General features: G+C 38.6%; 49 protein-coding genes (1 of these 49 running past the window's edge). 37 read left to right on the top strand and 12 right to left on the bottom strand.

What is annotated here, in order from left to right:
• Positions 1 to 230: 230 nt before the first annotated feature.
• The 8 genes from KI375_RS14515 to dnaA form a co-directional block, all read right to left on the bottom strand.
• Positions 231 to 1,274 (bottom strand): HD-GYP domain-containing protein, encoded by a 1,044-nt coding sequence (locus tag KI375_RS14515; protein ID WP_212974185.1) that lies wholly within the window; start codon positions 1,272 to 1,274, stop codon positions 231 to 233.
• A gap of 153 nt (positions 1,275 to 1,427) precedes the next feature.
• The gene (gene gyrA / locus KI375_RS14510) at positions 1,428 to 3,905 is read right to left on the bottom strand and encodes a DNA gyrase subunit A (RefSeq protein WP_212974184.1); all 2,478 of its coding nucleotides are present in this window, start codon (positions 3,903 to 3,905) and stop codon (positions 1,428 to 1,430) included.
• 30 nt (positions 3,906 to 3,935) lie between these two features.
• Positions 3,936 to 5,858 (bottom strand): DNA topoisomerase (ATP-hydrolyzing) subunit B, encoded by a 1,923-nt coding sequence (gene gyrB, locus KI375_RS14505; protein WP_212974183.1) that lies wholly within the window; start codon positions 5,856 to 5,858, stop codon positions 3,936 to 3,938.
• A gap of 222 nt (positions 5,859 to 6,080) precedes the next feature.
• Complete coding sequence (remB, locus tag KI375_RS14500; protein WP_207452416.1) at positions 6,081 to 6,335, bottom strand: extracellular matrix regulator RemB; 255 nt, start codon at positions 6,333 to 6,335, stop codon at positions 6,081 to 6,083.
• 9 nt (positions 6,336 to 6,344) lie between these two features.
• Complete coding sequence (gene recF, locus KI375_RS14495; RefSeq protein WP_212974182.1) at positions 6,345 to 7,463, bottom strand: DNA replication/repair protein RecF; 1,119 nt, start codon at positions 7,461 to 7,463, stop codon at positions 6,345 to 6,347.
• Between the two features lie 173 nt (positions 7,464 to 7,636).
• On the bottom strand, positions 7,637 to 7,849 hold the full coding sequence (yaaA, locus tag KI375_RS14490; protein ID WP_212974181.1) for a S4 domain-containing protein YaaA: 213 nt from the start codon (positions 7,847 to 7,849) through the stop codon (positions 7,637 to 7,639).
• 164 nt (positions 7,850 to 8,013) lie between these two features.
• On the bottom strand, positions 8,014 to 9,150 hold the full coding sequence (gene dnaN, locus KI375_RS14485) for a DNA polymerase III subunit beta (protein WP_212974180.1): 1,137 nt from the start codon (positions 9,148 to 9,150) through the stop codon (positions 8,014 to 8,016).
• Between the two features lie 186 nt (positions 9,151 to 9,336).
• Positions 9,337 to 10,680 (bottom strand): chromosomal replication initiator protein DnaA, encoded by a 1,344-nt coding sequence (gene dnaA, locus KI375_RS14480; protein ID WP_212974179.1) that lies wholly within the window; start codon positions 10,678 to 10,680, stop codon positions 9,337 to 9,339.
• A gap of 790 nt (positions 10,681 to 11,470) precedes the next feature.
• Between dnaA and rpmH the strand changes: the two genes are divergently transcribed.
• From rpmH to KI375_RS14425, 11 genes are all read left to right on the top strand, one after another.
• Positions 11,471 to 11,605: a 50S ribosomal protein L34 gene (gene rpmH, locus KI375_RS14475; protein ID WP_081243455.1), complete on the top strand. Its 135-nt coding sequence runs from the start codon at positions 11,471 to 11,473 to the stop codon at positions 11,603 to 11,605.
• A 105-nt stretch (positions 11,606 to 11,710) separates the two neighbouring features.
• Positions 11,711 to 12,061, top strand: coding sequence for a ribonuclease P protein component (gene rnpA / locus KI375_RS14470; protein ID WP_212974178.1), 351 nt, complete (start codon positions 11,711 to 11,713; stop codon positions 12,059 to 12,061).
• Between the two features lie 104 nt (positions 12,062 to 12,165).
• Positions 12,166 to 12,966: a YidC family membrane integrase SpoIIIJ gene (gene spoIIIJ / locus KI375_RS14465; protein ID WP_212974177.1), complete on the top strand. Its 801-nt coding sequence runs from the start codon at positions 12,166 to 12,168 to the stop codon at positions 12,964 to 12,966.
• Positions 12,963 to 13,586, top strand: a complete 624-nt coding sequence (gene jag / locus KI375_RS14460) for an RNA-binding cell elongation regulator Jag/EloR (protein ID WP_212974176.1) — start codon at positions 12,963 to 12,965, stop codon at positions 13,584 to 13,586. Before spoIIIJ ends, jag begins: the two co-directional genes overlap by 4 nt.
• Positions 13,587 to 13,696: 110 nt before the next feature.
• On the top strand, positions 13,697 to 15,547 hold the full coding sequence (locus KI375_RS14455) for an LTA synthase family protein (protein ID WP_212974175.1): 1,851 nt from the start codon (positions 13,697 to 13,699) through the stop codon (positions 15,545 to 15,547).
• Between the two features lie 491 nt (positions 15,548 to 16,038).
• Positions 16,039 to 17,424, top strand: coding sequence for a tRNA uridine-5-carboxymethylaminomethyl(34) synthesis GTPase MnmE (gene mnmE, locus KI375_RS14450; RefSeq protein WP_212974174.1), 1,386 nt, complete (start codon positions 16,039 to 16,041; stop codon positions 17,422 to 17,424).
• 273 nt (positions 17,425 to 17,697) lie between these two features.
• Entirely contained in the window at positions 17,698 to 19,599 is a 1,902-nt protein-coding gene (mnmG, locus tag KI375_RS14445; protein ID WP_212974173.1) for a tRNA uridine-5-carboxymethylaminomethyl(34) synthesis enzyme MnmG, read from the top strand.
• 128 nt (positions 19,600 to 19,727) lie between these two features.
• Positions 19,728 to 20,444 carry a 16S rRNA (guanine(527)-N(7))-methyltransferase RsmG gene (gene rsmG / locus KI375_RS14440; protein ID WP_212974172.1) on the top strand — a complete coding sequence of 239 codons (717 nt, stop codon included), beginning with the start codon at positions 19,728 to 19,730 and terminating at the stop codon, positions 20,442 to 20,444.
• Between the two features lie 354 nt (positions 20,445 to 20,798).
• Positions 20,799 to 21,668, top strand: a complete 870-nt coding sequence (gene noc, locus KI375_RS14435; protein ID WP_212974171.1) for a nucleoid occlusion protein — start codon at positions 20,799 to 20,801, stop codon at positions 21,666 to 21,668.
• Between the two features lie 420 nt (positions 21,669 to 22,088).
• Positions 22,089 to 22,850, top strand: a complete 762-nt coding sequence (locus KI375_RS14430) for a ParA family protein (protein WP_207452404.1) — start codon at positions 22,089 to 22,091, stop codon at positions 22,848 to 22,850.
• Positions 22,843 to 23,688 (top strand): ParB/RepB/Spo0J family partition protein, encoded by an 846-nt coding sequence (locus KI375_RS14425; RefSeq protein ID WP_212974170.1) that lies wholly within the window; start codon positions 22,843 to 22,845, stop codon positions 23,686 to 23,688. The genes KI375_RS14430 and KI375_RS14425 overlap by 8 nt, the downstream gene beginning before the upstream one ends.
• Positions 23,689 to 23,717: 29 nt before the next feature.
• Here KI375_RS14425 and yyaC read toward each other — a convergent pair whose 3' ends face one another.
• Positions 23,718 to 24,341 (bottom strand): spore protease YyaC, encoded by a 624-nt coding sequence (gene yyaC, locus KI375_RS14420; RefSeq protein ID WP_212974169.1) that lies wholly within the window; start codon positions 24,339 to 24,341, stop codon positions 23,718 to 23,720.
• Positions 24,342 to 24,614: 273 nt separating this feature from the next.
• On the opposite strand from yyaC, the gene KI375_RS14415 reads away from it, so the two are divergent.
• The 16 genes from KI375_RS14415 to dnaB all read left to right on the top strand — a co-directional run bounded on the left by KI375_RS14415 (position 24,615) and on the right by dnaB (position 38,391).
• Positions 24,615 to 24,812 carry a DUF951 domain-containing protein gene (locus tag KI375_RS14415; RefSeq protein ID WP_212974168.1) on the top strand — a complete coding sequence of 66 codons (198 nt, stop codon included), beginning with the start codon at positions 24,615 to 24,617 and terminating at the stop codon, positions 24,810 to 24,812.
• A 223-nt stretch (positions 24,813 to 25,035) separates the two neighbouring features.
• On the top strand, positions 25,036 to 26,136 hold the full coding sequence (gene ychF, locus KI375_RS14410; protein WP_212974167.1) for a redox-regulated ATPase YchF: 1,101 nt from the start codon (positions 25,036 to 25,038) through the stop codon (positions 26,134 to 26,136).
• A gap of 712 nt (positions 26,137 to 26,848) precedes the next feature.
• The gene (locus KI375_RS14405) at positions 26,849 to 27,148 is read left to right on the top strand and encodes a DUF2089 family protein (RefSeq protein WP_212974166.1); all 300 of its coding nucleotides are present in this window, start codon (positions 26,849 to 26,851) and stop codon (positions 27,146 to 27,148) included.
• On the top strand, positions 27,148 to 27,432 hold the full coding sequence (locus tag KI375_RS14400) for a hypothetical protein (protein ID WP_212974165.1): 285 nt from the start codon (positions 27,148 to 27,150) through the stop codon (positions 27,430 to 27,432). Before KI375_RS14405 ends, KI375_RS14400 begins: the two co-directional genes overlap by 1 nt.
• 107 nt (positions 27,433 to 27,539) lie before the next feature.
• Complete coding sequence (locus tag KI375_RS14395) at positions 27,540 to 28,457, top strand: ABC transporter ATP-binding protein (protein WP_212974164.1); 918 nt, start codon at positions 27,540 to 27,542, stop codon at positions 28,455 to 28,457.
• On the top strand, positions 28,450 to 29,448 hold the full coding sequence (locus KI375_RS14390) for an ABC transporter permease (RefSeq protein WP_212974163.1): 999 nt from the start codon (positions 28,450 to 28,452) through the stop codon (positions 29,446 to 29,448). The genes KI375_RS14395 and KI375_RS14390 overlap by 8 nt, the downstream gene beginning before the upstream one ends.
• A gap of 124 nt (positions 29,449 to 29,572) precedes the next feature.
• Positions 29,573 to 29,896: a DUF378 domain-containing protein gene (locus KI375_RS14385; RefSeq protein WP_212974162.1), complete on the top strand. Its 324-nt coding sequence runs from the start codon at positions 29,573 to 29,575 to the stop codon at positions 29,894 to 29,896.
• 125 nt (positions 29,897 to 30,021) lie between these two features.
• Entirely contained in the window at positions 30,022 to 30,630 is a 609-nt protein-coding gene (locus KI375_RS14380) for a phosphatase PAP2 family protein (protein ID WP_212974161.1), read from the top strand.
• A gap of 368 nt (positions 30,631 to 30,998) precedes the next feature.
• Complete coding sequence (gene rpsF, locus KI375_RS14375; RefSeq protein WP_212974160.1) at positions 30,999 to 31,286, top strand: 30S ribosomal protein S6; 288 nt, start codon at positions 30,999 to 31,001, stop codon at positions 31,284 to 31,286.
• Between the two features lie 61 nt (positions 31,287 to 31,347).
• Entirely contained in the window at positions 31,348 to 31,866 is a 519-nt protein-coding gene (gene ssb / locus KI375_RS14370) for a single-stranded DNA-binding protein (protein ID WP_212974159.1), read from the top strand.
• A 91-nt stretch (positions 31,867 to 31,957) separates the two neighbouring features.
• On the top strand, positions 31,958 to 32,194 hold the full coding sequence (gene rpsR / locus KI375_RS14365; RefSeq protein WP_207452391.1) for a 30S ribosomal protein S18: 237 nt from the start codon (positions 31,958 to 31,960) through the stop codon (positions 32,192 to 32,194).
• Between the two features lie 583 nt (positions 32,195 to 32,777).
• Positions 32,778 to 33,719 (top strand): YybS family protein, encoded by a 942-nt coding sequence (locus KI375_RS14360; protein ID WP_212974158.1) that lies wholly within the window; start codon positions 32,778 to 32,780, stop codon positions 33,717 to 33,719.
• Positions 33,720 to 33,746: 27 nt separating this feature from the next.
• Entirely contained in the window at positions 33,747 to 35,720 is a 1,974-nt protein-coding gene (locus KI375_RS14355) for a DHH family phosphoesterase (RefSeq protein WP_212974157.1), read from the top strand.
• Positions 35,717 to 36,166 carry a 50S ribosomal protein L9 gene (gene rplI, locus KI375_RS14350; protein WP_212974156.1) on the top strand — a complete coding sequence of 150 codons (450 nt, stop codon included), beginning with the start codon at positions 35,717 to 35,719 and terminating at the stop codon, positions 36,164 to 36,166. Before KI375_RS14355 ends, rplI begins: the two co-directional genes overlap by 4 nt.
• Positions 36,167 to 36,234: 68 nt before the next feature.
• On the top strand, positions 36,235 to 36,768 hold the full coding sequence (locus KI375_RS14345) for a GNAT family N-acetyltransferase (RefSeq protein WP_212974155.1): 534 nt from the start codon (positions 36,235 to 36,237) through the stop codon (positions 36,766 to 36,768).
• A gap of 258 nt (positions 36,769 to 37,026) precedes the next feature.
• Positions 37,027 to 38,391, top strand: coding sequence for a replicative DNA helicase (gene dnaB / locus KI375_RS14340; RefSeq protein ID WP_212974154.1), 1,365 nt, complete (start codon positions 37,027 to 37,029; stop codon positions 38,389 to 38,391).
• Between the two features lie 383 nt (positions 38,392 to 38,774).
• Here dnaB and KI375_RS14335 read toward each other — a convergent pair whose 3' ends face one another.
• Positions 38,775 to 39,869: a hypothetical protein gene (locus tag KI375_RS14335; RefSeq protein ID WP_212974153.1), complete on the bottom strand. Its 1,095-nt coding sequence runs from the start codon at positions 39,867 to 39,869 to the stop codon at positions 38,775 to 38,777.
• A 365-nt stretch (positions 39,870 to 40,234) separates the two neighbouring features.
• Between KI375_RS14335 and helD the strand changes: the two genes are divergently transcribed.
• From helD to KI375_RS14285, 10 genes are all read left to right on the top strand, one after another.
• A complete protein-coding gene (helD, locus tag KI375_RS14330) occupies positions 40,235 to 42,514 on the top strand; it encodes an RNA polymerase recycling motor HelD (protein WP_212974152.1) in 2,280 nt (759 codons plus the stop codon).
• Between the two features lie 471 nt (positions 42,515 to 42,985).
• Positions 42,986 to 44,401 carry a M23 family metallopeptidase gene (locus KI375_RS14325; RefSeq protein ID WP_212974151.1) on the top strand — a complete coding sequence of 472 codons (1,416 nt, stop codon included), beginning with the start codon at positions 42,986 to 42,988 and terminating at the stop codon, positions 44,399 to 44,401.
• 279 nt (positions 44,402 to 44,680) lie between these two features.
• Positions 44,681 to 45,385, top strand: a complete 705-nt coding sequence (gene yycF, locus KI375_RS14320; RefSeq protein WP_207452383.1) for a response regulator YycF — start codon at positions 44,681 to 44,683, stop codon at positions 45,383 to 45,385.
• 5 nt (positions 45,386 to 45,390) lie between these two features.
• Positions 45,391 to 47,217: a cell wall metabolism sensor histidine kinase WalK gene (gene walK / locus KI375_RS14315; protein ID WP_212974150.1), complete on the top strand. Its 1,827-nt coding sequence runs from the start codon at positions 45,391 to 45,393 to the stop codon at positions 47,215 to 47,217.
• Positions 47,214 to 48,521, top strand: a complete 1,308-nt coding sequence (locus KI375_RS14310; protein ID WP_212974149.1) for a YycH family regulatory protein — start codon at positions 47,214 to 47,216, stop codon at positions 48,519 to 48,521. Before walK ends, KI375_RS14310 begins: the two co-directional genes overlap by 4 nt.
• Positions 48,522 to 49,334, top strand: a complete 813-nt coding sequence (locus tag KI375_RS14305) for a two-component system regulatory protein YycI (protein ID WP_212974148.1) — start codon at positions 48,522 to 48,524, stop codon at positions 49,332 to 49,334. It abuts the gene before it with no gap.
• 5 nt (positions 49,335 to 49,339) lie between these two features.
• A complete protein-coding gene (locus tag KI375_RS14300; protein ID WP_212974147.1) occupies positions 49,340 to 50,134 on the top strand; it encodes an MBL fold metallo-hydrolase in 795 nt (264 codons plus the stop codon).
• Between the two features lie 170 nt (positions 50,135 to 50,304).
• Positions 50,305 to 51,252 (top strand): DUF4352 domain-containing protein, encoded by a 948-nt coding sequence (locus KI375_RS14295; RefSeq protein WP_212974146.1) that lies wholly within the window; start codon positions 50,305 to 50,307, stop codon positions 51,250 to 51,252.
• A gap of 218 nt (positions 51,253 to 51,470) precedes the next feature.
• Complete coding sequence (locus KI375_RS14290; protein WP_212974145.1) at positions 51,471 to 52,679, top strand: S1C family serine protease; 1,209 nt, start codon at positions 51,471 to 51,473, stop codon at positions 52,677 to 52,679.
• Between the two features lie 671 nt (positions 52,680 to 53,350).
• Entirely contained in the window at positions 53,351 to 54,220 is an 870-nt protein-coding gene (locus KI375_RS14285) for a cation diffusion facilitator family transporter (protein WP_212974144.1), read from the top strand.
• Positions 54,221 to 54,528: 308 nt separating this feature from the next.
• On the opposite strand, the gene KI375_RS14280 is transcribed toward KI375_RS14285, so the two are convergent.
• A complete protein-coding gene (locus KI375_RS14280; protein ID WP_212974143.1) occupies positions 54,529 to 56,340 on the bottom strand; it encodes a methyl-accepting chemotaxis protein in 1,812 nt (603 codons plus the stop codon).
• Positions 56,341 to 56,344: 4 nt separating this feature from the next.
• Positions 56,345 to 57,671, bottom strand: partial view of an efflux RND transporter permease subunit gene (locus tag KI375_RS14275; RefSeq protein WP_212974142.1) — the 3' portion only. Its footprint extends 728 nt past the window's final position; only the last 1,327 of its 2,055 coding nucleotides appear in the window; its start codon lies beyond the right edge, outside the window; it ends in the stop codon at positions 56,345 to 56,347.

Raw genomic sequence — 57,671 nt, 5'->3', positions numbered from 1 at the left:
TATTGACGTTCGTTTCGTTCAGTTTTCAAAGATCAAATTCCTTGTCGCTTCAAAGGCGACTTTTATATAATAACATTTATAAAAATCATTGTCAATGTTATTTTTTATTTTTGTTTTGTCCTCTCAAGGACATGTTCTAATATACCAAGTTTTTCATTTGATTGCAAGAGTTTTTTCAAAAAAATATACTTACTAATATCTTTCTTTCATTAGTAAGTATTGAAAGTCTTCTAATTGTCTTTTACTATACACTCAATATAAAGATTTCTGTTTCTTTCAAGATCAATAATCTCCCCTGTTTCTCCTATACTTACAAGCGGCCGTAATTTAGCATCGGTTTTAGCGAATACAACCTCCGCTTGTTGACCATTTGATAGACGGATAGTTGTGCCAATTGGCAAATTTGCAATAGTGGATATAAGTTCCTTTAAAATTATAATATGTAATTTTCCAAATTGATCAATTTTCATTAACTCGAGTGTTTTAAAAGGGGATTCTTGGTTTTTAAATAATCTTTTAGACGTCATCGCATGATAAATATCAGCTATAGCTATAATTTGAGACATCATGGATACGGAATTTCCCTTTTTTCCACTTGGGTACCCCGTTCCATCTAATCTTTCATGATGCTGAACAATCGCAAGCTTCGTTTCTGGTTTTAAAATAGAGATATTTTTAACCATCTGGTAGCTATAAAGCGGATGTTCCTTAATTTTTCTCCACTCTGAATCATTCAGCGTTCTAGTGTTCATAAAAAGATTTGTATCAATTTTTGCCATTCCACAATCGGCTAAAAGACCAGCTAGTGCAACTTGAAATATCTGTCCTTGGCTATACCCCATTCTCTTTGCTATCCATCCAGAAAGAATACTAACGGCTATAGGATGATGATACATATACTCTTCTGCCTGTGATAAATGATGGATAGAATAAATCCATTTCTTATCTTCTAAAGCTATCGTCAATAAAGGGATAAGCAAGGCACGTACATTTGAGATGTTAATTGGTAAACCTGTTTGCCAGAGCTGGAATTCCTTCCTAAACTGCTGAACCGCTCCCTCATATTCACGCGTAAAATGAACAGGGCTATCCATATTCTTTACATTATATTCTGCATCTTTATTGATTTCCTTTTCACTTTTGCTCCCTGGTTGGTATTGAACTTCAATTTGCTCTATTGAAAAGGCCTTCAAAACCTCGATATGCTTTTTTGTTAATTCTGTATTAGCAGGTATAAGTGGATAATTGGATCGTCCGTACACATCTTTCTGCACGATGTATCCCTCCCTTAGCTCTTCCACCATTACATTCATCTCATCACTTCCAAGTTGGCAAATTTAGAAAAAGTCTCTTTACTACTTCTTTCGGCTCCAAACTTAAAATTTTTAGCCATGAATAAAGGCGCCAAAAAATTTGGCGCCCTTCCCTTATTCTTCATTTGGCGATTCAGGAAGTGCTTCATTTTCCACTTCTTCCTCTATTACTTCTTCCTTTTCAACCTTTGCAACGGTTGAAACAGAAGAATCATCTCCAAGAGTCATTAGTTTAACCCCTTGTGTGTTTCTGCCAATTATAGAGATATCCTGAACATCCATCCGAATGACGACCCCACTATTCGTGATGATCATAATATCCTCGTCACCTTGAACAGTTTCTACTGCAACTACCGTTCCAGTACGCTCAGTGATTTTACAAGTAATCAGCCCTTTTCCACCACGGCTTTGAATCCGGTATTCTGCTGCTGGAGTACGTTTACCAAAACCATTCTTGGTTACGACCAAAACATCTTCATGCTCTTCTAGTATTTCCATACCAACCGTTTCATCGTCACCTGCTAATGTAATACCTTTTACCCCTGTTGCTGTTCTCCCCATCGATCTAACATCTACTTCGTTAAACCGAATAAGCAAGCCATTCTTGGTCCCAACAACAATATCTTTATTTCCATCGGTTAATTGTACGGAAATTAGTTCATCATTTTCTCTTAAACCAAGAGCAATTAACCCATTTGTTCTAATATTAGCAAAGGCTGAAAGAGGTGTGCGCTTGATCACTCCTTGTTTCGTGGCAAAGAATAAATACCAATCTTCAAGAAATTCTTCCACACAGATCACTGTATTAACCCATTCATCCTTTTCAATGCCCAAAAGATTAATAATCGGTAAACCTTTGGCCGTTCGACTAAATTCAGGTATTTCATAACCTTTCGCACGATATACCTTTCCTTTATTGGTAAAAAAGAGGATGGTGTCATGAGTTGAACTAGTAATTAAATGTTGAACAAAGTCATTCTCATTTGTTCCCATTCCTTGTACCCCACGTCCGCCACGTCTTTGACTACGATATGTTGTGATTGGCAATCGTTTAATATACCCATTATGAGTAAGGGTGACAACAATATTTTCCCTAGGAATCAAATCTTCATCTTCGATTTGCTCAATACCACCTGAAATAATCTCCGTTCTGCGACCATCGTCAAAACGTTCCTTAATTTCAAGTAGTTCTTCTCTAATAATTTCTAGCACTTTTTCTTCATCTGCTAGAATTGCTTTAAGTTCAGAAATCAAGGTAAGTAAATTTTGATATTCTTCTTCGATTTTCTCTCGTTCTAAACCAGTTAAACGCTGTAAACGCATATCCAAAATAGCTTGTGCTTGCTTTTCAGATAAATCGAATTGCTCCATTAAGCCAGTACGTGCAATATCAGTTGTCTTAGAGCCGCGAATTAAGCTAATAATCGCATCAATATGATCAAGAGCAATTCGGAGTCCTTCTAAAATATGGGCTCTCGCTTCTGCTTTGCGTAATTCAAATTCGGTCCTTCTACGAATGATGACTTGTTGGTGTTCGAGATAATACGTAAGACATTGTTTAAGATTTAAAACCTTTGGTTCGCCATTTACCAGTGCAAGCATGTTGATCCCAAAGCTTGTTTGCATGGCTGTCATTTTATATAAATTATTTAAAATAACCTCTGCATTTGCATCTCTACGAACTTCCATGACGATTCTCATTCCGTTACGGTCAGATTCATCATTTAATTCTGTAATACCATCTATTTTTTTATCGCGGACCAATTCTGCAATTCTTTCAATTAGTCTTGCTTTATTCACTTGGAAAGGTAGTTCATGAACGATAATCGTTTCTCTTCCATTTTGTTTGGTTTCAACATCTACCTTTGCTCGAATGATAATCGAGCCTCGACCTGTTTCATAAGCCCTTCTAATACCGCTTCTGCCTATAATCATACCGGCTGTTGGAAAATCTGGGCCTGGAATATATTCCATTAGCTCCTGAATAGAAATTTCAGGTTCCTTACTTAAAGCGAGGATCGCATTAATGACTTCTCCTAGTTGATGTGGTGGAATATTCGTCGCCATTCCGACCGCAATCCCTGATGTACCATTCACTAATAAATTAGGAAAACGAGATGGTAATACTTCAGGTTCTCTTTCAGATCCATCATAGTTGTCTTTATAGTCAATCGTATCTTTTGTGATATCGCGAACAAGTTCCATCGAAATTTTCGACATTCTTGCTTCTGTATAACGCATAGCTGCTGCTGAGTCACCATCAACAGATCCGAAATTCCCGTGTCCATCAACAAGCATATAGCGATAACTAAAATCTTGTGCCATCCGAACCATCGTCTCATAGACAGCTGAATCACCATGCGGGTGATATTTCCCGATTACTTCTCCGACAATTCTTGCCGATTTTTTAAAAGCTTTATCACTCGTCATTCCAAGATCATTCATTGCATAGAGGATACGACGATGGACAGGTTTTAAGCCATCACGAACATCTGGGAGCGCTCGGGACACAATAACACTCATCGCATAATCTAGGAATGAGGTACGCATCTCCTGACTTAAATTAATTTCTCTTACATTTGATTCCTCCATAAATAGGAACACCCTCCTCTCGCTTCGATATTAAATATCTAAGTTTTTCACATATAATGCATTTTCTTCAATAAACACTCGACGCGGTTCGACTTTTTCCCCCATAAGCATATCAAAGGTTCTATCTGCATCAATTGCATCTTCTAGACTAACTTGTAGCATTGTTCTGCCTTCTGGATTCATAGTTGTTTCCCATAATTGTTCTGGATTCATCTCACCAAGACCTTTATAACGCTGAATCCCTGGTTTTGGGGCCTCTGGCAATTCTACTAGCTTTTCATCCAATTCTTTATCTGAATAAACGTAATAATCTTTTTTTCCTTGGGAAATTTTAAATAAAGGCGGCTGAGCAATATACACATATCCCGCTTCAACCAAAGGTCTCATAAAACGATAGAAAAATGTCAATAATAATGTTCGGATATGAGCTCCATCCACATCCGCATCTGTCATAATAACCACTTTATGATAACGGGCCTTAGCAATATCAAACTCTTCGCCAATCCCTGTGCCAAGAGCCGTAATAATGGTTCGGATTTCATTATTGGAAAGGATTCGATCCAATCGGGCCTTTTCGACATTGAGGATTTTCCCTCTTAAAGGCAATATAGCTTGGAAATGGCGATCCCGTCCCTGCTTGGCAGACCCTCCAGCTGAATCCCCCTCAACAATATACAATTCACTAATTTTTGGGTCTCGTGAAGAGCAGTCTGATAGCTTTCCAGGTAGATTAGAGATTTCCAAAGCACTTTTTCTTCTCGTTAGGTCTCGTGCTTTTTTCGCCGCATCACGCGCTCTTGCAGCCATTAAGCCTTTGTCGACAATTTTCCGAGCGAGTACAGGGTTTTCTAATAAAACTTTCGCAAAATGCTCAGAAAAGAGAGCGTCTGTAATCGTTCGTACCTCTGAATTCCCTAGTTTTGTTTTCGTTTGGCCTTCAAATTGGGGTTCAGGGTGTTTAATCGAAATAATAGCTGTTAATCCTTCGCGAACATCCTCTCCCGAAAGATTGCTATCATTATCTTTGAATATATTATTTCGTCTTGCATAATCATTAATAACCCTTGTCAAGGCTGTTTTAAAACCAAATTCGTGAGTACCACCTTCATATGTGTGGATATTATTGGCAAATGAATAGAGACTGCTAGTAAATCCATCGTTATATTGAAGAGCTACTTCAACGATGATTTCCTCTCTTTCACCTTCGATGTAAACAGGCTCTTCATGAAGGACTTCTTTAGAGTGATTCAGATATTCAACATATGATTTAATGCCGCCCTCATAATGATATTCACTTTTTTTGCCTTCTTCACGCTTATCTTCAATGGTTAATTTTAATCCTTTATTTAAAAAAGCTAATTCTCTTGTACGAGTAGCTAATGTATCAAAGTCATATTCAGTTGTTTCTTTAAAAATTTCGGGATCTGGGGAGAAACGAATAATCGTTCCCGTATGGTCTGTCTCGCCGATCACCTTCAAATCGCAAGCAGGTACACCGCGCTCATATTTTTGATAATGAATTTTTCCATTCAAATGGACATATACTTCAAGCACAGATGATAGAGCATTTACAACAGAAGCTCCTACCCCATGGAGTCCACCGGATACTTTATATCCGCCTCCACCAAATTTTCCTCCAGCATGAAGAACCGTTAAAATAACCTCGACGGCTGGTCTCCCCATTTTTTCCTGAATCCCAACTGGAATTCCACGGCCATTATCCGTTACGGTTATACTATTATCTTTTTCAATTACTAGATTAATTTCATCACAATAGCCCGCCAAGGCTTCGTCAATACTATTGTCTACAATTTCCCATACTAGATGATGAAGTCCTTTTGAACTAGTAGAGCCTATATACATTCCTGGCCGTTTTCGAACAGCCTCCAAGCCCTCAAGCACTTGTATTTGATGCTCATCGTATAATTGATTTTGAACTTCTTTGTGGTCCATTGTCAAAAAACTCACCTGCTCTTTCAATCAATTTTGCCTATTGATATCTGTTCAAAAAGAAGGGCAAAAAGAGATGGATCGGCTTAAATCGCAACGAGTTAGGACTATGATTACTTGTCCCACCATAAATATTTGTTGTGATGCCGACACTAGCGCATTCTGTTATGAAGTCGCCTGCTATTTTCCCCGTACTTTTTGAACATTCCTTACCTGACAAAACATTTATATCATTAACCCATGGTCCTGCATATCCAACAACCGTTTTTGTAAAGTTGATGAGGCTATAGGAGAGAAATAAATATGAGGTTCTGTAATGATCAAAGATTTAAAATCTCCATTGGCTAGATTAATAATTAAATCTTCTTTATGCTGCAAAAACTTTTGGATTTCAACAGAATATTCAACTGTCTCCTTTTCCAAAATCGCAATGATCTCATTCGATCGAATCATAATATCTTCTCCAGCATGAACATACATTCCTTCACCTCATTTCTCTCTTTCAATTTCGCCATTTCGCACCATGAAGGTAGTTGCATCCCTTAGGGTTTGATGGTCAATGCCATCTACTGTTGTGGTCGTAACAAAAGTTTGAATTCTTCCCTCAATTGTATTGAGAAGATGAGTTCTGCGATAATCATCCAATTCTGATAAAACATCATCAAGAAGGAGAATGGGATATTCACCAATTTCAGAATGAATCAAGTCAATTTCAGCTAATTTCACTGAAAGAGCGGTTGTTCGCTGCTGTCCTTGTGAACCAAATGTTTGAACATCCCGTCCATTCACAAGAAAACCAATTTCATCCCGATGGGGACCAATTAAAGTAATTCCCCGGTCAATCTCTCTTTGTTCTAAAGAGGCAAACTTTTCCTCTAATCCTTTTATCATCTTTGACCAATCTACTTCATTCGATACCTCAATGGATGGTTTATAGCGAATTTCAAGCTTTTCTTTTCCTTGTGATATTCCTTCATGGATCGGTTGTGCCCATTTTTCTAGCATACGAATAAACTCAAAGCGTTTTTGCATGACTTTGATTGCTACTGCTGCAAATTGTTCATTCAAAACATGTAAAAATGTTTTATCATCATTCTTTCTTGCTTGCAATTGTTTTAAAAAATGATTTCGTTGTTGTAATACCTTTTGAAAACGATTCATATCATGTAAATAAACTGGAGAAACTTGGCCAATTTCCATATCAATAAAACGACGCCTTATTTGTGGGCTCCCCTTAACAAGGTGGAGATCTTCAGGCGCAAACATGACAATATTCATATTTCCAATATAACGGCTTAATTTCTTCTGTTCGATATGATTAAATTTAGCTTTTTTCCCTTTTTTAGAAATTGTTAGTTCTAGAGGAACAGTTCCATGACGTTTTTCTATCCTACCCTCTATTTTAGCATACTCTGAGTCCCAACGGATCAAATCTTTATCATTTGACGTACGGTGGGATTTTGCCATTCCTAATACATAGATTGATTCCATCATATTTGTTTTCCCTTGAGCATTCTCTCCTAAAATCACATTAACATTATTTTCGAAGTTCAGCTGAAGGCTCTCATAATTCCTAAAATTAACTAATTCCAACTCTTCAATATACATGAAAGGCAACATCCTTTAACTAAGAAAAGCGCGGCACCGGAAGCTGAATAGCTCCTACACCAAGTTCAGAAGCGATCCTAAGGAAGCATTTTATTTCCCCATCCTTTGTAAAAAGCGAGAACAACCAATTTCTGGCATAAGGCTTTCCTTTTTGAAGGAAGGCAGTAAACCTCCTAAACAATTGTAAAGATGCCGATCCCTTTAATCTCTATTCTATCATGAATCCTTAGTTTACGCCCTCGCCGTTGGTCCTGCTCTCCATTAATCCAAACCTCATACTCACTTAAGAACCATTTCGCCATTCCACCCGAAGATATTAGATCTGTTAGCTTTAGAAATTGGCCTAACGTGATCGTGTCAGTATCAATCTTCACTTCATTTTCCATATCGCTCACTCATTTCCGAATAATCACTCCTTTTATTTTACTAAAAGAAACGCGAGAAGACAAAGGAAAGTCAGAAGAATAGCTGAAGACATAGGTCCTATGGTAATGCTGTTCTGATTATGCAAAAGGAAAATCCCGCCAAGTGGCAGGATTATTGAAAATTATTAAAATGTCCTAACAGGCATATTCAATTGTAAAATCGTATCATCGTGTACAGCTTGGATGATGAAGGGACGCATAGCCCCTGTAAATCTAATTTTGATGTCTGTTCCTTCTACTGCTTTTAAAGCATCCATCATATATTTTGCACTAAATGAGATTTTGAGCTCTTCTCCCTCAATCGATTCCGTATTGATCTGCTCAACAACCGTTCCGATTTCAGGTGTGGTAGACGATATTTCAATCTTCTTCCCCTCCATCGTCGTTAATTTCACGACATTGTTCCGGTCACTTCGAGTTAATAAAGAAGCACGATCAATTGCATGTAGGAAGTCTTTAGAAGGCAAAATCAATTCAGTTTTATATTCTGTTGGAATCAATTTAGATGTATCTGGATAATTACCTTCCAACAAACGAGAAAAGAATAATAGATTTTTAAATTTAAATAAGACCTGATTATCTGTGATCACAATATCAACCAAATCGTTAGAGCCATCCAAAATTTTACTTAATTCTACTAAACTTTTTCCGGGGATGACTGCTTGAAATGAATTCTCTCCTGCTCCCTCTATAGGCGCAGTTCTCATCGCAAGACGATGGCTGTCTGTTGCTGTGCACCTTAAAGTATTGCTCTCCACTAACCAGTTTACACCTGTCAAGATCGGTCGTGTTTCTGAGGTGGACACAGCAAAAACCGTTTGTCTGATTAGGGTTTTTAACAAATCAGCTGGTAAAGAAAAAATATGTTCTTCAGGTATTTGTGGTAAATATGGATATTCATCTGGATCTAAACCATTTAAATTAAATTCGGCTGATCCTGAACGAATAATTGTTTGTTGATGATTAGATACTTCAAATTCGACTGTATCCATAGGTAATTTACGAACGATTTCTGAAAAAAACTTTGCATTTAAAACAATTCCACCTGTTTCTTGTATTTCGACAATTTCATCCCCGTTTTCCTCTTTTGGAATAAAAGATTCAATGGAAATATCAGAGTCACTTCCTGTAAAAGTTAGCCCCTCTTCTGTTGCAATCATTTTGATTCCCGTTAATATCGGGATCGTCGTTCTTGAAGATACGGCTTTTGTTACATCTTGAACACTATCGATTAGTCGGTTACGTTGAATGATAAACTTCATGCTTTGCCTCCCAGTCATCAAAAAATTTTAAGGACATAATATTAATTATTAATAATAAAAAAATAGTAATAATAGTAATAGTACCTGTTGATATGTGGATAAGTCTGTGTATGACTAGATTTCATCGGTTATTCACATGTGGAAAAATTGTGTACGAAAGCAAGATAGTTATACACAACATCCCCATTATGAATTCTTTAATGAAGCCTGAATTTCCTCTAGTTTACTTTTAAAATTAGAATCTGATTCTACAAGCTTGGAAATTTTTTCATGTGCGTGAATGACAGTGGTATGATCTCTACCACCAAATTCCTCTCCAATTTTAGGCAGGGAGAAATCTGTAAGCTCTCTAGATAAGTACATGGCAATTTGTCTAGGAAAAGCAATTGACTTCGTTCTTTTCTTTGCCTTGAAATCTTCAAGCTTAACATTATATTCGGCACCAATCATTTTTTGGATATCAAGAATTGTAATTTCCCTTTGTTTAGCTCCAGGAATAATACTTTTTAGAGCTTCTGCAGCTAAATCAGCATTAATATCTTTGTTAATAAGAGAAGAAAAAGCGACAACGCGAATAAGGGCTCCTTCTAATTCCCTTATATTCGTATCAATCTGGTTCGCAATATAGAGCATGACTTCGTTCGGAATATCTAATCCATCTGCTTTCGCCTTTTTTCGTAAAATAGCGATCCTTGTTTCTAAATCTGGTGGGGTAATATCAGTGATTAATCCCCATTCAAAACGGGAACGCAATCGATCCTCTAGGGTTGGAATCTCCTTTGGCGGTCGATCACTTGCAATGACAATTTGCTTACTCTCTTCATGAAGAGTATTGAATGTATGAAAAAATTCTTCCTGTGTTGATTCTTTTCCGGCAAGGAATTGAATATCATCTATTAATAGAATATCGACACTACGGTATTTATTGCGAAAATCGACCGCTTTATTGTCACGAATTGCATTAATAAATTCGTTTGTAAATTTTTCTGATGAGAGATAAACAATTTTGGCGTCTGGTTTATGCTCGACAATATAATGCCCAATTGCGTGCATAAGATGGGTTTTTCCCATTCCAACACCACCATAGATAAACAAAGGATTGTAGGCCTTTGCTGGTGCTTCTGCTACGGCTAATGATGCGGCGTGAGCAAAGCGATTTCCGGCACCAATGACAAAAGTTTCAAACGTATATTTGGGATTCAGCATATTTTGATAGACATCTACAGACTCTTTCTTTTCCACTTTTTGAATCGTGGGAGCTTGTTTGCTTTCTTCCTCTTGATCAGGAGGGATAATGAATTTCACATATAATTCTTCACCAATAATTTCATAGAGGAGACCAGCCAATAATTCTGTGTAATGACCTTCTAGCCAATCTCTTGCAAATTCATTAGGCGCTGTCACCACCATTGTATCCCCTTGGAGCTTATGAGCTTTCGTAAGTCGCAACCATGTATCAAAGCTGGGTTTGCTTACTTTTTTTTCAATACTTAATAAAACCTGATCCCAAAGCTCAGCTATGTTTTCCAACTTTCTACCTCCCTTGCAATAGGTCAACACTGCTGTTATATAACTGCGTACCTTAAATTTTAGGTTAAAGTATAAATATACATTGCTATGAATGTGGGTAAATATATATATAAGAAGAAAAGCGGTTTTCGACATCTTCCACTCATTGTGGACAAGTTTATTCAGAAGGGGTGGATAATATATCCACAAGATATCCACAACTGTGGATAATGTAATAAACGATAAAAATGTATCCAGAGTGAAAACAACATAATCATATCAAATAAACATGAACTAATCAATGTGTAGGAAGAAGTATCCACAAAGCACAATATAAGTGGATGAAAGTTACCCACAGGCCGTTGGTTTGTGAAAAACTTGTCGATATCTGTTGTGGATAATAAAAAAATGTGTCGAAATTATCCACATCCAGAAAAAGAGGGGAAAAATAACCAAAGACAACACTGGGGATAAAGTAAGATTGTCTATCGAATATACTTTTAAAAAAATCTGGAATATATCTTACATAATGGCTTTATGTTGAACTTTTTGCTGCCCTCTTGACAATAAAAGGTCATCTATTTATACTTATTTAGTATGTCTGCTAGCGAAATTTTTTAAGTGTGTGTTAAAAAAGGAGGATAAAAAGGACCAAGAAGTTCGAGGCGGCGTAGTTTTGAGCAACGGAAAAACGAGTCAGCGAACTTACGCGTGTTGTTGGTGATTTCGGAAGTTGGAGATCCATTATCTCGCAGTGTCATTTTTACCGGACTTTTTAAACATCCTCTTTAACCTCGAGGAGGTGTCATGAATGAAAAGAACATTTCAACCAAATAAAAGAAAAAGAAGCAAAGTACACGGATTCCGTCAACGTATGAGCACGAAAAATGGTCGTAGAATTTTAGCTGCTCGTCGTCGTAAAGGAAGAAAAGTGTTATCAGCGTAGACCACTGAAACGTCTCAGTGGTCTTTTTTTAGATTCTAGCTCTATCTAGGAACGGAGCAAGGATTGGTACATTAACTTGAAAAGACAGATACTGTGGGTGAAGGAATGAAAAAGGGATTCAGAATCAAAAAAAATGATGATTTCCAGGCTGTTTTTAGAAAAGGCAAGTCAGTAGCCAATCGACAGTTTGTTGTGTATATATTAAAAAAAGAAGAGCAAGAAAATTTCAGAATAGGCCTCTCTGTAAGTAAAAAGGTTGGCAATGCGGTAAAGAGAAATGAAATAAAGCGCTATATAAGACAAGCGTTTCATGAATTTAGCCCACAGATTAAAACAGGAAATGATTATGTGATTATTGCAAGAAAGCCAGTAGCAGAAATGGACTTTCATCAAACGAAAAAAAGCTTACAACATGTACTGAGGCTTGGAAAAGTTCTAGAAAGGTTAGAAAAATAAATAAAAAGCCCATTTTTTTCACAACTTATGCTTATAAAAATGGTAAAATAGCCAAAGAACATTAGTATAGATGAATGCTTAACGAAAACAGGAGGATATTAGGCTTGAAAAAGAGAATATTATGGATGTCAGTACTGTTATTGGTTGTATTGCTGGCAGCAGGGTGCTCTACTATCGATAACCCTGATTATATTACAGCAGAAAGTACGGGAATATGGAGTAAATATATTGTTTATCCCTTATCAAGCGTGATTACATTTTTTGCGGAGTTTTTCGGAAATAGTTATGGACTAGCTATTATTGTTGTAACCATACTAATTCGTCTGGCGATTCTACCTTTAATGATTAAACAAACGAAAAATTCAAAAGCAATGCAAGCGATTCAACCAGAAATGCAGAAGTTGAAGGAAAAATATAGTTCCAAGGATCAAAAGACGCAACAGAAGCTACAAGAGGAAACAATGAAGCTTTTTCAAACGAATAAGGTGAATCCATTGGCAGGCTGTTTTCCGCTTCTAATTCAAATGCCAATTTTAATCGGATTTTACCAGGCGATTATTCGAACAGAGGGGATTGCAAAAGGTGGAGACTTCTTTTGGTTTGATTTAGGAGCCCCGGACCCACTATACCTATTACCGATTATCGCCGGAATTACAACCTTCTTGCAGCAAAAGATAATGATGGCTGGAACTGGTAGTGCAAATCCGCAGATGCAGATGATGCTTTATATCATGCCGGTAATGATTTTAATTTTTGCGATTAATTTCCCAGCAGCTTTAGCTTTATATTGGGTGGTCGGGAATATATTTATGATCGTGCAAACGTATTTTATTAAACCACCAGCAATTCAGACTAATAACCTAACGAATACTAATAAAGGAAAGGTGAGGGGAGCTAAAAAGTGAGAGAAATCACTGCTACTGGACAAACCGTTGAAGAAGCAGTAGGATCCGCATTGGCTCAACTAAATACAACAAAAGATCGGACAGAAATCACCATTGTGGACGAAGGAAAAAGGGGATTACTTGGTTTATTTGGTGCAAAACCAGCGATTGTAAAGGTAAAAGTAAAACCGACAGCGATTGAAACAACCGTGGATTATGTAAAAATGATTTTAGCGAGTATGGGGATATCAGCTGAAATTGAAGTAGAACAAAAAGGTGAAAGATATGTTATTTTGCAAATAACAGGTGAAAAAATGGGACTTTTGATCGGAAAAAGAGGACAAACGATCAATTCATTGCAATATCTAGCCCAGCTTGTCGCAAACCGCCATGCGGATCCTTATATTACGGTAATTTTGAACCCTGAAAATTATCGGGATCGAAGGGAACAAACATTGATTCAATTGGCTGAACGTCTTGCTTCAAAGGCCATTCAAATACAAAAGCCTGTAAAACTTGAACCTATGCCTAATTTTGAACGAAAAATTATTCATACAGCATTAGCGGGACATAAAAAAGTTCAGACAGTTTCTGATGGTCATGAGCCTAATCGTCATATTGTCATTAAACCAAATTTTTGAACCGCTCAAGAGGGAACATCTGCTAATATGTTAGCGGATGTTCTTTTTTTCACTTAGAGATGATGATAAGATAGTTGTAATGAATTGGATAGAAATGGATGGTGACATACATGATTCAGAAAGCCCCATCAGAAAAAAATAAAGATTTTTGGCTATTCCTGATTGCGGTGCTACTTTTATGGATCAAAATTTCAATTCTGTATAAATGGTGCTTTCATATTCATATCCAATCTTTTTGGGAAGCATTTTTATTAGAAGCGACGACATTAGCGTCACTTTTAGTGATTTTCAGTTTTGGCTTTTTGTTCAAAAAAAATCGAAGCAAAATAAGTATAGCAGTTTATTTTCTCTTAACCGCCATATTATATGGGAATGTACTTTATTATCGCTTTTACATTGATTTTGTAACGGTGCCAGTTCTGTTTCAATTTAAAAATGTAGGCGGTTTAAGCCAAAGTACATTGGAATTGGTCAAGTTTTATGATGTGTTTTTATTCTTAGATTGCATTGTGCTCATCTTTTTAGCGAAGCAACAGGTATTGAAGGATTACGCTCTTACTATTCGGAAAAGAGTGGTTCGAGGTGTGGTGGGTATTGCTGTCATTGTTCCGATTGTTGCTTCCTGCTTTTTTCATTCTGGCTTTTGGAATCAATCCTATGATAAAGAGTTAATTGTCAAATCTTTAGGCCTTTATTCATATCATCTTTTTGATATTTACCAAAACTCAACGTCCTCTATGAAAAGTGTGCTTGCAGATAGTAGCGAAATAGAGGAAATTGCCAGTTATGTAAAGGGTAAGCAAGGGCAAGATTCCGTATCTGAATATCATGGTGCAGCGAGCGGCAAAAATGTGATTGTCATCTTTTTGGAATCAACTCAAGAATTCGTAATTGACCAGGAAATTGATGGGCAGGAAGTTACTCCTTATTTAAATCAATTGAAGGAGGAGAGCCTCTATTTTCCAAATTTTTATCACCAAACCGCGCAAGGAAAGACATCCGATGCGGAGTTTATTTTAGATAATGGGTTATATCCATTATCAGGAGGATCTGTTTTTGTAAGAAAAACGAACAATCACTTTGTGTCATTACCAAAAGTCTTAAAGAAACACGATTATTATTCCGCCAGTTTTCATGGGAATGATGCCTTTTTTTGGAATCGAGAAGTTGCTTATGAATCCTTTGGTTATGATCGGTTTTTCTCTAAAAAGGATTTTGAGGTGACCGAGGAAAATTCCATCAATTATGGTTTAAAGGATATTGACTTTTTCCAACAATCGATTCCGTATTTATCAGAACTGCCAGAGCCTTATTATGCAAAATTTTTAACGTTAACCAATCATTTCCCATATTTGCTGGATCCTGAGGATCAGCTGATCTCAGAACCCGATACAGATCAGGGAATGGTGAATCGTTATTTTACAACCGTCCGGTATGAAGATGAAGCCATTAAGACATTTTTTGATGAAATAAAAGGATCAGAAATATATGACAATAGTATTTTTGTGTTGTTTGGAGATCATTATGGTATTTCTAAAAGTTATTATGATGCACTTGGTGAGGTGCTTGACCATGAAATCACACCAAATGATGATATGGAATTACAAAAGGTGCCTTTATTGATTCATATTCCCGGTATCGATGGTCAAGAGATAACGACTGTTGGGGGCCAAGTTGATTTACGGTCTACGATTTTCGATTTGTTAGGAGTATCAGAATCGGATGAGGCTTTATCATTTGGCAAAAGTTTACTTATGGAAGATCAAAAGCGCTTTGTCGCCTTTAGGGATGGGTCCTTTACGACAGACCAATATTCCTATATTGATCATACATGTTATGCAAAAGAAACAGGCAAGAAAGTAAAAAGAAATTTCTGTTCGCCTTATTTTTCTGCTGTCCAGCAGGAATTAAATGACTCAGACAAAATTATATATGGAGATTTGCTGCGATTTTTGGAATAAAGTTCAAAGACTTGGTATCGTACCAGGTCTTTTTTTGACGGGTTAGATGATGTTAGAAAAAGGAGGAATATTTTCATCTTATTGTGGACAGCAATGGAAATAGATTCTAGTGATTCGGGTTATTGTTATTCACATGTGGATAAGTTAAAATAAAGAATAGAGTGTTTTTTATTCTGTGGATAGTTTTTTGTTCGAATAATAAAAAACTTTTGTGGATAACGAAAATTTGCTATTCTAGTTATTTGGGGAAAGCATTTTTAGTAAGAGTAGCGCATAGGATATGCGATTTTTTTATAAAAGTACGTGTTCAAAAAGGAGGATAAAAAGGACCAAGAAGTTCGAGGCGGCGTAGCCTTGAGCAGCGGAATGTATGCATGTAGATACATGAGCAGCAGAGAGGCAAGCCAACGAAGAAATTCGCAGTGTCATTTTTACCGGACTTTTTGAACACCCTCTATAAAGAAGTAAGAGGTAGAAAAGAGGTGTGATTAATGGAGTTTGATACGATTGCAGCGATTTCCACACCAATGGGAGAGGGAGCAATTGCGATTGTTCGTCTAAGCGGGGAAGATGCGGTCAAAATAGCCGATCAACTATTCTCCGCAGGGGGGAAGAAGAAATTAGCAGAAGTACCTTCCCACACAATTCATTATGGGTCAATTGTAGATCCAAAATCAAATGAATTGGTAGAGGAAGTTATGGTTAGTGTGATGAAGGCACCTAAGACATTCACACGAGAAGATGTTGTAGAGATCAATTGTCATGGTGGAATCGTATCGGTAAATCGTGTCCTAGAGCTCGTGTTGACGACTGGGGCAAGATTGGCAGAACCAGGAGAGTTTACAAAACGTGCCTTTTTAAATGGACGGATCGATTTATCTCAAGCAGAGGCAGTTATGGATTTAATAAGAGCAAAGACAGATCGGGCGATGAACGTAGCATTAGGTCAAATGGAAGGGCGCTTATCGCAATTGGTCTCCACACTACGCCAAGAAATCCTAGAAGTTGTAGCACATGTGGAGGTAAATATTGATTATCCAGAATACGATGATGTCGAAGAAATGACGCATCGCTTATTGTTAGAGAAGGCTACCTATATTCGAGATCAGCTCCAGGATGTTCTCCAAACTTCACATCAAGGGAAAATTCTACGAGAAGGATTATCGACTGTCATTATTGGGAGACCGAATGTAGGGAAATCTTCTTTATTAAATAGTCTTGTTCAGGAAAACAAGGCGATTGTGACGGATATTCCGGGAACGACAAGAGACGTGATTGAGGAATATGTCAATATTCGCGGCGTTCCTTTGAGGTTAGTGGATACCGCTGGGATTCGAGAAACAGAGGATATCGTCGAGAGAATGGGTGTAGAAAGATCGCGGCAAGTATTAAAAAAGGCTGATCTAATATTATTCGTTGTAAATTCAGCAGAAGATTTTACTGAAGAAGATCGGCAATTGTTTCAAGCAGTAGAAGGAATGGACGTCATTGTGATTGCAAATAAAACAGACTTACCACAAAAAATCGATTTGGATGAGGTAAGGAAACTAGCAAAGGATTATCCGTTTGTGACTACTTCTTTATTAGAGGATGAGGGAATCGATACATTAGAACAAGCCATTGCGGAAATGTTCTTCCAAGGGCATGTAGAAGCAGGCGATATGACGTATGTATCTAACAGCCGCCATATCGCCCTCTTAAACCAAGCATTACAGGCAATCGAAGATGTACTGACAGGGATTGACATAGGTACGCCGATTGACATCATCCAAATTGACCTGACACGTACATGGGACCTGCTAGGCGAAATCATCGGTGACACCGTAGAAGAAAGCCTACTCAACCAACTCTTCTCCCAATTTTGCTTAGGGAAATAAAGAAAAGCGAAGGCGCCTGCTTAGCGACGTACAAATTTAAAGACTTTCGACGAGATAAAGGAAACACGGCGAAGGATGAGCCGATGTTGACTTATCGTAGGAGAAAGCCGTAAATTTGCTAGTCGCTAGGCGCTGTAGCTAGACAATAAGAAAAACACAGGCTCGCCCGTTTTGACCAGTAACTAGCAGCCTTGTGTTGAGAATAAAATTTTTAAGACTTAATGTTTACTGTTAAAATAGATCAATCACAAATACTAAGGAGGATTAAATGATATGCAACAATATGAGGCAGGCCAATATGATGTCATTGTGATCGGAGCAGGCCATGCCGGATGTGAAGCGGGTCTGGCGGCTGCCAGAATGGGTGCGAAAACACTCATGCTGACACTGAATCTTGATATGATCGCATTCATGCCCTGCAACCCTTCCATTGGGGGACCAGCTAAAGGGGTTGTCGTCCGAGAAATCGATGCACTTGGCGGAGAAATGGCTAAAAATATCGATAAAACATATATTCAAATGAGAATGTTAAATACAGGAAAAGGCCCGGCAGTGCAAGCTTTACGAGCACAAGCAGATAAGACGCTATACCAACAAGAAATGAAAAATACATTAGAAAGTGAACCAAATCTTACCTTGCTTCAAGCGATGGTGGATGAACTAGTTTTGGAAGATGGTGTATGTAAAGGGATTGTCACTCATACAGGTGCGATCTTCCGAGGAAAAACTGTCGTGATTACGACAGGTACTTTCCTACGCGGTGAAATTATTTTAGGAGAATTGAAATATTCAAGTGGTCCAAATAATCAAAAGCCATCGATTAAACTGGCAGAATATTTACAAGAGCTTGGTTTTGAAATGGAGCGGTTTAAAACAGGAACACCGCCAAGGATTAATAGCAAAACCATTGATTATAGTAAAACAGAGATCCAACCTGGGGATGAAGAACCCCGAGCCTTTAGCTATGAAACAACGAAATTTATAACAGACCAGTTGCCATGCTGGCTAACGTATACGAATTTACAAACGCATCAATTGATTGATGAAAACTTGCATCGTTCTCCAATGTTTTCCGGTATGATTAAGGGAACGGGTGCCCGTTATTGCCCATCGATTGAGGATAAAGTAGTTCGTTTTAACGATAAACCGAGACATCAAATCTTCCTAGAACCTGAAGGAAGACATACAAATGAAGTCTATGTGCAAGGTTTATCTACTAGTCTTCCTGAGGAAGTGCAGCATCAATTAATTACAACTGTGCCCGGATTAGAAAATGCTAAAATGATGCGCCCGGGCTATGCGATTGAGTATGATGCCCTTGTACCAACACAATTGTGGCCAACATTGGAAACAAAAAAGATTAAAAATCTTTACACAGCTGGTCAAATTAATGGGACATCTGGCTATGAAGAAGCAGCCGCTCAGGGAATTATGGCTGGTATTAACGCAGCAAGGCGGGTGCTTGGAGAAGATGAGGTCATTTTAAGTCGCTCGGACGCTTATATTGGTGTCCTTATTGATGATTTAGTGACAAAAGGAACGAATGAGCCATACAGACTCCTGACATCAAGAGCGGAGTATCGTCTATTGCTTCGTCATGATAACGCAGATCTCCGTTTAACAGAGTTAGGTCATCAAATTGGTCTTATTCCTGAGAAGCGCTATGAAACATTTATCAATAAGAAATCAGCGATTGCTGCGGAGATCAAGCGATTCCGTTCAACGATTATTAAACCAAATGAAAAGACACAAGCCGTGATTCAGGAAGCAGGCGGAAGTCCTTTAAAAGATGGTATTCGTGCAGCAGATTTGGTCAAACGTCCAGAAATGTCTTATCAAAAGGTCATTGAATTGATACCATTAGAAGAAGAGCTACCAAAGCATGTGATTGAACAGGTTGAAATTCAACTTAAATATGAAGGCTATATTGAAAAATCACTACAGCAAGTAGAAAAGCTAAAAAAGTTAGAAAACAAGAAGATTCCAGAACAGATTAATTATGAAGCCATTAATGGAATTGCGACAGAAGCACGGCAAAAACTAATGAAGGTTCGCCCGTTATCCATTGCCCAAGCTTCGCGTATTTCAGGAGTCAATCCTTCTGATATTTCGATTTTGCTCGTTTACATTGAACAAGGAAAAATTGCAAAAATAGCAGAGAATGCGGCACAATAACAAAGCTATTAAAGGTTGGAACGTCTAAGACACCAGGTGGTTAGTGCGTTCCAGCCTATATCTTGGAAGATAGGAAATAAATTTAATTAGTGTTAGGATTAGGCCTAATAGATAAGGAATGAATTGATATGAATGTGGATCAATTTGTCAGTATGTTGGCGTCAAAGGGGATTCAACTAAATTCCCTTCAGCTTAATCAATTCGAGCAATATTTTGAAATATTGGTTGAATGGAATGATAAAATGAATCTAACGGCGCTCACAGATCGGGAGGAAGTTTACTTAAAGCATTTTTATGATTCGATTAGTGCCGCTTTCTTTATGGACTTTAAAGAGCCCATCCGTATTTGTGATGTAGGAGCAGGAGCTGGTTTTCCTAGTATTCCTTTAAAAATTTGTTTTCCCGAGCTGAACATTACGATTGTTGACTCTTTACAAAAAAGAATACGCTTTTTAGAGCATCTATCAGCAGAGCTACATTTGAAACATACATATTTCTATCATGATCGAGCTGAGACCTTTGCTCAAAATCAATCATTCCGTGCCCAATATGATATGGTAATGGCAAGAGCTGTAGCAAGAATGTCTGTGTTAAGCGAATTATGTTTGCCGCTTGTCAAACAAGGCGGGCGCTTTGTTGCGATGAAGGCAGCTAATGCGGAAGAGGAGCTGCAAGTGGCAGAAAAAGCGATTAAACAATTAGGGGGAAAAACAACCGCTATCCATTCATTTGAATTACCGATCGAAAAAAGTGAGCGGAGCATTATTGTGATTGATAAAATAAAAACCACACCAAAAAAGTACCCAAGGAAACCTGGAACTCCAAATAAAATGCCTTTAGAATAGGGAAATAAAGCAGGAAATGTCCAAAAAAGATAGAATGATATGGTATAGTGACATTTATCTGGATTTAAATTGAAAGTCAAATACCCGACTGATTCGGTCCTACAGGAAGTAGGTCACAAAGGTGTTGCCAACTAGTACAGGCAAAGCGACAGAACGTCGACATACTAAGCCTGCCAATAGGCAATTGCGAAATTAATCTGTGCTCCTTATTAAAGGAGGATTAAAGTCCGCTTTATGTGAGAAAAAAGCGTTCATAACAGCCCTTCAAAAAAAAGCTGCTAAGAAATAGACCCATACAGCCTTGGCTTATGGGGGATCAGCTGTAAGGGAGTTTCTATAAGGTGGTGTCGAAGGATGAAGCATCCTTTTTCTCGTTTGTTTGGTATGGGGGATAAAGAATTACCAATAGATAAAGAAGAGATGGACGAAGAAATAGAAGAAAAAGAAGAAGTCCGAAATATCCCCACGGTAAAAATTGTCCCAAATCGGTTTCAGCCGAGAACAATCTTTAATGAGGAAAAGATTGAAGAATTAGCAAGAACAATACGAACACATGGCATGATTCAACCGATTGTCGTTAGAGAGATAGAAGACGATCAGTTTGAAATTATTGCAGGAGAGCGGCGTTATCGAGCCATTCAGAGCCTTGAATGGGCAGAAGTGCCTGCGATTATTAAAAATTTAAATGATACAGAAACAGCCTCTGTTGCATTAATTGAAAATTTACAGCGTGAAGAATTGACACCCATTGAAGAGGCAATCGCCTATGGAAAGTTATTAGATATTCATAATTTAACACAAGAAGCATTAGCTCAACGCTTAGGAAAAGGACAATCCACTGTAGCGAATAAATTACGTTTATTAAAGCTGCCAGAAGAAATTCAAGAAGGCCTTTTACAGAAGAAAATCACGGAGCGGCATGCTCGAGCCCTTATTCCATTGAAAGACGTTGAAAAACAGATCCAAGTTATGAATTTGGTGATCGAAAAAAATTTAAATGTAAAACAGACGGAAGAGCAAGTCGTAAAAATGCTCACACAAAAAGAGAAACCTAAAACAAGGCGAAAAGCAATTAGTAAAGATATGAGAATTGCGGTTAACACAATCCGCCAATCTCTTTCCATGGTCACAGATAGTGGCATCAATTTAGATTCAGAGGAAGAAGATTTTGACGAATACTATCAAATAACTATTAAAATACCGAAAAAGGGCGCTAAAAAGTAAAGGGGACTTTCTTTTAGTGAAATCCTACTAAACTAAGGTAAATGGAGAAGCTAATAAGTTTCTCTTTTTTTTTGATTTAGCGAAGTCATAAAAAACTAGCTTGTATGGCGGTCTGCATCCAGCTCCAGCGCCTAGCGACTAGCAAACCTTCAGCTTCTGTTTGCGTAAGTCAACATCGGCTCATACTTCGCCGTGTATCCTGTATCTCAGGCGGCCTACAGGATGCAGGTCAGAACAGCGTTGCGCCAGGACGGCGCGTTTTTAGCTGTTCATCCTTACTATGAAAGTTTGTACGTCGCTAAACGGGCGCTTGCGCTTTGTTCTTTTAAAACTTTTTTTCTTACAAAGAGTTTTTAGTAGAGTTTTTTGTTAAAATAGAATACATGAGTCAATTTTGAACGAAAAAGGCAGGTGAAATCGTTGGGAAAGATTATTTCCATAGCGAACCAAAAGGGTGGCGTCGGAAAAACGACCACCTCAGTTAATCTTGGTGCTTGTTTAGCCTATATAGGAAAAAAGGTTTTACTTATAGATATAGATCCACAAGGAAATGCAACCAGTGGTTCAGGCATTGATAAAGGGGATGTACAGCAATGTGTCTATGACGTGCTTGTTGATGATGTTGATATGAAGACGGTCATTAAGCAAACAGCTGTAGAAAGGTTATTTGCAGTCCCATCAACGATTCAATTAGCGGGAGCTGAAGTTGAATTAGTACCGACCATTTCAAGAGAGGTACGATTGAAAAGAGCAGTAGATCAAGTAAAGGATGAATATGATTATATTTTAATTGATTGTCCTCCATCTCTTGGATTACTCACATTAAATGCTTTAACAGCATCCGATTCAGTGATCATCCCTGTTCAATGTGAGTACTATGCTTTAGAAGGTTTGAGTCAGTTGTTAAACACAGTCCGTTTAGTACAAAAGCATTTAAATAATGAATTGATGATTGAAGGCGTGTTGTTAACAATGTTGGATGCACGCACAAATCTAGGACTCCAGGTCATTCAAGAAGTGAAGAAGTATTTCCAAAATAAAGTATATCAAACCATTATTCCACGTAATATTCGGTTAAGTGAAGCACCGAGTCATGGAGAACCTATCATTCTATATGACCCAAAATCACGGGGAGCAGAGGTTTACTTAGATCTTGCAAAGGAAGTGGCTGAAAATGGCTAAAGGTCTTGGGAAAGGGATTAATGCTTTATTTACAAATGTAGAAGTTAATGAAGAGGAAACAGTACGAGAAATTGAATTAAAGGAAATTAAGCCCAATCCTTATCAACCTAGAAAGGTATTTTCAGAAGAGGCAATTTCGGAATTAAAAGAATCGATCAAACAACATGGTGTATTACAACCGATTATTGTTCGTAAAAATATTAAAGGATATGAAATTGTTGTAGGGGAGCGTCGTTTTCGTGCTTCTAAAGCAGCAAAGCTAAAAACAATTCCGGCTGTTGTCAAAGAATTTACAGATCAGCAAATGATGGAATTGGCTGTACTTGAAAATTTACAAAGGGAAGATTTAACACCCATTGAAGAGGCGCTCGCTTATCAAACCTTGATGGAAAAACTGGACTTCACACAAGAAGATTTGGCCAAAAGGTTAGGGAAAAGCCGTCCATATATTGCCAACCATATTCGCCTTTTAAGCTTGCCAGAAAATATTCAAAACCATATTGTGGAAGGGAAGCTTTCCATGGGACATGGCCGCACTTTATTAGGACTAAAAAGAAAAGAAAAAATTGAAGCTATTGCGGAAAAGTCTGTAAAAGAGGGACTGAATGTAAGGCAGCTTGAGCAACTAGTTCAGCAAATCAACCAAAATGTTCCACGTGAAACAAAAAAGGAAAGACCCAAAAAGGATGTTTTCCTCGTTGAAAGTGAAAATAATTTACGGGAAAAGTTTGGAACAACCGTTACAATCAAGAGAAACAAGAAAAAGGGTAAAATTGAAATTGAATTTTTATCAGCAGAAGACTTAGAAAGAATCTTACATTTATTAGAAAAAAACTAATTAAAAGGGAGGAAAATAAAGCCAGTGAGTTATAATAAATTTTCCTCCGACATATCCCATCGATGGGATGACGAGCCTTTTTGCTCGGTATAGATCTGATCTGCCTGAATAATGGCTGAAGCCAGTTGTTTAGCCATATTCATCACTAAGTTAAGCCGTGTATTCTGTAGAACAAAGAATTCCATATAGCCACTGACATTAACAATGCCTGTCATATGCATATGACCAACATGAGGTAGCTCCTTCTTTACGCCTGCACCAGGCTTAACAGGTCCCGCACCAACTTTAATCATTCCGATATTCTTCATTCTCCCTAAACAGGCGTCAATGCCAATTATAAAGGGGTTGGTGTATTGAGTTTGAATGGATTCCAACTTTTCCTGGAGGTTTACGGCATGGACCGGTTCATCCAATGTCCCATACACATGGAAATGGGTTAAGTTAGCTTCTTGAAGAAAACTGCCTGTTAAAGGGCCTAAAGAATCACCTGTTGAACGATCTGTCCCAATACATACAAGGATAATCGGGGAACGCTGATAAAGAGGAAGTAAATCTACCATCCCATCGGCAATAGATTTTGTAGATAATGGATCTGTATGGTGAATATGAATTTCCCTTTGTTTGGATATATGGAGGAAAGCTTCTTCTCTCATGCCGGTAGCTCCTTTTCCTTGGGATTGATTTGGTAATCAATGTTGATGGTGTCTAGCTACAGCGGCGGGGGATCGAGGTCAAATACCTCTGCACCTAGGAAGGGAACGTTTGCTTGTCGCCCCTAAACTACCGCCTTCCGCTTTTCGCAATCAGTACCATTATACGGAAGAGATATTCTTTCTATACATTGAAAGTGAAAAATCATAAGGAAGCTGTTCATTTCAATACACTTTTGCTAAAATATTATAAAATATTCATCAGGGGGAAAGAAATTGGAAAAAAAAGAATTCAATCTTCATGATGTAGTGGAAATGAAAAAGCAACATCCATGTGGCACCAACCGTTGGGAAATCATCCGGATGGGAATGGATATTCGCATAAAGTGTGAGGGGTGTGGCCATAGTGTTATGTTGCCTCGACGCGAATTCATGAGAAAGATGAAAAAGATCGTAGAAAAGCATGAGGAATAGCCTCATGCTTTAGACTGTGAACAAACACATACCTACTGCGCTGTTTAGCTCGCTTGTCTGTCCTCTTGGGCGACGAGCGTTTTCATACAGCTTGGTCAATCATATAATGTATGATGAAATTGTTTTTTAAAAAAGGACTCTCTATAATGGTAATGAATGAAATAGTAAAGAAAACCTTTATGGCAGTCGATAGAATGGACAAGTTAAAAGAGGAGTGACAACAATGGCCCTTACAGCAGGGATTGTAGGTTTACCGAATGTTGGGAAATCTACCTTATTTAATGCAATTACAAAGGCAGGGGCAGAAGCTGCCAATTACCCATTTTGTACAATTGATCCGAATGTTGGAATTGTAGAGGTTCCTGATATTCGTTTACAAAAATTAACAGAGCTTGTACAACCTAAAAAGACCGTACCCACAGCCTTTGAATTTACGGATATAGCTGGGATCGTGAAAGGTGCAAGTAAAGGCGAGGGACTTGGTAATAAGTTTCTCTCCCATATTCGCCAAGTTGATGCTATTTGCCATGTAGTTCGTTGCTTTGACAGTGAGGATATCACCCACGTATCAGGCAAAGTAGACCCAATTGACGATATAGAAACGATCAATCTTGAATTAATTCTTGCCGATTTAGAAACAGTTGACAAACGAATTGGTCGAGTGGAAAAATTGGCGAAACAAAAGGATAAAGAAGCCATTATCGAATTTGCGGCTCTCTCCAAATTAAAAGAAGCATTTGAAGCAGAGAAACCTGCTAGATCGATCGAGTTTACAGAGGAACAAATAAAGCTTGTCAAAGGTCTTCATCTCCTGACAAGTAAGCCTGTTTTATATGTGGCTAATGTGAATGAGGATGATATTCAAGATCCTGAACATAATGAATATGTGCAGAAAGTAAAAACGTTTGCGAAAGAAGATCAGGCAGAAGTGATTGTAATTTGTGCACAAATTGAAGAAGAAATGGCTGAACTAGATGACGATGAAAAAGCGATGTTCCTAGAAGAATTAGGGATTGATGAGTCAGGCCTTGATAAATTGATTCGTGCTACCTATAATCTTTTAGGTCTAGCTACTTACTTTACTGCTGGAGTTCAAGAAGTGCGCGCATGGACATTCAAAAAGGGAATGAAGGCTCCCCAATGTGCAGGAGTCATACATACCGACTTTGAAAGAGGGTTTATCCGTGCAGAAACAGTTTCCTACGAAGATTTATTAGCAGGTGGTTCTATGACAGCAGCAAGAGAAGCTGGAAAAGTAAGACTTGAGGGAAAAGAGTATCTCGTCAAAGACGGGGATGTTATTCATTTCCGATTTAATGTATAAGGGTATCCTAACGGGTACTCTTTTTTATTGAATAATCTTTTAGTCAATTTTATAATTTCTTTTGTAAAAAAGCCCCTGTACAATATAAATGATAATATAGCCTTGTAAAATACAGTATGAGACGTTGCGCCTTACGGGGGCGTGCAGTGAGCCTCCTGGGGGCACACAGAAGCGTCGATGTACTGGCTAAGTGCGGACAGGTGAGTATGTAACTTCTCAACCCGCTTTTGTGCGCATAGTCCCTCCTATGCACTAAATTTTTGTTAATGAAGCTTCTTTTGTGCGTGTAGAACCATCTATGCACCAAAATTTCATTAATGAATCCGTATTTGTGCGCGTAGAACCATCTATGCACCAAATCTCCGTTAATGAAACTGTATTTGTGCGCGTAGAGCCATCTACGTACCAAAATTCCGTTAATGAAGCTGCATTTGTGCACGTAGCCCCCTTTTAGTTATAGATCGCTCTTGTATCGTCTTCCAATCTAATCAACTCGTTCACCTTTTGAAATTTGGCAATAGAAAATTAAACGTTCTTCATTTTTCAAATGAAGGGCGTTTTTGCCTTTCATTGAACCAGGTTATTTGCTTGTAACCGATAGTCAGCTCCTCGCACTTTTTACAATGTTTTTTAATAAAGTTAAACTAAACTTTAACTTTTATTATATTTATGTTAAAGTAAATTTATACATTGAGTGAGGAGAGGTGACAAAGTGGATATTAAAAATGTGCCGAATTGGATCTTATCTTTAGATGAAGAGGATGTTGAATTCATTAAGAAATTTGTGATGAATTCAGGTTCTTTAAAAGAGATCGCAAAAATTTATGAAGTTTCTTATCCAACAGTGAGGATTAAATTGGATAGATTGATTGAAAAAATAAAATTAAATGATGCTGCTGATAATGAGGATTTTATAAAATTCATTAAACAGCTATCGATTGATGATCGGATTAATTTGGAAGAAGCGAAATTAATTATAGAAAAATACAAAAAAGAAAAGGGGCGCTTATAGTGGGGTGGATTATTAATTCATTATTATCAATTTTAACATTGGTTGTTCAGCATTTTTTATCAACAAGAGAGAAAGCATTTTGGGGTGCAGTGTTACCAGTATGTTTTGTTGCCTTGATGATGTACCTGAGATTTCGAGGGGGAATAGATGGTGAGAAGAATTTTTGGTTTATCTTAACGTTAGGAACAGTTATTTTACTTTCAATTTGGACATCAGGTAGAGAAACTCTCAAAAAAAGGAGAAAAAAGGAATTAGATAAGATGAAATCTCACGATTTGAAGTAATGGGGAGCTTTTCTAGTATGTTTCCTATAGTGACTAAATTTATGTGAATTGAAACTTTACTGCCTCTAAAACGTATATGTAATGAACAGAAAGTGGGGAATCTTTATATGACTGAAACAGCGATGGAATTAATCAATGTAGAGAAAACCATCGGAAAAAGGAAAATTATTAATAATCTTTCATTTACTGTCAACAAAGGAGAAGTGTTTGGCTTTCTTGGACCAAATGGTGCAGGTAAGACAACGACTATCCGCATGATCGTTGGTCTAATGAAACTGTCGAATGGGGACATTCGGATCTGTGGCAGTAGTATTAAGACTGATTTCAAAGAAGCAGTGCGGCATGTTGGTGCGATTGTTGAAAATCCTGAACTTTATCAGTTTATGAGTGGATTGCAGAATTTGCGTCATTTTGCCCGGATGATACCTGGCATTACGGAGGAACGCATATGGGAAGTCGTCAAATTGCTCGGTATGGAAAAGCCAATCAAGGAAAAAGTGGGGAGATACTCACTTGGTATGCGGCAACGACTTGGTATTGCTCAAGCTTTACTTCACAGACCATCCATACTTATCCTTGATGAACCGACAAATGGGCTTGATCCTGCCGGTATTCGTGAAATCCGTCAATATATTCGTAAGCTTGCTGAGGAAGAAGGGGTTGCCGTAATTATATCCAGCCACCTTTTATCTGAAATAGAACTGATGTGCGATCGGATCGGCATCATCAAAAATGGTGAATTGATTGCAACAGAATATGTACGTGACCATGAGGACCAACATCTCAAGCAAATCATGATTGAATCTGAACCTACCAATGAGACACTTCAAGTGCTCAAAAGAGAATTTGATTTTGAGACAAGTACCAGAGATGGCCAAATCATCTTCAAATGTGAAAAAGCGGATGTGCCCAATGTCGTTAAGACGCTCATTGCCAATGACATTCATGTCTACCAGGTCAACATATCCAACGACTCCCTGGAAGATAAATTCTTTAATTTGATTGGGGAGAACATCATTGAGTAGATTTTTCAGACTAGTATTTAACGAAGAATTCAAAGTATACATACGCAAGTCAACATGGATTATGTATATCTTTATGGCAGTTATCATTATTGGTTTAGGTGTGATGACAAAGACAGTTGGTGATCTTGAAGATAGATACCAACAAGATAACTGGCGTGAAGTGATGCAAGATGAAAATAAAAAACTGGAAAAAGAAAACGAAGAATACCAGAAAAAACTTGAGGAAAATGCAGACGACTTTATTGTCGGACCGGACATGAGCAGGGTGACCAAGAATAACTATTACCTAGAAAATAACATTCAGCCGACCCAATACGGTGCTTGGCAATTTGTTAAGGACAATGAACTTCTTCTCTCGCTTGTCAGTCTATTTACAATTATCGTTGCAGCGGGAATTGTTGCACAGGAATTCAGATGGGGCACGATTAAGCTGCTATTAATCCGTCCAATTTCGCGTACGCAAATCCTGTTGTCTAAATATATATCGGTGTTATTGTTTGCGCTTTTGACATTACTATTCGTGTTTATTTTCTCATGGATTATTGGTGCGCTCCTATTCGGGGTGGAAGGACTAAATCCCGAAATAATTGTTTCAACGGACATCTTTGCTGATAATCCTGATTTTACTAATTTAAATCTTATTAAAGAGATTGCTTCCGGCTATGGTTTCAAAATCGTCAATCTAGTTATGATGGCGACATTTGCATTCATGATTTCGGCGGTTTTCCGCAACGGAACATTGGCGATTGGAGTAGCTGTATTCCTTATGTTCACAGGCAACTCGATTGTCGCCTTCTTCTCTAAGTATAGTTGGTCTAAATACATTCTGTTTTCAAATACAAATTTGAAGCCTTATTTTGAAAATGGAGGATCGCCAATCGCAGAAGGAATGTCTCTCGGCTTTTCCATAACGATTTTGATTGTGTATTATGTCGTCTTTCTATTGTTATCATGGATATTCTTTGCAAAACGTGACGTTGCTGGACAATAATAAATTTCGTTTTGTCTAAGAAAAGTCAAGGAGATAATATCTATGTATAAAACCACCTCGCCAGACAAATAATAAACTGGAATCAAATAATTGATTCAATTTGGCATAAAAGAGGTGTGCTTACATGACAACGTTAAAGCGGATTGCGCTAGCATTAGTCATTATAGGAGCCATAAATTGGGGGCTAATTGGTTTATTCCAGTTTGATTTAGTCGCTGCGATCTTTGGTGGACAGGCTGCGGGTCTTTCCCGAATTGTCTATACTTTAGTTGGACTTGCGGGACTTGGAAGTATTGTCTATTTCTTTGATCAAGATGTTGTAGAGGGGAATGAGTCAGCTTTTAGAAATACTGACTTTGCAACAGAATTTGCAGAAGAACCAGATGTCGATCGATTATATAATCCCTCTTTAGAAGCGTATGAAAACGAGGACGAAGAAGAATTTTAACAAAGACTCGGTGAGGATAAAACTCACCGAGTTTTTTTATGGAAAATGCCCAATGCCATTTCTCACTATGGTATAATGAAAAATCAAAATGAGAAATTTCTTGATTATTAGAGAAGGGGAACAGCATGAATATCGATTATCAGTTATTTAAAGTAGTCAATCAGCTTGCTGGTCAAAGTCATTGGTTAGATCAGTTCATTATTTACTTTTCTAAATTTGGACCGATTCTTTTTGGACTCGTTTTTATTTTTCTATGGTTTGTGCCAACAAAAAATAAAGATACAAATCGACAAATTGTTTTATTTGCTTTTACGATTGCGATTTTTACACTTGGCGTCAATAAAATAATTGAATGGATGTATTTCAGGCCACGACCATTTGTGAATCATGATGTGAATTTTTTAAGTGATAAATTAGAGACCGACCCTTCCTTTCCAAGTAATCACTCAGGTGGTGCCTTTGCATTAGCAATTGCCTTGTTTTGGAAGCAGAAAAGCTGGGGGAGTATTCTGCTATTTATGGCTGTCTTTATGGGGATTTCCCGACTGTACATCGGTGTCCATTACCCAACAGATGTACTAGCAGGTGCAGTAATTGCTTTGCTTGTCACGATGATTATTATGTCCTTGAGCCGATATTTAGAGCCTATTTTTAATTGGATCATTGGAATCTATAATCGAATTGAGGCAAAATTATTTGGAAAAAGGGACCATGAATTTACAATGAAAAAGTAAAATTAGTGAGTTGTTATTCATTAATTGCTACATAAAATTCGAGTGAAGAACATGATCATGTTTCTTCATTCGGATTTTTTTATTGGTTGTGCTAGGGATATTGCAACCTGTCCGCCATTGTGATAGAATGAATTATTGTGAGTAATGCAAATTGCTCCTTGCTCTTTATCGTAGACTAGCTGCAGCGCCAAGCTCCTCGAGGTTAAATAACCTTTCACCAATGAAGTCAAAAAACAGACTTCCTTGTTGAAAGAACATTTGCTTGTCGGAGGACGATAGGACGTCGCGTCTTTAGCCGCTTATCCTATCAAGACGCTTCCGCTTTTCAGATAAAAGAGCCGCATAGACCATAGGGAGGTGACTATACGATGAAAAAGTACGAAATTATGTACATTATCCGTCCAAATATTGAAGATGAGGCTAAAAAAGCTCTTACTGAGCGTTTTGACGGCGTTCTTACTACAAATGGTGCGGAAATCATCGATTCAAAAGATTGGGGCAAGCGTCGTCTTGCATATGAGATTGAGGAATTCCGTGAGGGACTTTACCACTTAATCCATGCAAATGCTACTCCTGAAGCTGTTCAGGAATTCGAACGCCTTGCGAAGATCAGCGGTGATATCATTCGCCATATTGTTGTTAAAGATGAAAAATAAAAATGTTTCACGTGGAACATTTATTAAAAAAGAGAAGTAAATCGGGAAGAGGTTGATTCTGATGATGAACCGAGTTGTCTTAGTAGGTCGTTTAACGAAGGATCCAGATTTGCGATATACTCCAAATGGAGTTGCTGTTGCAACATTTACTCTAGCTGTTAACCGTACTTTTACGAACCAACAAGGTGAGCGGGAAGCTGACTTTGTTCAATGCGTGACATGGCGTCGCCAAGCTGAAAATGCAGCTAATTTCTTGAAAAAGGGAAGCTTGGCTGGTGTAGACGGGCGAATTCAAACACGTAATTTTGAAGGACAAGATGGTAAACGCGTATATATCACTGAAGTTGTAGCAGACAATGTGCAATTTCTTGAACCTAAAAGCTCAACATCAGAACGGAGAGGGGATTTTGGTGGGAACCAATTTGGAGGAGATCAGGGAAACTCCAATTATTCCCATGGTTCAAATCAGGGTCAGCGCAACAACCAGAGTAACAACCAGAACTTTACTCGATCCAATGATGATCCGTTCTCAAATGATGGAGAACCTATCGATATTTCGGATGATGATCTACCGTTTTAGAGATTGATTCGATGAAATGAAATACATTTAGCTGCTTCTTTTAAAAGGAAGTTGCTTTGACAAGAATTTGGATAAAAAGGAGGTTATCTTGATGGCTGGTGGACGTAGAGGTGGACGTAAACGTCGGAAGGTTTGTTACTTTACAGCAAATGGGATTACTCATATTGACTATAAAGATATCGATCTTCTTAAAAAATTCGTCTCTGAGCGTGGGAAAATTCTTCCACGTCGTGTAACTGGAACAAGTGCTAAGTATCAACGTAAATTAACGATCGCAATCAAACGTGCTCGTCAAATGGCATTGCTTCCATTTGTACTAGGAGAATGATGATAGAAGTAAAAGGGCAGTAAGGGTAAAACCTTCTGCTCTTTTTATTTTTTAGGAAATTACAAAATTGTCGCTTGTGGATAAGTTGTAATTTTGAGTTTTGTCGTCTAGCTCCAGCACCCAGCAAACTTTCAGCTTCTGTTTGCGTAAGTCAACATCGGCTCATCCTTCGCCGTGCTGTCTAGCTACAGACGGCAGGAGTGAGAGACTCGCAGGATATGAGTACATCGGTGTTTCGACAGGACGTCGAGCCTTTACCGATGTTCCGCAAAATAACCTTGAAACGAAGAAGGGGAAATTTACCCTTCTTCGTTTCAGGAACAATTGCTTGTCGCCGATAGACGGACGCCTTGCGCTTTTCTTGTTTTTAAAAGGATATTAATTAATGTTTCTTTTGGTAACCTTAAAAAAGAATATGCAGCAAACACGATAATAGTTGGATAGCTGGGTGAACAATGATAACGCATTCATGACCCTTTGGAAAGTCGATCTCCATTTCTTTTTAAATCTAGGGTGGCAAGGTTGAAGGTTATGGCAATCATCGGTAAAATAGAAGGGTATATGAATTAAGAGGGGTGACAAAGTGGGAAATGCCCGTACGATAACAGAAGGGGCTATGTTGTTAGCGATTTTCTCGATTATGCTTGGAATAGCCATTTATGTGCCATTTTCGGCAATTCTATTGCAATTGTTTTTTGTTTTGCCGTTTCTTTTATATGCTGCTAAGCATCCAACGAAATATTCGCTTCTTTTTTTTGTTCTTGCTTTCATTCTTTCCTTCTTTATAGGATCTGTTCTAGGTGTAACCATTACAGTTTTATATGGGATTACAGGATTAATAATGGGATATGGCATACAGAAGAATGAGAAGAAAGGAAATATTTATATTGCTTCTAGCATAGGGTTTTTGTTTAGTTTGTTATTAGTATTTGTTGCAGCAAAGGTATTCTTCCAATTAGATTTCATTGATGAATATCAACAAATGTTTAAGAATACTGTGAATCAATACATGGATACCTTAACAGCTTTGGGACAAACGCCATCGACAGAATTAAGGGAACAGCTATTGGGGATGGGGAATCTAATTGGTTCAATAGCTCCCACTATATTAGCTGGTGGGGCGTTTATTACTGTTCTGATTTTGATCGCTGTGAACTTTCCCATTGTTAAGCGCTTAAAGGTACAAGTTCCGAAATTTCGTCCTTTTCGTAATGTAACTTTCTCTAAAGCATTGGTATGGATATACTTAATCGTCCTATTGTGTTCGATGTTCATTACAGATGACACAAATTCGTACTTTCAAATGGTGATTTTGAATGCAACCTTTCTGCTTCAATTCTTATTAGTGATTCAGGGATTATCTTTTGTTTTTTACTATGCCCATGTGAAAAGATGGGTGATAGTCATACCGATTTTGGTGGTTGTTGCCACGATTTTTATACCGTTTTTGCTTTCAATTGTAAGTGTGTTAGGTATAATTGATATAGGTTTTAGTTTGCGACAGCGCATGAATACTAAAGTGTAGGAACAAGTTTTTAAAGGAGCTGAAGGGATGCCTTTTTATTTAAAGGAGCGCAAATCGCTATATCCACTATATGGTATCATGGCCGTGGCAGTTGTTTTGCTTATTTATATTGGCTTGACGAACATATGGGTTGCGCTGGTGGGTGCTTTTATGCTCTTGGCCTTGTTTTTGCTTGCTGTCTTCTGGGAAAATAAGATGGTGAAGGCAAGAGAGGAATATGTCAAAACCCTTTCTTATCGAGTGAAAAAGGTCGGAGAGGAAGCCTTGTTGGAAATGCCAATTGGGATCATACTCATTAATGATGATTATTATATTGAGTGGTCCAATTCTTATATGGCCTCCTGTTTTAATGAGACTTCTCTTATAGGTCGTTCCTTATATGAAGTAGGGGAGCAGCTTATTCCATTAATTAAGCAAGATATTGAGAGCGATATTGTGACGATTCGTCATCAGAAATTCCGCGTCGTGATGAAGCATGAAGAAAAATTACTTTACTTTTTTGATGTGACGGAACAAATGGCTTTAGCAAGACAGTATGCGGAGGATAAAGATATCATCGGAATCATTGTAATGGATAATTATGATGATGCGACTCAAGGAATGGATGACCAGGCTCGGAGTGGTTTAAGTAACCTTATTACATCATTAATAAATGATTGGGCATTAGAACATGGAATCTTTTTAAAAAGAACATCATCTGATCGGTTTGTGATCATATTAAATGAAAAGATTTTTCGTGAGTTGGAAACAGGTAAATTTTCCATATTAGATACAGTGAGGGAAACAACTGGTAAGGAAAATGTTCCTCTGACATTAAGTATTGGGATAGGAGTAGGAGATTACTCACTTCCCGAATTAGGAGAACTCGCACAATCCAGTCTAGATTTGGCTTTAGGCCGAGGAGGAGACCAAGTTGCGATTAAGCTGCCAAATGGTAAGGTAAAGTTTTATGGCGGCAAGACCAATCCGATGGAAAAACGTACAAGAGTGCGAGCTCGTGTCATTTCCCATGCATTAAAGGAATTAATGGTTGAAAGTGACCAAGTGATTGTCATGGGCCATAAATTCCCTGACATGGATGCCATTGGTGCTTCAATCGGAATTCGAAAAACGGCAGAATTGAATCAGATTGATGGATATATCGTTGTTGATTTTGACAATATTGATATTTCTGTTCAAAGATTAATTGAGAAAATGAAGGATTATCCTGATCTGTATTCAAAGCTCATCAGTCCAGATGAAGCAATGGAATTAATAACAGATCATACTTTATTAGTTGTTGTGGATACACATAAACCTTCTCTTGTGATTGAAGAGCGTTTATTAGGGAAGACCGAACGAATTGTGGTTATGGACCATCATCGCAGAAGCGAGGATTTTATTAAAAAGCCTCTGCTAGTCTATATGGAACCATATGCTTCCTCGACAGCTGAGCTTGTAACAGAGTTATTGGAATATCAACCAAAAGTGAAAAAATTAAATTCATTAGAAGCAACAGCCTTATTATCTGGTATTATTGTTGATACAAAGAGCTTTACACTTCGAACTGGTTCACGTACCTTTGATGCTGCATCATATTTGCGGACCCAAGGAGCTGATACCGTGATGGTACAAAGCTTCCTGAAGGAAGATATAAATACGTATATTAAGCGGTCTAAATTGATTGAGACCGCAGAATTATATCGTGATGGCATTGCTATCGCTAGTGCGGAAGAAAATAAAATTTATAACCCTGTGACCATTGCGCAAGCAGCGGATATTTTACTATCGATGGATCAAGTTACAGCCTCTTTCGTCATTTCTAAGCGGACTGAAAGCCTTGTTGGGATCAGTGCAAGATCCTTAGGGGAAGTCAATGTGCAAATCATCATGGAGGCCTTAGGGGGCGGAGGACATTTATCCAATGCCGCTGTCCAATTAGAAGGATATGAGGTTGTAGAAGCCGAATTAAAACTAAAACAAGTCATTGATGAATATCTAGAAGGGAGTCAAGACGAATGAAAGTTATTTTTCTAAAAGATGTAAAAGGAAAAGGGAAAAAAGGCGAGGTTAAAAATGTCGCCGATGGCTATGCACATAATTTCCTTATAAAAAATGGCTATGCTACTGAGGCCACTTCTGGAAATATGAAGTCACTAGATAATCAAAAGAAAAAGGAACAAAAAGAAGCCCAGCAAGAATTAGAGGAAGCGAAACAGCTAAAGGCGAAAATGGAAGAGTTAACTGTGGAGCTTACAGCAAAATCAGGTGAAGGCGGCCGTCTATTTGGCTCCATCACAAGCAAGCAAATTGCGGCTGAATTGAAAAAAACACATAATATTAAAGTAGATAAACGGAAAATTTTATTGGATGATGCCATTCGTTCATTGGGTGTTACAAAAGTTGAGGTTAAGCTTCATCAAGATGTGAATGCCACATTAGATGTGCATGTTTCAGAAGAAAAGTAAAATTACGTGAAAAACCGCCTCAAGGCCTATTGAGGCGGTTTTGTCGCTCCAAAGGCAGGAGATTGCAAATGGAATATAACTTTGAATCAGAAAGATTAGGTTTCAGAAGATGGCAAGAGACAGATAAAATTCCATTTGCCCATATGAATGCGGATGTGCAGGTGATGCGCTATTTTCCTAGCACACTGACAAGAGAGGAATCAGATCAATTAGTGGCTAGGTTCGAAAGCCATTTTCAAGAGAAGGGATATGGAATATGGGCGGTTGAGTTAAAAGAAACGAGGGAATTTATCGGTTTTATTGGTTTATTGACGATCAAGATGGATACCGACTTCCAAGGTTCAACTGAGATTGGTTGGAGATTAAATGCTCCATTTTGGAAGAAGGGATATGCGATGGAAGGTGCGAAGGCCTGTCTGAACTATGCCTTTCACACTTTACATCTACCGGAGGTTTATTCATTTACGGCATTGCTAAACAAGGATTCGGAGAAGGTTATGCAAAGAATTGGTATGAGAAAAGTAAGAGAATTTAATCATCCAAAACTTGAAATCGATCATCCATTAAGAAGGCATGTTTTATATAAACTAGAGAATGTATAGAAGTTGTTCAAAAGTCTGGTGAAAATGACTGCGAACGAACGGAGCTTCGACTGAGTACCGATATATTCTGAAGTTATCACAACACGCCCAAGTCCGTCTTGAAAGCCGAACTTGCTCCTTTTTGAATACGGTACTTATAAGGAATTTGGTAGAATGGAAGAGATTTCCCAAAAAGAATATTGGGAGAGAACAGGATTCTTTTGTCGAAAAATAGTATAATGATAGATAGACTGTAATTAGCAGGGGAGAGGAATCATCGTGAGTGAGTTGTTTTTAGATCGGACACCACCGCAAAATATTGAAGCTGAACAAGCTGTTCTGGGAGCTATTTTTCTAGAGCCTTCTTCCATGATGCTTGCAACTGAAATTCTGTTGCCGGAGGATTTTTATCGGAGCGGTCATCAGAAAATTTTTGAGTGCATGATGAAACTAACTGAAATAGGAAAAGCCGTAGATTTGGTCACTGTTTCAGAGGAATTAGCGGCTTCCAAAACGCTAGAAGATGTTGGGGGCATTTCTTATTTAAGTGAATTGGCTGTCTCTGTTCCAACCGCCGCCAATATTGGCTATTATGCCCGGATTGTAGAAGAGAAATCTTTATTGCGACGTCTGATTCGAACAGCAACAAATATTGCGAAAGATGGCTATTCACGAGAAGATGAAATTGAAGCTCTTTTAGATGAAGCGGAAAAACAAATTATGGAAGTGGCACAAAGGAAAAATGCGGGTGACTTCCAAGATATAAAAGATGTTCTTGTCAAAGCTTATGATAATATTGAGCTATTGCATAATCGAAAAGGAGATACAACCGGTATTCCAACTGGGTTTGCGGAGTTAGATCGAATGACTGCAGGTTTCCAGCGCAATGATTTAATCATTGTAGCGGCTCGCCCATCTGTCGGGAAAACGGCTTTTGCTTTGAATATTGCACAAAATGTTGGGACGAAAACAGAGGAAAACGTTGCGATCTTTAGTCTTGAGATGGGAGCAGAACAGCTTGTGATGAGGATGCTTTGTGCAGAGGGTAATATTGATGCACAAAATCTTCGAACTGGTTCACTTACCAATGAGGACTGGGGCAAACTCACCATGGCGATGGGGAGTTTATCGAATTCAGGAATTTATATTGATGATACTCCAGGTATTAAAATTGGTGAGATCCGCTCTAAATGCCGCCGTTTAAAACAAGAGCATGGACTTGGGATGATCTTAATCGATTATCTTCAATTGATTCAAGGGAGTGGGAATTCGAAGGAAAATCGTCAACAGGAAGTTTCTGAGATCTCTCGTCAATTAAAGGGACTTGCTCGTGAATTAGAGGTACCAGTGATCGCTTTATCTCAGTTATCACGGGGAGTAGAGCAACGTCAAGATAAACGCCCAATGATGTCAGATATAAGAGAATCAGGAAGTATTGAGCAGGATGCCGATATTGTTGCCTTCCTCTATCGTGATGATTATTATGATCATGAATCAGAAAACAAGAATATTATTGAAATTATTATTGCCAAACAACGGAATGGCCCAGTTGGAACGGTTCAACTAGCCTTCGTAAAAGAATATAATAAATTTGTTAACTTAGAGCGGCGTTTTGATGATGAAGCCGTACCATCTGGGGCATAAAGAAAAAAGAAGATGGAACATAATTGGTTTCATTATAGAAAAAAACGAATTACTAGAGTGCATAAAACTCGCTCCGGAAATATACTTCGCTTTCCGCGGGCGAGTGGCAAGCCTCCTCAGGCTTCGCCTTTCGGGGTCTTGCCGAACTCTCACTTCCCGCAGGAGTCTACGTATATTTCCTGCGCTAAGGTAATACATTGTTCGTTTTTGAATCTTATCATTTTAGTTATGTCTCAGCCTTTTTTAATGATAGAAAGGGAGTATCCCATTTGAGGATTTAGAAATGGTATCTCGCTTCATATTGTTTTTCTATTAGATTTTGTCCTTTTTATTTTTAAAAGGTACGTTTATTATTATGCAACAATCCCATTAATCTCTCGAAATTACTTGTTAAAAACTAATAAAAATTCATTGTCTTCTCGAATATCTGCAAATTCAGGTGGCTCCAAAAACATATGAATATATCTTGAACGTAACCCTTCATTTCCTTGAACTTTTAAATCAGCTAATTGTAAATGGTGAATAGTTTCTTTTCTATTTTTTTGCGTTGCCCAAATACAAATTGCATAAAAAAAGTGAGTGATTCCAGTTCCTTGATACTCAATTGCGTACTCAAATAACGTCATTGCCTTTTGATACCTTTTCTCCCACATTAGACATGTCCCAATCTCATGAGCCATATCACATACTTCATCAATATCGACAGACAATCCTTCATCGTATTGTTTGATATATAATTCTATTTTTGCAATAGCCTCTTTAATTGTCTCATCATATTTCTCGATTTGATTTTTGCCACTATACACTTCTAATAAATAAGAAATGCGCCGAATTGAAAATTTCCTGAATTCAGTCCATGAAGTATCTTCAGATAATATATTTTTGTAGCGCTTAATTTCTTTTAAAGCCTCATCATACCTTTTTAGATTAAAGGCAAAAAGCCCAGTAGCCGTTTCTACATATAACACCCGGTTTTGGCGATTTTGTTCCGTCGGCTCAACACTAGCCATTAAATCGTAATAGATTTGAAACCACTCATCTTCTTGCTCTTCGTGAACCCATCCAACCGCTTGAGTACTGTCATACATTACTTTTATCCAATTATCGAGCTTCATGTTTTCCTTTGCCCAATCTAAAAAGCGCCGTTGTTCTCGTATCATTTCTTTATATCTTTTTAAGAGAGCAAGGTTGTCAATGAGTTCCCAATTTGCCCAAAATGTATCTTCTTTTGAATTAAGATTACCCCCGTGTTGTAGATATTTTTTCATTAGCTCTATTCTTTCGTTTAAACCATCGTCCCCTAAATATCCAAATATTTTATGTGCAAGCCGAACATAGTTTATAGAGTAGTTTGATTGTACGACTTCCTCTTTTACTAAATGATAAGCCCTTAATAATAAGTCTTCATAATCCTTTTTTGGGTCAATTTCAGTCTTACTTATAAATCCATTAAATACCGAATTAGCATTCATAATCATTCACCTCGTTTGTTAAGAGTAAATAATTTCTAGTCTTATTAAAGATGTTATTAGTTAAACATAAATTATGATCTGCCAGAGGTGGAGCGATTCCTAAATTTAATATCTTCAGGATGATAGAGGTGTAATAACTTAAAGGGGAACTTATTAGGAGTGAGTCGTAATGAGTGAATATTCTGTCAATATAGAGCGCGGATTATTACTTAGATCTACTTCGTTAATACATGTTGAGATTTTCCCATAGATATGCTATATTAAAGAATGCGTCAAAACTATATATAAGTAAAATATATCTATCCAACTTATATTTTACTACAAGTCACATGGGATGTCAAGCATATAATTTCAATAAAGGAGTGTTGTTGGTGGAGAAGCGGAATGAGGAGTGGCAAAGGGAGCAAGCCCGCATTGAGATGATTCAACAGGTGATTAAGGCAAAGCTTGAAAAGCTCCAGGAACAAATGGGCGGATTAAAGGAAGGGGTTATTGAGCTTAGACGGGATTTTTGGAAGGATGTCACGATTAATTTAGATCATCCTGATGATGTGATTGAGACCTTTGCGAGCATTAAGCAGCAGTCTGAACTGTTAGCCGAACAAGAACGAAATCATAAGCAATCCTATAAAAAAGTCCAGCAACTTTTGCAATTGAATCAATCGCCTTATTTTGGCAGGATTGATTTTCATGAGGAAGGAGAACCAGAGGTTGAGCAGATTTATATTGGGATCACCTCTTTAATGGATCAAAAAGATGAAGACTTTTTAATCTTTGATTGGCGAGCTCCCATTTCCAGTCTTTATTATGATCATTCACCAGGAGTGGCATCCTATCGCACACCATCTGGCGAAATTGAAGGAAATATGAGGTTGAAGAGACAATATATCATTAAAGGCAGTAAGCTAAAGGGAATGTTTGATACAGGTGTAACGATTGGTGATCAATTGTTGCAAGAAGTATTAGGTGGAACGGCCAATACCCAAATGAAAAGTATTGTCGCGACGATCCAACGGGAGCAGAATCATATTATTCGTAATGAGAAAAGTCGATATTTAGTTGTACAAGGCGTTGCCGGCAGTGGAAAAACCTCGGCAGCTATGCAACGTGTCGCTTATTTACTCTATCGCTATCGCCACACACTTACATCGGAAAATATTATGCTTTTTTCTCCTAATCCACTATTTAATAGCTATGTTGCTACTGTACTACCTGAATTGGGCGAGGACAATATGGTCCAAACGACATATCAGCAATATCTTCATTCTCGATTTGGCAAAGCTTTCTCTGTAGAAGACGCCTATTCACAAATTGAATATACATTAACTGCTATGGATGAACCGGAATACGAGCAGCGTGTAAAGGGGATTCGCTTAAAAACCAGTATTGATTACAAAAAATTAATCGATGAATATGTTGCAAAGCTGTCCACTCAAGGCCTTATTTTTAAAACCTTTTATTTCCGTGGGGAAGTACTTTTTTCGAGCGAAGAAATTCACGATTTATTTTATTCCCTTGACCCAGAGATTTCGATTCCCAATCGTCTCAAGCTCACAGCAGAAAAACTGCTAAAGGATCTGTCCGCTTTTGCCAAAAAGGAAAGGGATAAGGATTGGGTTTTAGAAGAAGCAGAGCTTTTAGATAAAGAGGACTATTTAGAGGCCTTCCGCCAAACACAAAAGGAAGAAGAAGATTTTGGTGATATAGAACAGGAAGAGCGATTTTTAAAGAAGAAGATTGTCAGTGAACATTTAAAATCCATTCGCCGCCAGTTGAAGGGATTGAAGATATGTCATATTGAAGCTCTGTATCGTCAATTTCTTTCAGCAGATACAATGACAGGGACTGAAGATTGGAGGCAGATTCGCGCATATACGATCAACCAGATCGATCAGCGGGTGATCCCTTATGAAGATGCGACACCTTATCTATATTTACAAGATCAACTAGAGGGAAGAAAGGCGAACACATTCATCCGCCATTTATTTATTGATGAGGCACAAGATTATTCTCCCTTTCAGTTTGAATTTTTACGACAACAATTTCCCAATAGTAAAATGACGATTTTGGGTGATATGAATCAAGCCATTTATGCTCATTCTATGCATGCCCCTACATTATTGAATGCTGAGCTTGAGGGGGAAGAAAAGATCGTTCTCACAAAAAGCTATCGTTCGACTAAGCAAATTGTAGAATTTACGCGCAATATGATTGAGGGTGGGGAGCTTATTGAACCTTTTAACCGGAATGGTGAGGAGCCAACGGTCACGAAGGTAAAAAGCCCTGAATCTTTACATGAAGGAATCGTGAAGCGTGTAGGAGAGTTGCAGGAGAAAGGTCATGAGACCATTGCAATCATTTGTAAAACAGCCGCGGAGAGTCAGGAAGCTTATGAACAGCTCCAAGAGCAGATCCAAGTACGCTTAATGAAAAAAGAAACGAATGCATACGAAAAAGGGACGATTATTTTACCTGCCTACCTCGCGAAGGGAATTGAATTTGATGCGGTTATTCTCTACAATGCCTCAGAACAGCAATATGGCAGGGAAATGGAGAGAAATTTGTTTTATACTGCTTGCACAAGAGCCATGCATGAATTACATCTCTATTCACTAGGTCCTTGTTCTCCTTTTGTCCAAAAAGGACTGTAATAAAATTAGTTTTACTGTGATTTTGTCGAAAACTGTTGCCAAGTAGGAATGTTCATGATAATATAAAAAACATTCATTACATTTTTCCTCAAGGAGTATTGCGATGACGTAGCCTCTCGCAATGCTTTTTTTATACCCTTTTTTACCCTTCCTCATGTAAAACTAATCCATTGTAAACTAATTGTAATATGAATGTTATGTAATGTAGTAATAGGTTCTGCCTTTGTTTGAAGCAAGAGATAGCTTAAGAACAGCGTTATCGTAGTTCCTTTAATCAATCGTATTACAAGAAATGACATCAATTATACATTTATATTACATTGTCTTATATATCCTTTATTCCCAATACTTATATGGTAAAGTAAACCCGAAAAGAGTAATAAAACTATTGACCTACTTAAGTAGTGTTCAAACACACCATTAGATAGAGAGATTAGGTGGAAAACGATCTAGGGAGGAAATAAGGGGAAAATGAATCTTCATGGTAGAAGAAACAAAGTCGGAGCATATCTGATCATGACCATATCTGTGCTAGCACTTATCATGAGTGGGACACCATCTGCGCAGGCGGAAACAAACTTACATACAATTTATCATGTGTATATGGATGAAGAGTATCTTGGCAGTGTATCCAGCAAAGCTGTCGTAGAATCAGAAGTAGATAAACTGATTGAAGAAGAAACGCAAAAGTATAAAGACTACCAACTTGAACTAGCAAATGACCTTACATATATAGAAGAGGATGTATTTCGAGCAGAATCAGAGGATGACGCCATTCGGGAAAAAATAGCTGAAAAGGCGAAAATCCAAGCTATCTCAACAGCTATCACCGTCAAGGATGAGGCAATTGTTTACGTGAAAAATGAAGAGGTAGCAAACAAGGTAATTGAACGCTTTCAGCAGGAATATGTGCCAGAGGCTCAGTGGAAGGCGTATCAAGAAAACGAAGATGCCTCAGTTGACCTAAAAAAAGATGAATCAAAGATTACCGATATTAAGATGAAAGAGGATACGAGCCTCCAAGAGGTAGTGGTTGATCCAAAAGATATATTAGAAGAAAAGCAGGCAGTGGAATTTCTGCAAAAGGGTACATTGGAAGAAAAACAACATGAGGTTCAAGAGGGAGAAGTACTAGAGTCAATTGCGAACGAGTATAACCTATCTACGAAAGAATTAATGGAGCTAAATGAAGGCATTACAGAGGATACAGTGTTGCAAATTGGCCAAGAACTACAAACTGTTGTAACGAAGCCATTGCTTCATGTTGTAGTAGAGAAAGAATTGTATCAGGAAGAATCGGTTCCATTTGAAAAAGAAGTGATAGAAAACGATGAGATGCCAAAAGGGGAAACAAAAACCAAGCAAGCAGGCAAAAATGGAACAAGTGGATTTTTATATCAGATTGTAGAAGAAAACGGGAGTCAGAAGAAGAAAGAAACAAAAAAAGAAACACAGATTAAAAAGCCAGTAAAAGAAGTGATTGAAAAAGGAACGAAAGTCGTTCCTGACCGTGGTTCAGGAACATTTGCTTGGCCAACCAATGGCGGGTACGTCTCTAGTAAAATGGGCCAACGTTGGGGTTCTCTCCACAAAGGTATTGATATTGCGCGCCCTGACAATCTCACTATTAAGGCAGCGGATAACGGTGTTGTCGTATCAGCAGGCTGGGACGATGGTGGATACGGAAATAAAGTGGTCATTGATCACCAAAATGGATTCCAGACTGTTTATGCGCATATGGATTCGATTAGCGTATCAGCTGGACAAAAGGTAGAAAAGGGTTCTGAATTAGGCATAATGGGTGCGACGGGATTTGCAACAGGTGTTCATCTTCACTTCGAAGTTCATAAAGATGGTAACCTGAAGGACCCACTAAGTTATTTATAAACCTTTGGAATAAAATGGCGGGGACAGATCCTTAAGAGTGACGAACTCCTTTGGACCTGTCTCTTTTCATATGGTAAAATAGATGAGATATCTAGAATTTTATCTGAATGAATTCTCTAGAATATTTTTAAGGTTGGATCAAACTTGACTATTACATGTCCCAGTATACTGATGAGAAGGGACTTTTTCTTAAGAATTATACATACTACCCCAGAAATGACTGATCCTCTTCTGGGTCTGTATTCCATTACGAAGATAATGAAAGGGAGATGAGAAGCGATGGATAAAAAGATATTGGTCGTCGATGATGAGAAACCCATTGCCGATATTTTACAGTTTAATCTGAAGAAGGAAGGATTTACTGTTCAATGTGCTTATGATGGGGATGAGGCTTTACAACTTGTGGAAGAAATGAAGCCAGATATGATTCTTTTAGATATTATGCTTCCGAATCGCGATGGAATGGAAGTCTGTCGGGAAGTGCGCAAGAAATATAATATGCCAATCATCATGTTAACAGCGAAGGACTCGGAAATTGATAAAGTATTGGGCTTGGAATTAGGGGCAGACGATTATGTAACAAAGCCCTTTAGTGCGAGAGAGCTCATTGCACGTGTGAAAGCAAACTTACGCCGTCATACGCAAGTTCAAAGCTCCGAGGATGAGGGAAATAACGAAATTACGGTTGGTGCTTTAACCATTCATCCAGATGCATATGTCGTAACAAAGAATGGGGAAACGATTGAATTAACGCACCGTGAATTTGAATTAATCCATTATTTGGCGAAACATATTGGTCAAGTGATGACGCGTGAGCATCTTCTCCAGACTGTTTGGGGTTATGATTATTTTGGTGATGTTCGGACGGTCGATGTGACAGTAAGACGGTTGCGTGAAAAGGTAGAGGACAATCCAAGTCATCCAATGTGGATCGTCACAAGAAGAGGAGTCGGTTATTATTTACGAACTCCTGATCAGGAGTAGGATCCATGCGAAAAGTTGGCTTTTTTCGTTCCATTCACATTAAGTTTGTACTGATCTATGTACTCTTAATTCTTATTGCGATGCAAATTATTGGTGTGTATTTTGTTGGAAAGTTAGAGGATCAATTAGTCGAGAATTTCCAAAGTGGGATTAAAGGGCGACTTCCTTTATTAGAATATAATATTAAAGAAGAGATCAATAAAGATCGCACAGGGGAGGATGTCCCGCCACTTGAGGACGAGATTAGGAACCTCCTGTTTGACTTTACGGCAACAGATATAGAAGAAGTTCAAGTGATTAATAATCGCAGTGTGATCATTGGTACATCTGAGCCTGATAATCAAGGACTGGTTGGCCAGAAAATACAAAATAGAATGGTCAACCTAACGTTTTCCTCTGAGGAGGGTCGTGATAAAATCCAGTTTGATAAGGAAGAGGAAGGGCGCATCTGGGTCGTGACCTCGCCGATTATCATCTCTGGAGAAATGGTTGGGACCATCCTTTTGGTCGCAAAAATTGAGACTGTTTTTGAACAGCTAAGTGAAATCAATAATATTTTTATTACTGGTACAGTAATCGCGATGCTGATTACAGCACTACTTGGTATTTTATTAGCACGAATGATTACAAGACCAATTGCAGATATGAAAAAGCAAGCGACGGCGATGGCAAAGGGAAACTTTTCCCGAAAGGTTCGTGTATATGGCAATGATGAAATTGGTCAATTGGCGCAATCCTTTAACCATCTAACCAAAGGATTACAGGAAGCCCATGCAACAACAGAAGGAGAGAGGCGGAAGTTGTCCTCGGTGCTAACGTATATGACCGATGGAGTGATTGCGACAGATCGCAAGGGAAGAGTCATTTTGATCAATGAGCGAGCAGCTGACATGTTGACTGTTTCACGTGAAACAGTCCTTTCCCAACCGATTACAGAATTATTGGAGTTAGAAGAGGATTATAGCTTTGATGATCTGTTAGCTGAGCAAGAATCGATTGTACTAGATTATAGTTCAAAAGAAAGCTATTTTATTTTACGAGCGAATATGTCTGTTATTCAGCGAGAGACCGGATTTGTGAATGGCCTAATTGTTGTGTTGCATGATGTAACAGAACAAGAGAAACTAGACAGAGAGCGGCGAGAATTTGTTTCGAATGTTTCCCATGAATTACGGACACCATTAACGACGATGAAGAGTTATTTAGAGGCATTATCAGAGGGAGCAATCAAGGATGAAGAATTGGGGCCGCGCTTTTTAAGTGTGACGAGAACTGAGACAGAGCGGATGATTCGATTGGTGAATGATCTCCTCGACTTATCGCGGATGGATAGCCGCAATTTCACCATCAATCCTGGATGGGTAAATTTCAGTTCTTTCTTAAATCAAATCATTGATCGTTTTGAAATGACGAAGGAAAGGAATGTTCATTTTAGTCGTCTTTTTCCGAAGGAATCAGTGTTTGTAGAGATTGATGAAGATAAACTTACACAGGTGATTGATAATATCATTTCGAATGCAATGAAATATTCTCCTGAGGGGGGAAGTATTACCTCACGGATTAAAGTGTTGGATGATCATATTGAAGTAAGTATTAGTGACCAGGGGATCGGCATTCCGAAGGATAATTTAAATAAAGTGTTTGAACGGTTTTATCGTGTTGATCGTGCCAGGACAAGGCAGCTCGGTGGTACAGGGCTTGGCCTTGCGATTGCCAAGGAGATTATCGGTGTTCATGGCGGAGATATATGGGCGAAAAGCCAAGAGGGGAAAGGAACGACCATTATCTTTACATTGCCATATGACCCTGTGCAAGGGGATGATTGGTTGTGAAATATGAGACATTAAAATCAATAGTGTTGTTTTTATTAGTTATTTTAAGTGTTGGATTGACTTGGAGCTTATGGACGTATCAGCCTAAATATGAATTTTTGGACCCGAAAAATATTCATAATATCATGATTGCAGAACCAAAGGATATTCCTGAGCTCATTAAGCCCAATCGCATTCTTTACCATACGGATGATGTACATTATGGATCACAAAATAGGGAAATCGTTCAATCAACGATTATGGAAATAAGCACATGGAATTTTTATGATATTGGCAATGGGCAGGTCAAAGAGCCCAAGCAAATTCAAGAATTGCAAAATGGCCCTGACCGGATAGTGATTGATTATCCTAGTAAAGTCCCTTTTGAAGTATATAAAGGGGTTATTCAAGTGGAAGATCCTACGCCAAATGCTTCTTTTGACCATATTGTTATCTTATCTTCTGAGGTAACGGAGGAAGGAGCATCTGTTTATTTTATTTCGACAGAGGATAATCGAGTATATGAATTTCACATTAATCCCGATCGTATAGAGCGGCTGTTTGCTGCAACCGATCAGGAAATAGAAAAGTTTCAAGAATATCAGGAGTTAACCTTGCCTGATCAGCGACTGCTCTATGTCCCTAAAAATAAACTGGAGATGAGAAAATATAAGTATTATCCTGAGATGATTGACCCCAGCGAATTTAAAGATGCGCTTTTCCGTGATCCAAGTAAAGTACAGCGTGAGGAGATTTCTAATGGCGTGCAATTTACCAATGATACAAGCATGATGAAGGTGGATTACTTCACGCGTGTGTTAAAATATGTCAATCCAGGCCTGGATTCTGGCAGCTATGTGGAACAAAGCCAAGCGAAAATTTTGAAGCAAGGTATCGACTTTGTCAATGAGCATGGGGGTTGGACAGATAATTATCGATATGATGAAATGTCTGTATTTGAAAAAAAACTGGTTTTCCGTTTATATGTTGGTAATTATCCAGTGTTTAATGAGAACGGGATGACACAGATTACTCAGATCTGGGGAGACGAAGAAGTTTCTGAATATAGACGACCATACTTTACGCTAATGATTCCATTGCCTCCCCAGGAAAGAATAGAACTTCCTACAGGAGATGAGGTCCTTGATTATTTGCTTTCGGATAAGGAGCGGAACCCGAAGCTATTACAGGACTTAGTGTTAGGCTATCGGCTTTCAAGAGATACAACGAATGAAGATGTAGTGGAGCTAGAACCGACTTGGTATTATTTATATGGCGGCAATTGGATGCCTTTTGACATGGAAGAAGAAATGGGGGGGCTCTAGATGGATTGGGGGAAAATTAAAGCCATCTTTATCATTGCTTTTCTCATCTTAGATGTGTTCCTTCTGACACAATTGCAGGTCAAAAGAGAGCAATATGAAGTGACCTCAAATAATACAGCTACTTTAGCAGAAAATTTGAAAGCGGATGGAGTCGAATATGACGAACTATCAGAAGAAACGGTAATGGATCATTATCTAAGTGCGAACACGAAGACTTTCACAAAAGAAATGTTCAAGGACTTGAAGGATCAGGAGATTCAATTGAATGATGGCACGGCCATTCATAGTCAGTTAGCAAAGCCATTTTCACTAGAAAGCTTTGATGAATCTGAAGCTTTAAATGAGTTTGTGCAAGAGAATGTTGTCAATGGGGAGCAATATGCTTTTTGGGGTTATGATGAAGAGGATGATTCGATTACCTATTTTCAAGAGGTGGAAGAAGATAAATTTATCTTTATGAATCAGAGTGCCCAATTAATTCTCCACCTTAATGATGATGGAGCTATTGTTTCTTATGATCAAACGATGTTAGATCCGATTGAACCGATCAATGGCGAAGAGGAAGAAGTAATTTCGCCGAGTAGTGCCATAGGAGCTCTTTATCATCGGGGGGCTTTAACTGATAGCAAAATCGTCGGGAAGGTAAAGCTTGGCTATTATACACTCGTAAATATGGAAGCAACACAGGTGTTAACACCGACTTGGCATGTGATTGTAGAAAAAGATGGTGAACGAATGGACATGCTTGTCAATGCGTATGAGGGAAAAGTGATACAAGGGAAGCCGGACAAGGAGAAAACGTTATTGGAGTGAAGGGAATGTCAATGCAGTTTAGTGTACTGGCAAGTGGGAGTACCGGAAATGCTACTTATATAGAAACAGAGGACCATTCCATTCTGGTAGATGCGGGATTAAGCGGAAAGCAAATGGATAAATTATTTCAGCAAATTGGACGAGACCCAGCCAATTTGGATGCGATCCTGGTAACACATGAGCATTCCGATCATATAAAAGGGGTCGGAATTATGGCACGTAAATATAAGTTACCGATCTATGCAAATGAAAAGACATGGAGTGCAATGGAACGTCAGTTAGGGACGATTTCGACCGATCAAAAATTCAATTTTGAAATGGAAACAGTGAAAAGCTTCGGTGCACTACAGATTGAATCCTTTGGTGTCTCCCATGACGCGGTAGAGCCGATGTTCTATAGCTTTCATCTGGGGGAGAAAAAACTTGTTCTCATTACCGATACAGGCTATGTGAGTGATCGAATGAAAGGGACAATTGAGAACGCGGACATGTATGTGTTTGAAAGCAATCATGATGTCCAGATGTTACGAATGGGAAGATATCCATGGAATATCAAACGGAGAATTTTGAGTGATGTCGGGCATGTTTCCAACGAAGATGCTGCACTGGCGATGTGCGATTGCATTGGCGACCGCACGAAGGCGATTTATTTAGCCCATCTAAGCTTAGACAATAATATGAAGGACCTAGCGAGGATGAGTGTTCAACAAACATTAGAAGAAAAGGACATGCCTGTTGGCAGCCAATTTAAATTATTTGATACCGACCCAAGCAAGCCTACAAGTTTAACAGCGGTTTAATGAAAGTCCCTTGCAAGTCGTAGATCGACTGGCGGAGGGGCTTTTTTGCATGAAAAAGTAAAATAGCCTGCTAGCAGCCCAATCTAATGGCATTAAAAAGATCTATTCAACAAGGAGAAAATTGGTGTATCATATATAGGTATTTTACAACAGGGAGAAAGGACTACATAATGAGAAAGATACTATTATTAATACCAATTATTTTCCTATTTATTTTGCTAGGGGGATGTCAAGGTGATGGGAATGGGGCAAGTGACCCTGAGAAAAAGAAGGACGTCCAATTTACTGGCTATTTTACGACAAATGAAGTGGATAGCAATCATACCATCCCTATTTTGTTCGTCGTCAAAAATGAAGGGAATCAGGCGATCAAAGTGATGGAAGATGATTTTGTTCTAGAGCCAGAGGATCCAGAAATTGAGCATGGATATGGTGCAAGCACAGGGGAAGTGCCCCGTTTTATAACCGTAGAGGCGCATGAAGAGGCGGCGATCATCGCCCATTATTTAGTCACAGATAACGAGGCTTTGGAGACAGTCTCAGCCAGAGATTTCCATTTACAATATTATGGTGATTTGGAGAATGTTCACTACCCACTCACGCTAAGTGATGAGGTACCAACGGAATACGCGCAGCTGGCTGCAGATTGGAATCAGGAGTCGGGAACCAATGAAGATGAAGCGACCTGGGCTGATGAGCAAAATGAATCCGACACAGAGATTGTAAATGGTTTTGAAGTGCAGCATCGTTTCAAAGTAACCGGCTATCTGATGGAAGATCGTGGTGGTGGTCATGTCAAAGTACATATCCGTGTTGAAAATTTGACCGATAAAGAGCAGACATTTGATGCTGATCTTTTAAAAATATATGATTCCAAACAGGAATATGACTTGGCACCTGAAACTGATAGTGAATTTCGTTCACTTATCCCAATTCCGCGACATGGAAAAGTAGATTATATCCAATACTATTTGCTTATCGATGATTATGAATCAGATACAGAGGATATAATGTCCGACATACAGGGATTTCATTATATCGATGATCAGATTATGGAGTCAGTTGATGTGTATGGAAATTATCAAGAAGCACTGCCAAACGATTTTTCACGTGAGTAATCAGGAGGTTTTCATAAAGCTTTTCTATCCTAAACAAGATAGGAAGGCTTTTTTTAAACCCACAGTATAGGTTGAGCTGGGACACTGATATTGTTAGAACAAAAATGGCTAACGATCATAACGGAGACGATTCCTTTTTGAAAGTTTCGCTTTTAGATTATAATATAAGAAAGAAAAGCCAAACTAAACGGAAGAGTTTATAGAAAGGAATGGTGTGTGTGGGGTATTACGATGATCACAGCACAAACCGAGATCGAAAAAGGGGGAAGGGATCAAGCTTTTTCATCGGCTTGGTTGGTGGCATTATTGGTGCACTATTAGTGGTTATGATTTATCCTGCTGTTACGAGTAATACAAATGATCATACGCGAGTGGAATCAGGACAAAGTAATCAGGGAAATGCTCCGTCGAAAAATGTTTCTCTTGATGTAACAACAGATGTTACGTCCGCAGTCGATAAAACGGCGAAAGCGGTTGTCGGGATTACGAACATTCAAACCTCTAGTTTTTGGTCTGGAGCTGAGGGACAAGACCAAGAAGCCGGAGTCGGTTCAGGTGTCATGTATAAAAAAGCTGACGATACTGTCTATATTGTTACGAACCATCATGTGGTGGAAGGAGCTTCTCAATTAGAGGTCACATTGGAAGATGGGACAAAGTTTCCAGCAGAATTAAGAGGAAGCGATGTTTGGACAGACCTTGCTGTTGTAGAAGTTGACTCCAAAGATATTCCTGATGAGATGATTTCCGAATTTGGTGATTCAGATGTTCTGAAGATTGGCGAGCCTGTTCTCGCAATTGGAAACCCACTTGGATTGCAATTCTCCGGGTCAGTTACCCAAGGAATCATTTCAGGTGTGAATCGAACGGTCCCAGTTGATATTAACCAGGATGGAATTCCTGATTGGCAGGCAGAGGTTATACAAACGGATGCAGCAATTAACCCAGGCAATAGCGGAGGAGCTTTAGTGAATATTGGCGGCCAAGTGGTTGGCATTAACTCCATGAAAATTGCTGAAAGTGCTGTAGAAGGAATAGGTTTTTCCATCCCGATCAACTATGTAATTCCAGTGATTGAGGATTTAGAGAAATTTGGCGAAGTCAAACGTCCTTCGATGGGAGTGACATTACGGAATGTCAATGAAGTGGCGGCTTATCATCAACAGGAGACATTAAAATTGCCTAAAGATGTACAAGAAGGCGTGATGATTGAATCAGTTGTGCCGAATTCTCCAGCAGAAAGTGCAGGTCTAAAAGAGCTGGACGTTATTGTTGAACTTGATGGAGAAAAAGTAGATGATATTCTTCAATTACGAAAGCACCTCTATAATCAGAAAAGCGTAGGAGATTCTATGGAGGTGAAATATTACAGAGGTGGTGAATTGAACAAAGCCACTCTTAAATTAACAGATGAATCACGAATGTAAATGTGGATAACTGTAAAACGGGAAGGTGATGATTACTTTCCCGTTTTTTCGTGAGAAAAAAGATTGAGTATACTTACTTGTGGATAACCTAGATCTGTGCCTTTGTCGAAAAAGCGTTTAATATACAAAAAGTAAAGCATGAAAAAAAGATTCTAATCAAAAAGTAAGAAAATGCAAGTTGTTGTAAAAGCAAGCAGGATAGGCGTTTATGAAGGTGGATTGCTGTGAAGAACATGTAAAAGCAGCTTTAGATCTGATTGTCGATGAATGTGAAACAGCACTAATATAGAGAAGCTACAAACAGAAGGGAATTTATCAACAGCCTGTGAATATTGTCGAAACGTAGCAGCATATCTTGTGGGGAACTAATATTCTAATCACGAAATGTGGATAGGATCTGTGTATATGTGGATAACTATTGTGTATAACTTGTTCGTAACCTGTGTGTAATAAATGAAATGTTGCCCTGTGGGTAACTCTATTCAGGTTGTGGATAAATAAAAAGCGAACGAAGGCTGAGCAAGCTTTTTGGTGATATAAGGGGTTTTTCCTTAATGCAACATACTTGCCTTTCGCTCATTAACATAGAGTCAGATAAAAAGGTTTCTATAGACCCACTCATAGTTCATTCAGTATGATGGATACAAGCGCTTGGTGAGGGAGGGACAAAGATGGATGAGCAAAAGTACAAAAATCTTAAATTAGGCGAACGAGGAGCCATTGTTAGCATTATGGCTTATATCTGCCTTTCCATCTTAAAATTAGTTTTTGGCTATATGAGTGACTCCACTGCTTTAAAAGCAGATGGTTTAAATAATACTACCGATATTATTGCCTCTGTTGCCGTCCTCATTGGGCTCAAGTTATCGAGAAGACCACCTGATCAGGATCATCGGTATGGCCATTGGAAAAGTGAATCGATTTCCTCGATGATTGCTTCTTTTATTATGTTAGCCGTCGGCATTCAAGTATTGCGGGATGCCATCACCTCCATGTTCCAGGAGGAAAAGGTCGCACCAGATATGTTGGCAGGATATGTAGGAGTCTTTTCAGCGCTAGCCATGTATTTTATTTATCGCTATAACAAAAAATTAGCGAATAAAATTAATAGCAAAGCGGTTATGGCTGCAGCAAAAGACAATCTTTCCGATGCTTGGGTAAGTATAGGGATCGCAATTGGTATCTTTGGTTCTCAATTCAATATGCCATGGCTTGATACAGTAACAGCGATTATTGTGGGACTATTAATTTGTAAAACAGCCTGGGATATCTTTAAAGGAGCATCTCATGAACTTTCCGATGGATTTGATGAAGAAAAAATTCAACTTTATCACGACGTCATCGCTATGGTCGATGGAGTGAATGGAATCCAAGAAATCAAAGGCAGAAATTATGGGAATAATGAAGTCATCGATGTTGCGATTCTAGTCAATGAGAACTTAAATATTCATGAAGCCCATGATATAGCGAGCCGTGTAGAAAATGTCATGATCGAGAAATACGGGGTTTACGATGTCCATGTTCATATGGAGCCGAATTAAAGAATCACTCCTCAGAGACCACCACAAATAGAACCCGCTGATTTAAAGACAGCGGGGTTAAGGCTCTGTGGACGTAGATGATATATTGTGGAAAATAATATATGACTTTATAATTGAAGGGGTTATTGGTATATATGTAAATATTAGTTAAATCCGAGATCGCCTTCATTAAACGGAGTATATAAAAAGACAAGCGTGCCAGGTACTGAAATGATTCAAAATTGTTTCAGTACCTGGCACGCTTTATTAAGTGGAGCGAGCTATCATCATTCGTCTGTTTTTAGGAGGGAGAGTAGTTATCTTCCCTTTCAGCGGAACAAATCTAAGAACCGATCCCAAAGACCTTTCTGTTCTTCCTTTGTTTCTTTTATGCTTTCAGGTTCTTCGATTTCAATCGATTCGGTCTGCAGAGCAAATTGTACCACATCGACTTTTTTATTTTCCTCAGATACAAACGAGATTGGCTCGAAATCAGATGTATCATATTCCTCTAGCATTTTATCTATCTCGGACTGCATTTCGTTAGGCAAATCACTGGTTTCTTTTTCAAGTTCTTCCGTGCCGTTCTGAAGAGCTCCGGTACCTTCATCAAGAGAAGCAGTGCCACTGCCAAGTCCCTTGATACCTTTATCAATCTCTTGATAGTTTGATGCCAAATCGCTAACGCCATTGGTGTATTCTGCTAAGCCTTGATGGAAAGATTGATACTGTGATGCAAGGTCTGATATGCCTGATTGCAATTTTTCCAGTTCATCAAAACCATCCATATTATCCAATCCACTTTCCACTGCAGATGCGGTAGAGTTGGCTTCATCTGCCATTTTTCGTACTGCACCAGAAATGTTATCCAATGTTCCCGTCACTGCATCAAATAAGGGCTTCACCGACTCATACGTACCTTTGGCTCTCTGAGCTGATTCATAAGACTCTAATAATTGGTTGACAACTTCCTGATCGACATCACTTTTTAATAATTCCTCTATTTGATCTTCTGTGATGTTACCATTCGGGACCGCGTTTAGCGCCTCAGCTAAACTACTATAGGCCTTATCATAGTTAGTACGCAATTCATCAAGTCCATCAGCCGTTTCGTTTAAGCCAGCTGCTAATGCGCGAAGACCTTCTGGTAATTGCTTGAGATCACCTGTGTCAGGAGTCTCATTTGGAGCACTTTGTAATGCACCCGCCACTTGCTGTAGAGCCTTTTGGATCTCTGAGGAACCGCCGACCAGTTCACCGGATGATTGATTCAGCTGATTGATCCCATTCAGGTAACTACTAGAACCGTTACTCAGTTCGGTGGCACCACCATTCAAGTCCGAAATGCCACCCTTCAAATCGCCAACCCCGTCATTAATCTTCTTAATCGCGTCTGCCAGGGATGTCATATCCCCTTTCATATCTCCCAAATCCGGATCATCAAAAGGAATCGCAGCCGGTGTTGCTGATATGTTAATCGGGTCCAATTCAAGATCCGTCACATCGGCAGATACAATGAATGTTTCTTCCTTTTTCGGCATAACCGTAAAGGTTAGCATCGTATCTTTACCGGATTTCGCTTTGGTTGCATCAGGAGCTTGAATCTGATCAAACTTGACTGGATCAAGCGTCAACGAGATTTGCATCATGTAATTCTCGAAAAATGCAGGGTCTGCATCATCATTGCCAGAGGTCTTAATCTGCAATTCTAGAGATCCATTTTTCCCAGCTAATTCATTAGGATCTATTTCCTTTCCATCCAGCATATAGGTAATTTCAATATTCCATGGCAGTGGCCGATTATCAATGGCACCTTGATAATAAAAATTATCATCGCCTTTTTCCACTTGAAAACGGACCTTACTATCATCCATCTGTTCGATATCTAATAAATTACTCAAGTTTCGAACATCCGTATAATCTCCATGATCTGTGATGGTGCCAGGCTTCGTGTCATGGAATGTATTGACCACATACATATCTTGCAAAGATCCATTTGCTCCCAGCTTGCCGTAAATGGCTTCGTCCTTCGTGGTATAGGCATCCTCATTTTCATTATCTTTCGCTAACACTGAAAAAGGAAGTGAGCCAAATACCAAAAAGGTTCCCATCATCACGGCTGCTATTTGTTTAGATCGCATCATATCACTCCTCTTTCTTTTTATAAAAATTCGGCTTCCAGGTTGTTTTTTCAAGCAATCGGTCGAATACGATGAGCAGTGCCGGTAGTAAGAGCAATACGGCAATAAAGGCTAACAACGCACCGCGTCCAAGTAAGAGTCCAATGGACGAGACGATCGGATCTGATGACGTCGCCGACAAAATAAATCCGACACTGGACAGAATAGAGGCAGACACCGCAATGGAGAATGTCTTCTCATTAATGGTTTTCTTCACGGCTTCCAATGCACTCATGTCTTTACGGAGTTGCGTATAGTATTCGGTAAATAAGATGCCATAGTCGACAGTTGCTGCCAACTGGACCGTACTGATGATCAGATACCCGATATAAACAAGTGGTGAATCGGTTAAGTACGGGACGGCCAAGTTAATCCATACGGATGTCTCGATCGTCAACAATAAAACGACAGGGAAGGAAATCGACCGGAATGTGATCAGTAGAACAATGGCAATCGAAATCACTGTCAGTGCGTTGACTAACGTATTGTCCTTTTCCACAATATCCTTCATATCGTACATCGTCACGCTTTCCCCAAGAGCATGGTAATCATCATCATAATAATCAGTGGCAATTTGTTTAACCTTTTCGACAAGAGCAAATGCCTCGTCACCCTCCGAATCCGTTGTCGTATTTAAAGTGATACGACTGTAATGCTTCGAAAAGAATGATTCAGTTACCGATTCATCGAGATACCCTGACGGTATACCTGCCCCGACAGTATTCACATAAGAAATTGTACTTTTCACTTCATCGAGATCACCAAGATCCTGTACTAGTAGCTCTTCTCGTGCCAGATCTCCTTTTGGTACTAACAGAACCATCGGGGTATATTTATCAAACACAGCTTCAATTGCACGCTCATCCTGACCGGCACGTGTATCGGCGGGATTGTCTCCAGTTCCATAAAGGAAATCCGTATTTCCTTGTGCCAAAAAAGCCGGAACAATGAGAATAGCCACGATCAATAGGACCGGAATCCGAAGTTTCACGATATACTTCCCGAAATTATATTTACTAGGCAAGAAGGCACGATGCTTAGTTTTATCAATCCATTTATACAGCATTAACGTGAGAGCTGGGAGGAGGATCATCACACTGATGAAACTGAGCAAAATTCCTTTCAGCAGGTTCAAGCCTAAATCTGCGCCAAGCCCAAAATTCATAAACATCAAAGCTGTAAATCCAAAGACTGTTGTTGATGCACTAGCTGCAATTGCCGGAAAAGACCGCTTCATTGCCAGCTTCATCGCTTCCGCTGGCGTCGCCTCTGTCTTCCGATAATCGGTGAAG

Origin of the sequence: Bacillus sp. J14TS2 (assembly GCF_018333015.1) — a bacterium.
Classification (GTDB): domain Bacteria; phylum Bacillota; class Bacilli; order Bacillales; family Bacillaceae_C; genus Lederbergia.
The sequence above is the reverse complement of the archived record's forward strand: the minus strand, read 5'-3'. Positions and strand labels throughout refer to the sequence as shown.

Bases quoted from the DNA above. Each gene is read 5' to 3' on its own strand.
- rsmG (WP_212974172.1), top strand. From the start codon at position 19,728: ATGAATGTGGATCAATTTGTCAGTATGTTGGCGTCAAAGGGGATTCAA.
- walK (WP_212974150.1), top strand. From the start codon at position 45,391: ATGCGAAAAGTTGGCTTTTTTCGTTCCATTCACATTAAGTTTGTACTG.
- gyrA (WP_212974184.1), bottom strand. From the start codon at position 3,905: ATGGAGGAATCAAATGTAAGAGAAATTAATTTAAGTCAGGAGATGCGT.
- dnaN (WP_212974180.1), bottom strand. From the start codon at position 9,150: ATGAAGTTTATCATTCAACGTAACCGACTAATCGATAGTGTTCAAGAT.
- rplI (WP_212974156.1), top strand. From the start codon at position 35,717: ATGAAAGTTATTTTTCTAAAAGATGTAAAAGGAAAAGGGAAAAAAGGC.
- yaaA (WP_212974181.1), bottom strand. From the start codon at position 7,849: ATGGAAAATGAAGTGAAGATTGATACTGACACGATCACGTTAGGCCAA.
- KI375_RS14355 (WP_212974157.1), top strand. From the start codon at position 33,747: ATGCCTTTTTATTTAAAGGAGCGCAAATCGCTATATCCACTATATGGT.
- KI375_RS14325 (WP_212974151.1), top strand. From the start codon at position 42,986: ATGAATCTTCATGGTAGAAGAAACAAAGTCGGAGCATATCTGATCATG.
- remB (WP_207452416.1), bottom strand. From the start codon at position 6,335: ATGTATGTTCATGCTGGAGAAGATATTATGATTCGATCGAATGAGATC.
- rpmH (WP_081243455.1), top strand. From the start codon at position 11,471: ATGAAAAGAACATTTCAACCAAATAAAAGAAAAAGAAGCAAAGTACAC.
- mnmG (WP_212974173.1), top strand. From the start codon at position 17,698: ATGCAACAATATGAGGCAGGCCAATATGATGTCATTGTGATCGGAGCA.
- gyrB (WP_212974183.1), bottom strand. From the start codon at position 5,858: ATGGACCACAAAGAAGTTCAAAATCAATTATACGATGAGCATCAAATA.
- rpsF (WP_212974160.1), top strand. From the start codon at position 30,999: ATGAAAAAGTACGAAATTATGTACATTATCCGTCCAAATATTGAAGAT.
- ychF (WP_212974167.1), top strand. From the start codon at position 25,036: ATGGCCCTTACAGCAGGGATTGTAGGTTTACCGAATGTTGGGAAATCT.
- KI375_RS14385 (WP_212974162.1), top strand. From the start codon at position 29,573: ATGACAACGTTAAAGCGGATTGCGCTAGCATTAGTCATTATAGGAGCC.
- KI375_RS14295 (WP_212974146.1), top strand. From the start codon at position 50,305: ATGAGAAAGATACTATTATTAATACCAATTATTTTCCTATTTATTTTG.
- rpsR (WP_207452391.1), top strand. From the start codon at position 31,958: ATGGCTGGTGGACGTAGAGGTGGACGTAAACGTCGGAAGGTTTGTTAC.
- KI375_RS14285 (WP_212974144.1), top strand. From the start codon at position 53,351: ATGGATGAGCAAAAGTACAAAAATCTTAAATTAGGCGAACGAGGAGCC.
- noc (WP_212974171.1), top strand. From the start codon at position 20,799: ATGAAGCATCCTTTTTCTCGTTTGTTTGGTATGGGGGATAAAGAATTA.
- mnmE (WP_212974174.1), top strand. From the start codon at position 16,039: ATGGAGTTTGATACGATTGCAGCGATTTCCACACCAATGGGAGAGGGA.
- KI375_RS14335 (WP_212974153.1), bottom strand. From the start codon at position 39,869: ATGATTATGAATGCTAATTCGGTATTTAATGGATTTATAAGTAAGACT.
- KI375_RS14455 (WP_212974175.1), top strand. From the start codon at position 13,697: ATGATTCAGAAAGCCCCATCAGAAAAAAATAAAGATTTTTGGCTATTC.
- rnpA (WP_212974178.1), top strand. From the start codon at position 11,711: ATGAAAAAGGGATTCAGAATCAAAAAAAATGATGATTTCCAGGCTGTT.
- ssb (WP_212974159.1), top strand. From the start codon at position 31,348: ATGATGAACCGAGTTGTCTTAGTAGGTCGTTTAACGAAGGATCCAGAT.
- KI375_RS14345 (WP_212974155.1), top strand. From the start codon at position 36,235: ATGGAATATAACTTTGAATCAGAAAGATTAGGTTTCAGAAGATGGCAA.
- recF (WP_212974182.1), bottom strand. From the start codon at position 7,463: ATGTATATTGAAGAGTTGGAATTAGTTAATTTTAGGAATTATGAGAGC.
- KI375_RS14305 (WP_212974148.1), top strand. From the start codon at position 48,522: ATGGATTGGGGGAAAATTAAAGCCATCTTTATCATTGCTTTTCTCATC.
- KI375_RS14425 (WP_212974170.1), top strand. From the start codon at position 22,843: ATGGCTAAAGGTCTTGGGAAAGGGATTAATGCTTTATTTACAAATGTA.
- KI375_RS14395 (WP_212974164.1), top strand. From the start codon at position 27,540: ATGACTGAAACAGCGATGGAATTAATCAATGTAGAGAAAACCATCGGA.
- KI375_RS14380 (WP_212974161.1), top strand. From the start codon at position 30,022: ATGAATATCGATTATCAGTTATTTAAAGTAGTCAATCAGCTTGCTGGT.
- yyaC (WP_212974169.1), bottom strand. From the start codon at position 24,341: ATGAGAGAAGAAGCTTTCCTCCATATATCCAAACAAAGGGAAATTCAT.
- KI375_RS14280 (WP_212974143.1), bottom strand. From the start codon at position 56,340: ATGCGATCTAAACAAATAGCAGCCGTGATGATGGGAACCTTTTTGGTA.
- yycF (WP_207452383.1), top strand. From the start codon at position 44,681: ATGGATAAAAAGATATTGGTCGTCGATGATGAGAAACCCATTGCCGAT.
- KI375_RS14300 (WP_212974147.1), top strand. From the start codon at position 49,340: ATGTCAATGCAGTTTAGTGTACTGGCAAGTGGGAGTACCGGAAATGCT.